Genomic DNA, 45,204 nt, shown 5'->3' on the forward strand with positions numbered 1-45,204 from the left:
GCGCTCGGCCTCGACCTGCTTGGCGGCCTCGCGCTCCGCGGCGCGGGCGGCGCGAGCCTCTGCGATCTTCTGGCGCTCCGCCAGGCGAGCCTGGACCTCCGGGTCGTCGGAGGCGGGCCGGGCCCGGAACTTCTCCAGCAGGGCCTTCTTCGCGTCCGCGGACGTGCTCCGCCGGTCGTTGAAGTTCTGGTCCTTGAAGCCGGCCATCGTGTTCGTCTCGTCGTCCTGCGTGCGAAGGCGCGCCTGTCTGAAGGGCCGCGCCGGGATCCGTGCTGAGCTGTCCGGCCCCCGCTGCGGGCGAGGTGCCGTCGCATGTGCTCTAGCGCTGCCCGCGTCCGGTTTCAAAGCCAAAGACGCCGCGGCCGGCCCCGCGAGGGCCGGATCCCCGCTCGATCGGCGTCAAACGCAGGGCTGGGTTCAGGGGATGGTCAAGGTTCGGACGGCCCCCTCGCGGCGCGGCGGCGGCGACTCGCCGGAGGAGACCTCATGCGCGCGATCGTGAGGCCTTCCCGTCCTGTTGGGTACCGACGGCCTGAGATGGATTCATCTCGGGCAGGCCCGAGATCGGCGAGGCCGTCGATCCATCCCGAATTGTCGGCAAGCCCGGAAGTCCGGGCCTTTCGGCTTGGCGAAAACTCGAGACCGGAGCCAACGGTCGTTTTCAACGGCCATCGGTATAATCCCTGGGAAAGAGTGTCGCGTGCCGCCGGACCCATCCGGCGCCTCGCGGCGTTACCGTCGTCAGTCGCGGCCACGCTCGCCGGGCGACGGGAGTTCTCGATCACATGGCTCGAACGCATGGCCCATGAGAGCAGCGGCGCGATCTACACCGCCGCCGGCGCCAACCTGGCGATCGCCGCGGCGAAGTTCGTCGGCGCCTTCCTCACCGGCAGCAGCGCCATGCTGGCCGAGGGCGTCCACTCGGTGGTCGACACCGCCAACCAGATCCTGCTGCTCGTCGGCCTGAAGCGGGCGCAGAGGCCGGCGGATGCCCGGTTTCCGTTCGGCTACGGCCGCGAGGTCTATTTCTACGCCTTCCTGGTGGCCCTGCTGATCTTCCTCGGCGGCGGTGCCTTCGCGGTCTACGAGGGCATCCACAAGCTCCAGCATCCGGAGCCCGCCGCCGACGCGGTGATTCTCGGGCGGACCATCCCGGGCTTCACGGTCAACCTGGCGATCCTCGGCTTCGCCGTGCTCGCCGAGGGCTATTCCTGCTTCGTCGCCCTCAAGGCGTTCTGGGGCGAGAAGGGCGAGCGGCCGCCGATCACCGCGATCCGCCGCAGCAAGGACCCGGCCCTGTTCACCGTGCTGGTCGAGGACGTGGCGGCGCTGACCGGCCTCGTCGTGGCGCTGGCCGGCGTGATCCTGGCGGAGACGCTGGACAGGCCGGCCTTCGACGGCATCGCCTCGATCGTGATCGGCCTGATCCTGATCGGCATGGCGATCTTCCTGATGATCGAGACCCACGGCCTGCTCGTCGGCGAGGCAGCGGAGCCCGAATTGGTTGCCGGCCTGCACGAGATCGTGCGGTCCGAGCCGGGTGTGCAGCACGTCAACGAAGTGCTGACACAGCATCTTGGCCCCGCCGACATCCTGGTGAATGTCAGCCTGGACATGAACGACGCTCTCACCGCCGGCGAGATCGAGCGATTGGTCGGCCGTCTGGAAACGCGGATGAAGGCCCTGAGCCCGAAGGTCCGGCGCGTCTTCATCGAGATCCAGGCCCGGTCCGACGCCTCCGCCCGGCAGCCGGACCGCCGGAAGACCGGAGCGGTGGCCTGACCCCCGTCCGACTGCCGCCGGCAGTCGGATCGGCTCCGGACCTCTACCGTTGCGTCCCCGCTCGAACATCGAATCCCGATAGGTTTTTATGCAATTATCGGCAACGTAAAATCGGAAATTGCAACCTTGAGTATATTCAGCTTGATTGTTTCACGGTGAAATCCACAGGGAATACCTTATTTTATCGCCACGTTGCTGCAACCAGCTTGCGGATGGGCATGAGACTTGCCACCAAGTCTGAGGGACCGAGTGATCGCCGACGCCGACTTCGTGCGTCACGGCCCCAAGAAGACCGAGTGGCGGCGCGGTGCCGGATCGGCCCGCGGCAACGCCTCCGCCCACACACTCTCGAAGCGGAAACCCCTATCATGTCAGACGTGGAAACTCAGGATCAGGAGCCGGGCGAACTCGTCATGCTCACGGCCGACATCGTGTCGGCCTACGTGTCGAAGAACTCGGTCCCGGTCGGGGATCTCGGCAGCCTGATCGCCGCCGTGCACGCCTCCCTGGAGCGCGTCGCCGCACCGCCGGCGCCCGAGCCCGAGAAGCCCACGCCTCCGGTTCCGATCCGCAAGACCGTCACGCCGGATCACATCATCTCGCTGGAAGACGGCAAGCCCTACAAGTCGCTCAAGCGCCACCTGACCACCCGCGGGCTCACCCCGGACCAGTACCGCCAGAAGTGGGGCCTGCCGCACGACTACCCGATGGTCGCCGCCACCTACGCCGCACAGCGCTCCGAACTCGCCAAGAGCTCGGGCCTCGGCCAGCAGCGCAAGAACCGCGGGCGCTAAGAACCGCGGTCGGTCAAGGACGCGGCAGCGAGCCGGAGAGGCGCAGCTTTCTCCTCTCCCCACCTTGCGGGGAGGACGTGCCGGCGACATCGACGTGAGGGTGGGAGGGGTCTTTCCGGAGGAGCCTCATCCGGCAAATCCCCCCACCCTCGGGTCGATCCCTCCGGGACGGTACGCGGCGTCGCTCGAGCGGCCGCCCGGTCACAGCAACCTTCTCCTCGCGAGCGGGAGAGGGCATGCGCCCGTTCCTGACCGCCCTCAGGCGGCGTCCGGATCCTGCGGTGCGGCCGGGGCGAACAGATCCTCGGGCGGATCGACGGTGATCCGGCGGGCCGCGACGTCGATCTCCGGCACGAAGGCCTTGGTGAAGGGCAGGAGGGCCGGGTTGCCGCCGGCGGTCGGGACGATCTCCAGGAGGTCGCCGCCGCCGTAATTCGGGACCGCCCGCACGGTGCCGACGGGGGCGCCGCTGCGATCCACCACCGCCAGCCCGACGAGGTCGGCGGCGAAGAACTCGTCCTCCTCCTCCGGAGCGCCGAGGCGCTCGCGCGCGACGTAGAGGGCGAGCCGGTTCAGGCTCTCGGCCCCGTTGCGGCCGGAGACGCCGGCAACCCGGGCGATGAGCATGTCGGGGGCGCCCGCGGCGGGGCGCAAGGAGGCGATCTCGACGACGCGTCCGTCGGCCCCGGTGAGCGGGCCGTAGGACCCGATCGCCATCGGGTCGGCGGTGTAGGATTTCAGCCGCACCTCGCCGTTGAGGCCGTGGGCGCGACCGAACTCGCCCAGCAGGACGAATCCGGGATCGGTGGCGACCCCGGATTCGGCCCGTGCGGGCGCAGACTTCTCAAGCGCAGACTTGGCAAGCGCAGGCTTGGCGCGCTGCGGCGCCGGCGCATCTGCGCCCCGGCGCGGATCGGAGCCCCCGCGGGTGGAACCGCGCGAGGGACGTGCGTCGGGGCGGCGCGCCACGGCCGAGCGCTTACTCGGCCGAGTCGGCGGCGGCGCCGGCCTTCTCGGCGCGGGCGGCGGCGCGCTCCTTGGCCTTGGTGCCGGGCTCGGCCTTCTGCGGGTTGTTGCGGGTCGGGCGCTTGGCGAGACCGGCGGCATCGAGGAAGCGCAGGACGCGGTCGGTCGGCTGGGCGCCCTTGGCGAGCCAGGCCTGGACCTTCTCGGTCTCGAGGATGACGCGGGCCGGATCGTCCTTCGGCTTCATCGGGTCGTAGGCACCGACCTTCTCGATGAAGCGGCCATCGCGCGGCGCGCGGGCGTCGGCGACGACGATGCGGTAGTACGGGCGCTTCTTGGCGCCGCCGCGGGTGAGGCGAATCTTGAGGGACATGGGTCTCTTCCTGTCTGAGGTTCGAGGATCGTTCGACGTCGCGGGCGGGTGGGGCCGCCTGGCCCCGCGCCACCTACTTCTTCTTGCCGAAGGGGAGGCCGCCGAGGCCGGGCAGGCCCGGGAGCTTGGCCCCTAAGCCCGGAAGGGCGGGGGCGGCGGGAGGCGCCTTGCTGGTGCCGGCCGGCGGCGTGCCGGCGGGACCTGACGCCTTGGAGCCGCCGAGGCCGGGAGGCATCGGCGGAAGGGAGGTGCCGGGCGGCAGGGCCTTCTGCAGCTCGGCGAGCATCTCGGGGGTGGGCTGGGGCATGCCGCCGCCCATCATCTTGCCCAAGGCGCCCATTCCGCCCCCCATTCCGCCGCCGCCGAGCCCGAACATGTTGCCGAGGGCCTGGCCGATGCCGCGCTTGCCCGAGCCCATGGCCTTCATCATGTCGGCCATGGTCCGGTGCATCTTGAGGAGCTTGTTGATCTCCGAGACGTCGACGCCGGCGCCCTTCGCCACGCGCTTCTTGCGCGAGGCCTTGAGCACGTCGGGGTTGCGGCGCTCCTCGGGGGTCATCGACGAGATGATGGCGCGCTGGCGCTTGAACATCTTCTCGTCGAGGTTGGCGCCCTCGACCTGCTTCTTGATCTGGCCCATGCCGGGCAGCATGCCCATCAGGCCGCCGATCCCGCCCATCTTCTCCATCTGGGCGAGCTGCATCGACAGGTCGTCGAGGTCGAACTTGCCCTTGCGCATCTTCTCGGCGACGCGCAGGGCCTGTTCCTGGTCGATGGTCTCGGCCGCCTTCTCGACGAGCGAGACGATGTCGCCCATGCCGAGGATGCGGTTGGCGACACGGGCCGGATGGAACTCCTCCAGCGCGTCGACCTTCTCGCCGGTGCCGACGAGCTTGATCGGCTTGCCGGTGACCGCCCGCATCGAGAGCGCCGCGCCGCCGCGGGAATCGCCGTCCATGCGGGTGAGCACGATGCCGGTGACGCCGAGCCGGCCGTCGAAGGCACGCGCCGTGTTGACCGCGTCCTGGCCGGTCAGCGCGTCGGCGACGAGCAGCACCTCGTGCGGGCTGGTGGCCGCCTTGACGTCGGCGGCCTCCTGCATCAGCGCCTCGTCGAGGGTGACGCGGCCGGCGGTGTCGAGCATCACCACGTCGAAGCCGCCCAGCCGCGCGGCCTCCATGGCGCGCTTGGCGATCTGCACCGCCGACTGGCCGGCGACGATCGGCAGCGACTCGACCCCGACTTGGCTAGCGAGAACCGCCAGCTGCTCCATCGCGGCCGGACGGCGGGTGTCGAGGGAGGCGAGCAGCACCCGGCGCTTGTCGCGCTGGGTCAGGCGCCGGGCGATCTTGGCGGTGGTGGTGGTCTTGCCCGAGCCCTGGAGGCCGACCATCAGGATGCCGACCGGGGCCGGCGCGTTGAGGTCGATGACCCCGGCCTCGCCGCCCAGCATCGCGACGAGCTGGTCGTTGACGATCTTCACGACCATCTGGCCGGGCGTCACCGACTTCAGCACCACCGCGCCGACGGCCTGCTCCCGCACCTTCTCGGTGAAGGAGCGCACCACCTCGAGGGCGACGTCGGCCTCCAGCAGGGCGCGGCGCACCTCGCGCAGGGCGGCGGTGACGTCGGCCTCGGTCAGGGCGCCGCGGCGGGTCAGCCCGGACAGGATGCCGGAGAGGCGGTCGGAGAGGCCTTCGAACATGCGTGTCGTCTCCGGAGGGCTACTCGTCGACGCCCGCGGAGGCGGCGCGCCGGGCCTGGAGGGCGCCCTCGAAGTGGTTCAGCGCCCGCTCGAACTTGTCGCGGCAATCGGGATTGCAGAAACCGACCACGGCGCCGTTGTACAGCGTCAGCGAGTCGGCCGCGATCGGCTTGCCCGACCAGGGGCAGAGCTCGTTCACCGCGTCCTCGATGCGCAAGCGCGCGTGGTCCGTCCTGGTCATCCGGTCTCCTGCTCGCCGCCCAGGGGACGGCCGTCGAGAGATCCCGCGCAACGACATTCGCGCCCGAGGGCGCATCGCGCTGTCGGGCGTTGACCTCCGGCCTCACGGGCCGGTCGGCGTCGAGACGAGACCTCGTCCTGAGAGGCCGGGGCCTAGCGGTCCACGCGGGCAATGTCAACGCGCGCGGCGCGGCACACCCGCCGCCGGCGCGATATTTACCGGTTCTTAACCATGCGGGAGGTTCAATGGGAGGAGATTCGCAGGAGATGCGGCGTGTCCGACCCCGCCTTGAAGACGCAGACCACCACCGCGGCGCGGCAGCCCTCCGGACCGCTGCAGGACTGGCTCGCGACCCTGTCGCGGATCGACGCCGCCGACCAGGCCCGCGCCGCGCCGCGCCGGCCGGCCGAAGCCCAGCCGGCCTGGGAGCCCCGCATCGTCGCACCGAGCGAGCCGGCGGCCGAGCCCCCGCCGGCGAGCGGTGCGGAGCAGGACGACCTCGCCGCGCTGATGGCCGAGAACATGATGCTCAAGGCCCGGCTGCGGCAGGAACACGGGCGCTACGACGAGTTGCAGGCGCTGCTGGCCGAGGAACTGCGGGCCCTGCGCGCCCATGTGCAGCAGGAGGTCGACCGTGCCGAGGAGCTGCGCGCCGAGCGCGACCTGTGGATGGCCCGGGCCGAGGCCCTGGCCCAGCCCCTGTTCCAGCATCGGCGCTGACGGCGAAACGTCGCTTCCGATCTCCCAGCGCCAACGCGAAGCGCCCCGGCATCGACCGATGCCGGGGCGCTTCGCGTTGAAAGCCTAAATAGAAGCTCGCTATCCAGGGCGGCAGGCGCCGCCCGCCGGGGCGGCGATCCGCGGGGGAGGGCCCTCGGCCGCGGAATGCGCCCCGCTCAGGCTCGCTGCGCGTCGATCACCTCGCCGTAGATCACGGCCAGTTCCTCCGCCTGCTGATGCGCAGTCCGGATCGGCGCCGTGTGATCGGGCGCGCGCAGATGCATCGCCGGGTTCTCGTCGATGAAGCGCAGCGCAGCCAGGAGCCCGGCCTCATCGGCCACGTCGATGATGGTGCCGTTCCGCCCCTCGACGACGCAGTCGGCCACCGCGCCCCGGTTCGAGGCGACGACCCAGCAGCCCGCGGCGATCGCCTCCCGGGTCACCAGGCCGTAGCTTTCGGGCCAGATCGAGGGCGCCAGCAGCACGTCGATATTGGCGTAGAGGCCGCCGATGCTCGATTGCGGGAACTTGCCCCGGATCTCGACGGGCACGCTCCCCCATTCCTCGATCACCCGCTCGCTCGGGTGCATGGCGTGGTCGATCAGCAGGAGGCTCAAGTTCCGGAACGGCTCGTTGAGGAGCACGTTGCGGATCAGGCCGTAGCCCTTGTGATCGGCCAGGCCGCCGATGAAGCCGAGGCGCACCCGGCCGGTGGGGCTCGGGATCCGGGCGATCTCGGGCAGCCGCGACACGCCGTTCTCCACCACCTCGATCTGCGCGAGGCCGACGCCGCGGCACAGGTCGCCGAACGGCTGCGACACGGTCAGCACGCGGGCGGCGCCGTTGATGCAGCGCAGGAGCGTCCGGGCGCGGACGTAACCCTCGCCGATATAGGCATCGAGGGGCACCTTGGTGCTGAAATCGTAGGTCTCGACCGCGCGGTTCCCGTTGATCAGGAACTGGTGCGGCGAGATCCACCAGCCGTCATGCATCGTGATCAGGTAGGGGATGCGGCGGCGGATCGCGGCGGTGACGCAGGTCGTGGTCAGCCGCTGGATGCAGTGGAAGTGGATCAGGTCCGGCCCGATCCGGTCGAGGACGCGATCGAAGACGCGCCCCATCTCCGGGTCCTCGACGAGGCCGTCGATGTCGGGATGATCGCCGGCCGTGATGCAGAACACCCGCACGCCGTCGCGCACGTACCAGTCGAGGGCGTAGGGAACCGGCCCGCCCTCGAGGGTGCAGATCACGTCGATCTGCCATTCAGGCCCCAGTATCGCGCGTAGCGAGCGGACGTTGTCATAGACGACGCGGGTCGCGCCGCCGATGGCCTGCGGCGGGTAGAACACGTTGACGATGACGAGCTTCTTGCGCGGGGCGAGCTGGCGGGCCGTCGAGCGCGCGATGATCTCGGTGAGCCCGCGCGCCTGCCGCTCCAGCCCGTAGCGATCGAGCACGACGCGCCTGGCCGCCTCGCCGACCCGCTGCCGGTCGTCCCGCGACCGGACCAGGCGGTCGAGCGCGGCATGGAACGCCTCGCTCGACTCGCACAGGAAGCCGGTCTCGCCCTCGACGATCACCTCGCGATGCGTCTGCGTCGCGCTCACGACGGACGGGATGCCGAACATCGCGGCCTCCATCCATTTGATCTCGCTCTTGCAGTCGTTGAACACGTCCGGCACGAGCACCGAGATGTTGATGTCGGCCTCGCGCAGGAGGTCCCAGTACGACGCCACGTTGGCGATCGGTCGCGACGCGATGATGTAGGCCGCCCAGGGCTGCAGAAGGTCCGAGAGCGTGATCTCGCCGATGATCACCACGCGGATCCGGTCGCGATGGGTCTCGAACAGGCGCGCCAGTGCCGGCTCGATCAGCTGCTCGAAGTCGAGCTTGTGAGCCTTGGTGCCGGAGCCGTAGAAGATCGTGACGACGTCGCTCCGCTTCGTCGCCGGCCCCTGCATGCTCACGGCGTGCGCGCTGCTCAGGGCATTGGGCTGGTGGAAGACGGTTCCGGTCCTGACCCGCCGCTCGAGGTGGCGGGCGAGGCTCGGCGTCGAGGCCATGCCGTACTCGCACAGGGCCGCGGCTTGCGCGAACAGGCTGACGCCGCACGCCATCGACGCGTGATGGCGGTCGCTGATCAGGCCGGCATACGATTCGAGCGGCGGCGGGAAATGCTCGGGCTCGAACACCAGGTCGTCGATATCGTAGATCGTCACGATGCCGAGTTCAGCCGTCTTGGAGATGGCATCGATGACGTTAGGAAAGGCGGGAACTCGGAAAAATATCGCATATTCGATCTGGACAAGATCGGACATATATTTATTATGATCTTTGGTATAATCGTAGACCGCAACCTCGTAGCCGGCTGCCGCGAGCTGCTCGGCGCGCTGGTCGACCCGGTAGAACCGGCACTGCGCCAGATCGCAATTGGCGTAGATGGCGACGCGCCGGACGGGATCGGCGCCGATCACCGGCCGCTCCTCGTCCCGCACGAGACGCTGCGCGGCCTCGGTTACGAGCGCGCGGGCCGTATCGTAGCCGGAGAGCAGGGCGGCGTCCGCGCTCTTCTCCCAGACATGATAGAAGAATTTTTCCTGGACCTCGCGCAGCTGGAGGCGCAGGCCGACATCGCCCGGGTATTTCTCCACCCCCATCGCGATGGCGCGCTCCGCGGCTTTCGGCTCGCCGAACTCCAGCAGGCCCTGAGCGAGGTTGCGGTAGGTCCACTCGCTGCCTGCATCGAGCGCGACGATGTGCCGGCGCAGGCTGGTCGCCAGGGCGAGGTTGCCGCTGCGCTGGACCAGATCCGCCCGATGGTTGAGGGCGCGCGGGTGCCCGGGAGCGTGGACCAGGACACGCGCGTACAACTCGGCAGCCTCGACGCTCTTGCCCTCTGACGCGCGCGTGTCGGCCACGCCGACGAAGAAACCGGCAGCCGCGGGGTCGCTCAGGTCGAACGCCCACTCGATCAGGTCCTCCAGGATCCGGCTCGGCTTCACCGGCTCGGTCTGATCCGCGCCATGCTCCAAGCGCGCGGCGATGGCGGCCTCGACCGAGCGCGGCAGCTTGACCCCGTAGGTCTGGCGGACGAGCACCCGCAGGTTCGGCCAGAGCGGCTCGTCCGCGTCGCTCCTCAACCAGCGCTCGTAGCGTTCCCGCCGCGACGACTCACGAGAGCGGCCGTCGGTTTCATGCTCGGCACGGAAGAAGGCGTCGTCGAAGGCGCCATCGAGCGAGATGTCGAACTGCTCGTGCCGGCCGACTTCACAGAAATGCCGAATGCACTCGGCCCTGTTGAAGAATTTGCCGCTCTTCCTGATGTATTTATATTGATAGTAATTATGGTCGAAATGCCGGGAAAAGTAAGGAATGTTGATGCCGTGGAAGCGGGCTATTTCCTCTTCGCTGAAATAGACCGGCTGATCGTCCGGCTGCCGCAGGCGCTGCCTGACGGCGACGACGGCCTCCTCGGGCGGCAGTCCTGGCGGAACTCTCACGCCGTAAAGTTGCGCGATGAAATCCCCGTCGTAGTGGAGCGGGGTACAGTTGCGGTCCTCGGCGCGGCCGTAATCGAAGTAATGCTTCAGGCGGTCACTATTCGAGGCGATCCCGCGAGCGATGTCGGGATTGCAGACGATGTAGCTCGCGAGGTTGAAGCCCCGGGGGAGGGCGGTCCTGGGGGCTGCGGCGGGCGGCGATTTGACGTAGGGGCGCTTCTCCGTCCTGCCATGCTCGACGTAATGGAAGATCGCCTGAAAATCCCACTTGATCGCGCCCGCGACATCCGGATTCAGCCGCAGATACGTTTCGACGTCGAAATCCTTCGGCAGCCCGTCGCTGGCTGCGGCCGCCGCGCGGGCCTGCGATTCGTTCCCGAAGCGGCCCTCGTCCCGCCCGAACTCCTCCCAGTGCCTGACGATCTCGGCATCCGTCGCTCCACTGAGGTCCGCGTAATAGTCCCGGTAAAATTCAATGTCGAGCGCGGCGCCCTTCTTGCGCGTGCCACGCCGCGGCAGCTTGAATGAAAGCATCGCATTCCTCGATTTCGCCAAAAATGAACTATGGGTATTGCTTATCTGGCGTCATTGTATTCGAAGTAATATCGCCAGCGCATCCAGTTCATCCTTGGATCTCCTGAATCAATATTTCTATCGCACTGCAAAAAGTGAGAGGATGTACGAGCCGCGCTGGGATGATGTCAAGCCGGAACTCCCGCGGCGGTCTGCCTGCGCCGGTGATGTCGCCGCCGCTGACGGCGGGTGGAGCCCGGACCGCGAGACCATTTCCCGTCCGGTGCAAAATGCTCTAGAGCGGCAGCGCCATCTTTCATAGCGACCATGTCCCATAACAGCTTCGGCCACCTCTTCCGCGTCACCACTTTCGGCGAGAGCCATGGCCCGGCCCTCGGCTGCGTCGTCGACGGCTGCCCGCCGCTGATTCCGCTCGAGGCGGCGGAGATCCAGGCCGAGCTCGACCGGCGCCGGCCCGGCCAGTCGCGCTTCACCACGCAGCGCCAGGAGCCGGATCAGGTCCGCATTCTCTCGGGCGTCTTCTCCGACGAGCGCACGGCAGGGCGCCAGCTCACGACCGGCACGCCGATCGCGCTGATGATCGAGAATGTCGACCAGCGCTCGAAAGACTATTCGGAGATCCGCGACAGCTACCGGCCGGGCCACGCCGACTACGCCTACGACGCCAAGTACGGCATCCGCGACTATCGCGGCGGCGGGCGGTCCTCGGCCCGCGAGACCGCGTCCCGGGTGGCGGCGGGCGCGATCGCCCGCAAGGTGCTTCCCTGCGTCACGATCCGCGGCGCCCTGGTGCAGATCGGCCCGCACGCGATCGACCGCGCGCGCTTCGACTGGGACGAGGTGAACAACAACCCCTTCTTCTGCCCGGACGCCACGGCGGCGGTGCAGTGGGCGGAGTATCTCGACGGCATCCGCAAGGCCGGCTCGTCGGTCGGTGCGGTGATCGAGGTGGTGGCCGAGGGCGTCCCCGTCGGCCTCGGCGCCCCGATCTACGGCAAGCTCGATGCGGATCTCGCCGCCGCCATGATGTCGATCAACGCCGTCAAGGGCGTCGAGATCGGCGACGGCTTCGCCGCGGCCTCCCTGCGCGGCGAGGAGAATGCCGACGAGATGCGGCCCGGCAATGACGGGCACCCGATCTTCCTGGCCAACCACGCGGGGGGCGTGCTCGGGGGCATCTCCACCGGCCAGCCGCTGGTCTGCCGCTTCGCCGTGAAGCCGACCTCCTCCATCCTGACCCCCCGGGCGAGCGTCACCCGGGACAACCGCCCGGTCGACGTGCTGACCAAGGGCCGCCACGACCCCTGCGTCGGCATCCGGGCGGTGCCGGTCGGCGAGGCGATGATGGCCTGCGTGCTGGCCGACCACTGGCTGCGCCATCGCGGGCAGGTCGGGGACGGGCCGCGTTTTCAGTCGGAGTGAATGCGCACGCTGTTTCAGTTTGACTGAAACGGTGCGCAGGCTATGACGGGGTGGTGAAACTCGGCGACTGGCTCCGACAGCAGGGTGTGACCCGCCTCGACTTCGCGCGGCGCTGTGGGCTCTCGCCGGCGGCGGTGACGGGCTTGTGCAACAACTCCGAGCCTTGGCTCTCGCGGGAGACGGCCACCGCCGTGGCGCGAGAGACCGGCGGCGCCGTCACCCCCAACGACTTCCTGGGACTCGCCCTCCCGGGGCAGGAGATGCCCGTGACCCACGCATCCATCATCGAGGCCCTCGACGCCTTCGCCCGCGGCGAGATCGTGGTCGTCACCGACGACGACGACCGCGAGAACGAGGGCGACCTCGTCGTTGCCGCCTCGCTCTGCACGCCGGAGAAGATGGCGTTCATCATCCGCAACACCTGCGGCATCGTCTGCGCGCCGATCACCGTCGCGGAGGCCAAGCGCCTGCGCCTCGAGCCGATGGTGGCGTCGAACGACGCGCCGCTCGGCACCGCCTTCACGGTCACGGTCGACGTGAAGCACGGGCTGACCACCGGCATCTCGGCCGAGCAGCGCTGCAACACCGTGCGGGCGCTCGCCAACGGGAACATGGGCGCCACGGACTTCGTGCGCCCGGGCCACGTCTTCCCGTTGATCGCGAAGGACGGCGGCGTGCTGATGCGCTCCGGCCATACCGAGGCGGCCGTCGATCTGTGCCGGCTGGCCAAGCTCCCGCCCGTCGGCGTGATCTGCGAACTCGCCAACGACGACGGCACCGTGATGAAGGGGCCGCAGATCACCGCCTTCGCCGAGACGCACGGCCTCAAGCAGATCTCGGTCGCCGAGCTGATCGCCTATCGCCAGGCGCGCGAGAAGCTGGTCGAGCGGGTCGGCACCTTCCCGGTCAAGACCGAATGGGGCGAGATGACCGGCTACGCCTACACCACGCCGTTCGAGCCGATGCAGCAATTCGCCTTCGTGCACGGCCGCATCGGCGAGGGGCGCGACGTGCTGGTGCGGCTGCACCGTTCCAACGTCGTGGCGGACGTGATCGAGGGCGGCCGCACCATCGAGGCGGTGATGCGCCGCTTCGCGCAGGAGGGCCGCGGCGTGCTGGTCTACCTGCGCGACGGCACCGCCGGCGTGCCGCTGTCGCAACTGCCCGACGGTGCCGGCGAGGATGGGGCCGAGGCGGCCCGCGTGCGCCAGTGGCGCGAGGTGGGCCTGGGCGCCCAGATCCTGCGCGACCTCGGCGTGGTCTCGATCCGCAACATCTCGAGCGCGGCGCGCTCCTATGTCGGCCTGTCGGGATTCGGCATCGAGATGGTCGGCGACGAGCCCTTGGACGGGTAGGGGCGTCACCGCCCCATCAACGTCTCGACATGGGCGGCGACCGACTTCGACAAGCCGATGAGGTCGTAGCCGCCCTCCAGGAGCGAGACCACCCGGCCGCCGCAGCGACGGTCGGCGATCCGCATCACCTCCCGGGTCGCCCAGGCGAAATCGGCCTCGGTGAGCTTCAGGTTGGCCAGCGGATCGCGCCAATGCGCGTCGAACCCGGCCGAAATCACGATCAGGTCGGGCCGGAAGGCGTCGAGCCGCGGCAGCACCCCGTGGGCGAACGCCTCCCGGAAGGTGTCGCCGTCGTCGCCGGCATGCAGCGGCACGTTGACGACGGTGTCGTGCTCGCCGCGTTCGGACGCCGCGCCGGTGCCGGGAAAGAGCGGCATCTGGTGGGTCGAGGCGTAGAGCACGCTGGCATCGTCCCAGAAGATGTCCTGCGAGCCGTTGCCGTGATGGACGTCCCAGTCGACCAGGGCCACCCGGGCGGCGCCGTGGTGCTTCCTCGCGTGGCGCGCCGCCACGGCCGCGGTGTTGAACAGGCAGAACCCCATGGCGCGCTCGCGCTCGGCGTGGTGGCCGGGCGGGCGCATCGCCGCGAAGGCGTTGGCGACGTGGCCCCCCATCACCTCGTCCACCGCCCGCACAGCCGCGCCCAGCGCCCGCCGGGAGGCTTCCAGGGAGCCCCGGGACATCACCGTGTCGGAATCGATCGCGACCAGCCCCTCGTCCGGGGCGACCGCGGCGATCGCCGCCACGTAGTTCTCAGGATGCGCCAGGCCGGCGACGGACAGGTCGGCCAGCGGCGCCTGCTCGCGCACCAGGGCGGCGAAGCGCTCGTCCTCCAGCACCCGCTCGATCACCCGGATGCGGTCGGCCCGCTCGGGATGACCCGGCGGCGTGTCGTGGTCGAGGGAGGCCGGATGGCAGAGATACAGCGTCGTCATCGTGCCCGCGCCCGTTCCAAGCGTTCCTCCGGCCAGTCCTGCGACCGGCCATCCCCGCCCGCACCGTGGCAGGGCCATGGCCCGGACGCAACACGGGCGCGGCATCTCGCGTGGGACGGCGGTCACACGCTTCGCGTGCGTTCAGCCACGCTTTAGGGTTGGACGTGATCGATTCGCGGGTCCGCCCGCCGTCCTGAAAGCGTCTCACCCATGCGCCGCCCCCGTCCCGCCCTCGCGACCGCTCTGATGGGGACTGCTCTGATGGGGGCCGTCCTGGCGCTGCCGGGCTGCCAGTACCGCGCCACCCCCGATCCCGAATTGTCCGCCAAGGACAAGGAATGGATGGCGATGGTACCGGAGCCCGAGGTCGACCGGCGCTTCGCCCGCTACATGATCGAGGACCCGACCGGCGAGGCGCCCGGCACCATCGTGGTCGAGACCAAGGAGCGGCAGCTCTACTACGTCCTGCCCGACCGCAAGGCGATCCGCTACGGCGTCACCGTCGGCGACGAGGCCTATGGCTGGAACGGCACGGCCCGGATCTTCCGCAAGGCCGCCTGGCCCGACTGGCACCCGCCGGCCGAGATGATCAAGCGCTGGCCCCATGTCCATGCGATGCAGGGCGGCCCCGCCAACCCGCTCGGCGCCCGCGCCCTCTACCTGGCGGATGCCGGCGGCAAGGACACGCTCTACCGCATCCACGGCACCAACGAGCCGGAGCGGATCGGGCAGGCGGTCTCGTCGGGCTGCATCCGGATGCGCAACATCGACGTGGTCGACCTGTACAACCGGGTCGGTGCGGATGCGAAGGTCATCGTGCGGTAGGCCGGCGCACAGGTCGCATCCCGGGCGTCGGTCCGTCGGGGCAGTCTCGGGAGAGCCACGGCCGTTCCGAGAATCGCCCATGTCCCTGACGCAGCAACTCGTCCCCACCTACGCGCAGATGCTGCGGGCCCTGTCGGGCTGGCTCGGCAAGGCCCGCGAGCATCATGGCGGGGAGGCGGACGGGCTGATGGCCCGGCGTCTCGCGCCGGACATGTTCCCGCTGTCGTCGCAGGTCCGCTTCGCCTGCCTGCAGGCGCAGGAGGCGACCTACCGGCTCCGCGGCGAGCCCTTGCCGCAGGCCCTCGACGATCTGGCCCGCGCGGGACGGGAAGCGGGCGAGCGACCGGGCTCCCTCGACGAGGCGCAAGCCTGCATCGCCGAGACCCTCGCCCGCCTCGACGGCCTCGAGCCACAGGCGCTCGACGCCGGGGCGGATTTGAGCATCGCGATCGAGCTTCCCGGCCTGACCTTCGACATGGTGGGAGAGAGTTACGCGCGCGACTGGGCGCTGCCGCAATTCTACTTCCACCTCGTGACCGCCTACGCGATCCTGCGCAACCAGGGCGTCCCGCTCGGGAAAGCCGATTACGTGCCGCACATGTTCAGCTATCTCCGGGCAGGGACGGCCGCTTGATCACGGCGGCTTGTCACGGGGACCTGCGCGGCAGAGCCAATTCCCGACCATCAGCCCCGGGACGGGCCGAAATTCAGCCTCGCTGGCGGTGATCAACGGAACCTCAAGCGCGAGCGCCTGGGCCGCGATGAACGGATCGTTCGGCCCGAGAGGACGGCCCATGGCCTCGAGGTGAGCGCGAACTCGTCCATAGACGGTATCGGCGGGAGCCTCGACTGGGACCACGTCGATGGCATCGAGCACCGCTTCGACTGGACGGAGAAGTCGTGCCGATCCGCGCTTCGCGCAGCCATATCGGAGTTCTGCCACCGATATGATGCTCATGGCGATTATGATGCTCATAGCGATGCCTCGACGGCCCACTCGGCCGATCTGCGGAGCGACGGCACCCGAAGGATCGCGAATCAGCGCGGAGACGATGTTCGGATCGAGCGGAAAGCGCGGTCCGCTCACAACGGATCATCGTCCAGTGGCAGCAGCGTCTCGTCGAGATCAGGGAATTCCTCGTCGATCGGCTCGAGCGTTGCCAGGACCGCCAGGAGATCCTTCTACCGACTGGCTCCAGGATGAGACGATCGCCGTCGCGGCTGATGCGTACCCGGTCGCCCGGCAGAGCGACCTCGGCCGGAATGCGCACCGCCTGACTGCGATTGTTGCGGAACACCTTCACCTCTCGCGGCTGCGGAGGTGAGAGCGGTTTTGCCATGCCGGACCCTCGACACGGGATATGCCAGGCATATGCCTGGCTCCCGGCAGCATCCAGCCGTCCTGCGCTCCGCAACGCGACCTTTGCCGGCACATGCCGGTCCACCATCGCAACCCTTTAGCAACGACGCCCCGTTGCCAGGCTTTAACCTGAACAGGGATTCAGATCCTGCCGTTAACCTGTCGAGGGCCTCCCGTCCCGCATAGTCCTCCTCACACGAAGACAAGCACCGGCACAACAAAGGCCGGGGAGGCAGAAACAGATGATCAACGCTTCGCTGCAACACTTCTGCAACCGTATCATCGCCGCCGGCACCATCAGCCTGGAGGACGTGCGCGAGCTGAATCGCACCGTGCTGCCGGACGGGCTCACCGACCGCGAGGAAGCCGACATGCTGTTCGGCCTCGACCGGGCGCTGCCGGAGGCCGACGCGGCCTTCGGCGACTGGCTGGTGGCGGCCACGGTCGATTTCGCCGTCTGGGGCGAGCGGCCGACCGGGCACATCGATGCCGACACCGCCCACTGGCTCGCCGCCTCCCTCGGCTGCGGCCGCGGGCCGACCGCGACGGGCGCCCGCATCGCCGTCGAGGTGGTGCGCGAGGCCGAGACCAACGACCCGGCCCTGATCAGCTTCGCCCTCAAGGCGAACCGGGCGCGGGCCGGGGCCGAGGAAGCGGTCGAGGAGATCCTGTCCTACGCGGTGGCCGCGTGAGCGACGGCTTCGCCCGTTTGGCCGAGAACACCCGGCTTTGCGTTGCGCGCGCCATGCTTTAACGGGGGTGAGCTTGGGTGTGATCCACCCCGGCCCGGCTCCCCCTCAAGGCTCGAGTGCGCGCACCGATGTTCGACAAGATCCTGATCGCCAACCGCGGCGAGATCGCCTGCCGCATCATCAAGACGGCGCGCCGGATGGGGATCAAGACGGTGGCGGTCTATTCCGACGCCGACCGCGACGCGCTCCACGTCGCCATGGCCGACGAGGCGGTGCATATCGGCCCCGCCGCCGCGGCCCAGTCCTACCTCGTCATCGACAAGATCGTGGAGGCCTGCCGGCAGACCGGGGCGCAGGCGGTCCATCCCGGCTACGGCTTCCTCTCCGAGCGCGAGGCCTTCCCGAAGGCGTTGGAGGCCGCCGGCATCGTCTTCATCGGCCCGAACCCGGGCGCCATCGCCGCCATGGGCGACAAGATCGAGTCGAAGAAGGCGGCCTCCGCGGCCAAGGTCTCGACCGTGCCGGGTTTCCTCGGGGTGATCGAGAGCCCGGATCACGCTGTCACCATCGCCGACGAGATCGGCTACCCCGTCATGATCAAGGCCTCGGCCGGCGGCGGCGGCAAGGGCATGCGCATCGCGCATTCGGCCGGCGAGGTGGCGGAGGGCTTCGCCCGCGCCCGCTCCGAGGCTGCCTCGTCCTTCGGCGACGACCGGGTCTTCGTGGAGAAGTTCATCACCGATCCGCGCCACATCGAGATCCAGGTCATCGGCGACAAGCACGGTAACGTCGTCTATCTCGGCGAGCGCGAATGCTCGATCCAGCGCCGCAACCAGAAGGTCATCGAGGAGGCGCCGAGCCCGCTCCTCGACGAGGCGACCCGGCGCAAGATGGGCGAGCAGGCCGTGGCCCTCGCGCGTGCGGTGAACTACGATTCCGCCGGCACCGTCGAGTTCGTCGCCGGCCAGGACAAGTCGTTCTACTTCCTCGAGATGAACACCCGGCTCCAGGTCGAGCACCCGGTGACCGAGATGATCACCGGCCTCGACCTCGTCGAGCTGATGATCCGGGTCGCGGCGGGTGAAACGCTTCCCATCACCCAGGACGACGTGAAGCTGAACGGCTGGGCGGTGGAGAGCCGCGTCTATGCCGAGGATCCGACCCGCAACTTCCTGCCCTCGATCGGCCGGCTCACCACCTACCGGCCGCCGGAGGAGGGCGAGTTCGGCGAGGCGATCGTGCGCAACGACACCGGCGTCGAGGAGGGGAGCGAGATCGCGATCCACTACGACCCGATGATCGCCAAGCTCGTCACCTGGGCGCCGACCCGCCAGGGGGCGATCACCTCGCAGGCCCAGGCCCTCGACGCCTTCGCGATCGACGGCATCCGCCACAACATCCCGTTCCTCTCGGCGCTGATGCACCATCCGCGCTGGCAGGAGGGGCGGCTCTCCACCGGCTTCATCGCCGAGGAATTCCCGAACGGGTTCGAGGCCCCGAAGCCCGCGGGCGAGGTGGCGCGCCGGATGGCGGCGGCCGCCGCCGCGATCGATCACATGCTCAACGAGCGCAAGCGCGGCATCTCCGGGCAGATGCGCGAGCCGTTCCTGCTGCGCTTCGAGCAGGAGCGGGTGGTGATGCTCGGCGAGGAGCGCTTCGACGCGATCGTCGAGACCACCAATGACGGGGTCTCGGTCGCCTTCGCGGACGGGACCGAGTGGCAGGTCGACAGCGACTGGCTCCCGGGCGAGCCGGTCTGGACCGGCCTGATCGACGGCGAGCCGGTGGCGATCCAGGTCCGCACGCTCCTCAACGGCGTGTTCCTGCAGCATGCGGGCGCGGCGGCCGAGGCCCGGGTCTACACCAAGCGCGAGGCGGAGCTGGCCGCCCTGATGCCGGTCAAGGAGGTCGCCGGCTCGGGCAAGCAGCTGCTCTGCCCGATGCCGGGTCTCGTCAAGAGCATCATGGTCACCCCCGGCCAGGAGGTGAAGGCGGGCGAGCCGCTGGCGATCGTCGAGGCGATGAAGATGGAGAACGTGCTGCGCGCCGAGCGCGACGGCACGGTCCAGACCATCCAGGCCAAGGAGGGCGACAGCCTGGCGGTGGATGCGGTGATCCTCGAATTCGCCTGACCGCGCGTTCGTGCCGCTCTACTTCGCCTACGGCTCCAACATGGACCGGGCCGCCATGGCCCGGCGCTGCCCCGCCTCGCGGGTGCTCGGCCTCGGCCGGCTCAACCGCCACCGCCTCGTCATCATGCGGGAGGGCTACGCCTCGGTGGAGCGCTCTCCCTCGGGGACGGTCTGGGGCGTGCTCTGGGGCCTCGCCTTGAGCGACGTGCCGGCCCTCGACCGCTACGAGGGCGTGGCGAGCGGGCTCTACGTCAAGGCGCAGCAGCCGGTCTCGACCGAGGGCGGGGTGCGGCGGGCTTTGGTCTATCTCGGGCGCGGCAATGGCGGCGTACCGAGGCCGGGCTACCTGGAGGGCGTGATCGCGGCGGGCCGGGAGAACGGGTTGCCGGAGATGTACTTGAAGGGGCTGGCGGCGCTGAAGCGGTGAGCACTCGAACTCTCCCCCCCTCCGCGGGGGAGGGGGCCCCACGAAGTGGGGCGGGAGAGGGGAGCCACGCTTCCGGAAATGGCTGAACCGTTGTGAAACGCGCCAACTGAAGCAACGTCGCGCTGCCCCTCTCCCGGCTCACTCCGTTCGCCACCCTCCCCCGCAGAGGGGGGAGGGTTGAACCGCCGTGCTCTACGAGGCGCGAGGAACCAGCTTCACCGCTCCGTTCTCCGCGTCGTAAGCGACGCCCCGATAGAAGCAGTCCCGCCGCCCGGTATGGCAGCAGCCGCCATCGCCGCCGACGCGTACCCGCAGCAGCAGGGCGTCCTGGTCGCAATCGACTCGCATCTCGACGAGAGTCTGGATCTGCCCGCTGGTCGCGCCCTTGTGCCACAGCTCGCCGCGCGAGCGCGACCAATACCAGACTTCGCCGGTGGCGAGCGTCCGGGCGAGGGACTCGGCATTCATGTGGGCGAGCATCAGCACCGCGCCGGTGTCGGCATCGACCGCCAGCGCCGTGATCAGCCCGTCGGGCCCGAAGCGCGGCGTGAAGGCCTCGCCCTCCTCCAGCGCCCGCTTGTCGCCGGGCGCGGCAAACACGGGATCCGCGGTCATCGCCGGTCGCGAACCAGGGTCAGGAAGCGGACCTGCTCGGTCGGATCCTGCTTGAACACGCCGGTGAACTGGGTGGTGATGGTCGAGACGCCGGATTTCTGCACGCCGCGCATCGCCATGCACAGGTGCTCGGCCTCCAGCATCACGGCGACGCCGCGGGGATGGAGCACCGAATCGATCGTGTCGGCGATCTGGGCGGTCATCGTCTCCTGGGTCTGGAGACGGCGGGCGAAGGCATCGACCACGCGGGCGAGCTTCGACAGGCCGACGACGCCGCGGCGCGGGTAGTAGGCGATATGGGCCTTCCCCATGAACGGCACCATGTGGTGCTCGCAATGGGAGTGAAAGGCGATGTCGCGCACCAGCACGATGTCGGAATAGCCCTCGACCTCCTCGAACACCCGGTCGAGGATGGCGTCGGCGTCCTGGCGGTAGCCGCCGAAGATCTGCTCGTAGGCCTTGACCACGCGCTGCGGCGTTTCCAGCAATCCCTCGCGCTCGGGGTCGTCGCCGGCCCAGCGCAGCAGGGTGCGCACGGCGGCCTCGGCCTCCTGACGGGTCGGGCGCTCGGTGACACGCTCCGGCCGGGGGGCGTCGCTGCGCTTGTCGGCCGCCTCCGGGGCCCGGACCGACAAGGACTTCAGCACCGCATCCATCACGCCTCCAAGATCAGGGCCATCCACGGCGGACAGCCATGCCGGGACCAGAGATGCGCCCCGATCCGGCCGCGCCTCGCGCCGCCGGGCAACCGTGCCTATATCGGGAATCCGCCCGGTGCGCGCAATGCGCCGGGCGCGCAGCAGGTCACCGCCTCTTTTCGTCCATCACAACGTCAAGCCAAAGTCCGACCCCTCCGGTCAAGACCGATTCGTCCGTCCCGCGGCCCCTCTCGTCCCAAAGTACGAATGCCATGCTCGACGACATCTACAACGCCCGCATCCTCGCCCTCGCGGCGGATGTCCCGCGGCTCGGTCGGCTTCCGGCCCCGGAGGCGAGCGCGTCCAAGCACTCGAAGCTGTGCGGCTCGACCGTGACGGTGGACCTCGTCACCGAGGGCGGCACCGTCACCGACTTCGCCCACGACGTGAAGGCCTGTGCACTCGGCCAGGCCGCCTCCTCGCTGATGGCCCGCCACGTCGTCGGCGCCAGCGCCGAGGAGCTGCGCGCACTTCGTGACGCCGTGCGGCGGATGCTGAAGGAGGGCGGGCCGGCGCCAGTGGGGAAATTCGCCGATTTCGCCGTGCTGGAGCCGGTGCGGGACTTCAAGGCGCGCCACGCCTCGACGCTCCTGACCTTCGACGCGGTGGTGGACGCCCTCGACCAGATCGCTGCCCAGAAAGAAGCGGTGCCGGCGTGAGCCCGACCCGCCGCGCGGCGCATCTCGCCATCCGCGGCTACCAGCTGACCCTGTCGGGCCTCGTCGGGCGCCAGTGCCGGCACTGGCCGTCCTGCTCGGCCTATACCGACGAGGCGATCCAGCGCCACGGCCTCTGGGCCGGCGGCTGGATGGGCTTCGCCCGGATCTGCCGCTGCGGCCCGTTCGGCACCCACGGCATCGACCTCGTGCCCGAAACCACACCCGCCGGCGCCGCCTGGCACCGTCCCTGGGCCTATGGCCGCTGGCGCGGGGTCAACGCGCCGCCGCCGCTCTGCGAGAGCGTCGAGGGCTGATCTCCGCACCGGCGCGAAGGCGCGGGACTGTGTCTGACATGTCCCGCCAACGCTGATATACGGCGCCCGTCCGGTGCGTGGCCGCTTCGAGCCCGCCGGATCCATCCGCCGCCCGGCTTACCTGCACCGTGCGCAGGAGTGAGCCCCGAGGAGTGATTAGAAGTCCATGCCGATCCTGACATTTCCCGATGGCGCCACGCGGTCCTTCGACGGCGCCGTGACCGGCCGCGCCGTCGTCGAAGGCATCGCCAAGTCGCTGGCCAAGCGCACCGTGGCGATGGCCCTCGACGGCACCGTCCGCGACCTCGACGACACGATCGCGGCGGATGCCCGCATCGAGTTCCTCGACCGCGCCGACCCGCGGGCGCTGGAGCTGATCCGGCACGATTGCGCCCACGTGCTCGCCGAGGCGGTGCAGTCGCTCTGGCCGGAGACCCAGGTCACGATCGGCCCGGTGATCGAGAACGGCTTCTACTACGACTTCCACCGCGAGACGCCGTTCTCGCCGGACGACTTCCCGGCGATCGAGGCGCGGATGCGCGAGATCATCGCGCGGGACGCTCCCTTCACCAAGGAGGTCTGGGCTCGCGACGACGTGCGCAAGCTGTTCGAGGAGAAAGGCGAGGCGTTCAAGGTCGAGCTGGTCGACGCGATCCCGCCGGGCGAGGACCTGCGGCTCTACCGCCAGGGCGCGTGGTTCGACCTCTGCCGCGGCCCGCACATGACCTCGACGGGCAAGGTCGGCACCGCCTTCAAGCTGATGAAGGTCGCCGGCGCCTATTGGCGCGGCGATTCGACGAAGCCGATGCTGAGCCGGATCTACGGCACGGCCTGGGCCACCCAGGCCGATCTCGACGCCTATCTCAACCGCTTGGCCGAAGCCGAGCGGCGCGACCATCGTAAGCTCGGCCGCGAGATGGACCTCTTCCACTTCCAGGAGGAGGGGCCGGGCGTGGTGTTCTGGCATCCGAAGGGCTGGACCCTGTTCCAGGCGCTCATCGCCTACATGCGCCGGCGCCTGAAGGGCGACTACGCCGAGGTGAACGCGCCGCAGATCCTCGACAAGGCCTTGTGGGAGACCTCCGGCCACTGGGACTGGTACCGGGAGAACATGTTCGTCACGAAGACCGAGGACGAGCGCGTCTTCGCGATCAAGCCGATGAACTGCCCCGGCCACGTCCAGATCTTCAAGCACGGCTTGAAATCCTACCGCGACCTGCCGCTGCGGCTGGCCGAGTTCGGCTCGGTCTCGCGCTACGAGCCGTCCGGCGCACTGCACGGCCTGATGCGGGTGCGCGCCTTCACGCAGGACGACGCCCACGTCTTCTGCACCGAGGACCAGCTCGCCGCCGAGTGCCTGAAGATCAACGACCTGATCCTCTCGACTTACGCCGATTTCGGCTTCGACGAGATCGTGGTGAAGCTCTCGACGCGGCCGGAGAAGCGCGTCGGCTCGGATGCCCTGTGGGACCACGCCGAGGAGGTGATGACCCGGGTCCTCGCCCAGATCGAGGAGCAGTCCGGCGGGCGGATCAAGACCGCGATCAACCCGGGGGAGGGCGCCTTCTACGGACCCAAATTCGAGTACGTTTTGCGCGACGCGATCGGCCGCGACTGGCAATGCGGCACGACGCAGGTCGACTTCAATCTTCCTGAGCGGTTCGGCGCCTTCTTCGTCGATGCCGACGGGCAGAAGAAGACCCCGGTGATGGTCCATCGGGCGATCTGCGGCTCGATGGAGCGGTTCACCGGCATCCTGATCGAGCATTTCGCCGGCCACTTCCCGCTCTGGCTGGCGCCGCTCCAGGTCGTGGTGGCGACGATCACCGGCGAGGCCGATCCGTATGCCCGCGAGGTCCTGAAAGCGGCGGATGCGGCGGGCCTGCGGGCCGAGGCCGATCTTCGCAACGAGAAGATCAACTACAAGGTCCGCGAGCATTCCCACGCCAAGGTGCCGGTGATGCTGGTCGTCGGCCGCAAGGAGGGCGAGGAGCGCACCGTCTCGATCCGCCGCCTCGGCAGCCCGCAGAGCCGCACCCTGCCGCTCGATCAGGCCCTGGCCGAGCTGGTCGCCGAGGCGACCTTCCCGGACCTGCGCCGGGCGGAAGCGGTGGCCGACGGCGTGCCGAGCGAAGGCGTGGCGCTGGACGGGCAGCACGGGGAGGCGCCGGTGCCGTAGCGCGCCGGCCTGAACCCTCCCCTCTAGGGAACTCGGGCTTGCCCGAGTTCCGCATCCCGGTGCCCCAGGTCGGGCCTGCCCGACTTGGGATGGGGGAGGGTGGAGCCCGAGGCGCAGGAGACGCGCCGCCGGGCGGCCGTTGGCCCTGTTTCTCGCGGGCGTGCGGCAGGAACCGGGTGAGTGCCCTACTGCGTGAGGCGGGCGACCCGGAGCGCCTGATCGAACATCGCGTTCAAGGCGGCGTTGATCTTGTCCGGACCATCCGCCGTGGTGAAGTAGCCGGGCGAGGCGCAGTCCTGGAGCGGCTTGGCCAAGGTCGGGCTGAAGCTATTGACCTGGTTGTTCTCCCAGGCGATGCCACCGCTATTGTTCTTGAAGCTGATCTGATTGTAGGGAATATACAAGATCGAGATCGTTGCCCCGGCGGCCTTCAAGGCGTCGCAGTTCTTCGGATCGATCTGCGAGGGCTTCGAGCCGCCCTCCGACCACCAGGAATCGCCGTATCCCGGGAATTTCGACGGGCTTCCCGAATAAGCTTTCTTCCCGCTCGAAGTCTCGGTGAAGAAGTGCTGGCCGTTCTGCATCCCGTCGGTGACCAGGAAGACGAAGGGCTTGCGGTTCGTGGCGTTCGATCCGTCGCCGAACCCGTTCCTCCCGACGATCCTCTTCATCTGCGGGAAAGCGGTCTCGAAATGGGTCCCGCCCGAGCCGGTGCCGGTCGTCGGGTCGTTGGGCGCGTTGAGTTGCGTCACGCCCGTGTCGAGCAGGCTGGTGAAAGCGAGCGGCCATGACGAGGAGCACTGGGCCGCCGTGTCGAGGGCGTTCACGTCGCTGGTGAGGCTGGCGAGCGTCGCCAGCCGGTTGATGAACGGGTAGAGGCCGATCCGGTACTGGTTCGGCACCGACGGGAAGCCGGCCCGCTTGAGCAGCGAGCAGACGGCGTTGTTCACCGCGTCCGACCGCAGCTGGATCTTGCCGGCCGCCAGATCCCAGCCTTTATTGCCGGGGAAGTGGCAAGCGAACTGGCATCCCTGCTGGTAGTCTTCGAACATGTCGGTGTTGTCTTTGGCGAGATCGGTCATGCCCGTCGCCGTCGACGGCAGACCCATCGAGCCCGACACGTCGATCATCAGGTAGAAGTCGAGGTATTTCGGCAGGTCGACCGAGGCCTTGGCCGTGTTGCCCACCGTCGAGGTCGACACCCTGAACATCTTCGAGATGCTGTTCTGGATCGTCGCCGTGTAGGTGACGGAGGAATCGATGGTCTGCCCGCTGACGGTGACCGTCGGCGTCTGCAGCGTCACCGTCGCCATCGGGAGGTTCCCAGCATTGACGTTGAAGGTGTTGATCGCCTGGGCTCGGCCCGCGGCCTCGGCCGCGTTCTTCACGTCGGCGTTGCCAGAATGGGCGGCGATGTAGGCCTTGGCGGTGACGATGGCGGCCATCGCCGCCGCATCCGCCGCCCGGTCGAGCCGGGCCCGGTCGGCGACGGCCCTGCCGTAATCGATGCCGAGCCCGACGAAGCCGACGATCGGGATCAGGCTGAGCCCGAACAGGACGCCGATATTGCCACCGCGGCTCGGGACGAAGGATGCCGCGGCCGCGGCGAACCGGGATGCACAGGTCAGCATTTGATGGCGATCCTGTCGTTGTCGCTCGGGGCGTAATCGACGAGCGTCGCGTAGCGCGGCTGGGTATAGGCCGAGCGCGCGATCTGAATCGTGGGGAGGTAGCGGGCGCCGAAGGTCGGCGTGAAGGCGAACATCACGTCGATCACCACCACGGCGGCGGGCCCGAACAGCGAGCGCGGCAGGGTCGTCCGGCTCGGCGCGGCGTCGTTCGCCCCCGCGATCTGTGGCGTACCGCAAGGCCGGAAGGCATCGCCGGACGCCGGCTGGGCCGTGCCGGTGCTGGTCCAGACCACGTCGGCGCGGTAGCACGCGCTCTGGTCGCCGGAATCGGTGCACGTCGTCGCGACCGGCGTGAACTTGATACCCGCATAGTTGATCGTGATGACCTGCGACCAGGGACGGTTCTGACGCTTGCCCTCGGTCATCAGGTACGGGAACAGGACCAGGGCCGCATCGAAGCCGAAATGCAGGTCGGCCGCGGTGACGGCCGCGACGGTCGAGCCGTCGGGCGGCTTGGTCTGCGAGATCATCTGGCTGATGGACTCGACCACCCGCTCGATCTTGCGCACCGCGCTGATGTAGGTGACGACCTGGATGCCCCCGAGCATGAGTATCAGGAGCACCGGCAGGATCAGCGCGAGCTCGACGGCCGCGAGTCCCGCATCGGCGGAGCGGAAGCGCCGGATCCGGAGGAGGAGACCTTCGCGCATCAGTACTGCTCGACGCGGAAGGCGGCGGTCGAGATCACCAGGTAGGCCGGCTTGCCCTTGTAGGTCGCCGACGCGTCGAGCCAGCCGGTCATGAACGACGGCAGGAAGGTGATCGGATAGATGACCTGCAGGTACTGGTACCGTCCTTGCGTGCCGAGGGTGAACTGGCCGCTTCCCGCCGTCAGCGCCGGTATCTTCAGCCCGCTCTGGTCAGAATTCACATAGGCGTAATAGCCCGGCACCGGTTCCACGACGTGCAGATTCACGATGAGGTCGCCGCACGACATCGCAGGCGGCAGGTGGTGGCACAGGGCCTGGGTGAAATTCGCCAGTGTCGGCGGCGGGTTCTGTCTCTGGGCGTTGCCGATGATGACTTGACGCGCCGCCTGATCGGTCGCGAAATCCAGCTGTTGGTTGAAGTAGAGGATTTGAGCGACTGTCATCGTGAACAGAACGGTCGCGATGAACATCAGGCCGACCAGGGCGAACTCGACGGTCGTCGATCCCTTATCGTCACGAATGAGGCCAGGCACGCATCGCATGCCGGCAACCTAGCGTCATCCGGTTAAAGACTCGGGAATCGAATGCTCGAAACTCGGCATGTCGGCGGTGATGCTGCCTCCATCACGGCGTCAGTCATTTCATGACCGACATGACGTCTGGTCAGTTCGGGCGATCGCGGCGCCGCCCTCAAGGTCATGGGTCCTTGGCGATCGCCTCGATGTCGCGGTCGACGCCGCTCTCGACCTTGAAGTCCTGGGTGTAGACCTTGCCGTCGTGGCGGGCGATCAGCTGGTACTCGCCCTCCGCGAGCGTCACCTGCGGGAAGGCGCCGATCGCCTCGCGGATCGTGTCGCCGCCGGGGGTGAGCACGCTGAAGGCGGTGCCCGCGAAGGCCTCGGTGCCGGGCGCGGCGACGAGCTTCAGGGTCACGGTGGCGGCGCGGTGATTGAGGGTCGCGTCGGTGAGACGGCCGTTCTCGACCTTCAGGTCGGCGCGCTGGATCGCGTTGGAATCGCCCCAGGTCGAGACGACGTGGTAGGTGCCCTCGGGCAGGCGGACCACCTCGCCGGCCTTGACGCCGTCGCGCACCAGCCGCCCCTCCGGGTTGTTGCCGATCGGCACGAAGACCGCGAAGGCGAGCTGGCCTCCCGGGATCTTCGCCTCGCCGACCGCGCCCGAGAGGCGCAGCGCCCCGGCATTGACGGTGAGCTGGTCGCTGCCTGCGCCGGAATTCAGGGTCACGCGCTTGGAGGTGCTGACGAAGCCGTAGGTGACGTTGGCGAGGTAGCTCCCCGGGGGCAGCCGGAAGGTCGGCTGGGCCTCCTCCGAGCGGGCGAGCATCACCGGCTTGCCGCCCTCCGGCCGGTCCTCGTAGATCCGCCAGGTCAGGCCGCCGCGCAGGGGCTTGGCCTCGCTGGTCAGCACGGCCCGCAACGACAGGCTGGCCTCCGCGGGGGCCGCCGCCGGAGGAGGGCCCTGCGTCACGCCCTGCGGCGCGACGCTCGGCGGAAGCGCCGGCGCTTGGCCCGGCGCTTGGCCCGGGGACTGGCCGGGGGGCTCGGCCAGAGCGGGGCTGCCCGCGAGCGCGAGCGCCAGGGCCCTACCGAACAGCCGTCTCGCCCGCGTCATCGTCCCTCGCCAACAATTCGCTCGCCGCCGCCACCAGGTTGTCGACCGAGAGCGGGCGGAACCGGAACTCGACCACGTGCTTGCCGGCCGGCACCTCGACCCCGCGGAAGAGCAGGTTGGTGCGCAGGATCGGGCGGCGGACGCCGTCGACCCGGGCCTGCCAGCCCGGATAGAAGATGTCGTGCAGCACCAGCACGCTGTCGCGGTCGGTCTCGACCTCCACCGTGACGACATTGCGGCGATAGGCGAGGATCGTCGCATTGCCCTTCGCGGCGGTCACCGGCGCGGCCGGGTCCTTGAGCCCGAACTCGCCCCTGATCTTGGGCACGCTGTCCTGGTCGACCAGGGCCGTCTCGTTGCCCTCGAATTCAGGGAGCTCGTCCTGGTTGAGGATGCTCTCGGAATCCACCGGCACCAGGCGGGTCGCCAGGTAGGCCCGGGGCTTGGCCGGGTCGAGGCGGTAGATCCACATCTCGCCCGAGCCGTAGAGGAGCTTGGCGCCGGTCAGCTGCGGGAAGTGCCGGGGCAGCCGCTCGGCCGGGCGGTCGAGGACGAGGTATTCGAGGCCCAGCAGGCTCGCGAGCCGCGAGCGGTAGCCGCGGAAGAGCCCGGGAAACTGGCGCAGGTTCGGGTCGGCGGCGTTCTCGCCGGGGCCGACGGCGCGCTCGTAATCGGCGAGCCGCAGGGGGTTGTAGCCGATCGTGTCCTCGAGCCCGAGCACCATCGAGGCGTTCTGCCAGGCGCCGCCGAGGCCCAGGATCTCGACCCGGGGATGCTCGCCCTTGGCGTGGCGGGCATCGAGCTCGGCCTTCAGGAGCGTCAGGCCCTGGAGCTGCTCCGGCGGCAGGCGCTGGAACACCGCGTAGCGGCCCGCCGGCTCGGCGTTGAGGGAACTGCCGGCATTGCGCCAGATCAGCTCGGCGCCCAGGAGCGCGACGAGGCACGAGGCGGTGAGCGCCCGCCGGCGCGGGCCGGCCCGCAGCATCAGCCACGCGGCGAGGACGGCGATCCCGGTGCCGATCAGGCCGTCGCGCAGGGCGTCCGGCAGGTGCTGGGCCTTGGCGGAGTAGCGGTAGGCGACCCACAGGATCGCCGCCAGGACGGCGAGCGCCAGGCCCGGCAGGGCGAGGCGGGCAAGGCGCGCGAGGCCGGCCGTGCCGGACAGCAGCCGGGGCGCGCCCTCCGTGACGTAGCGGTGGACGAGGTAGCCGGCGGCGAGCGCCAGCCCGATATTGATGACGAAGGTCGCGTCGGCGGGCCGGCGGTAGAGGTCGACGCCCGGGACGTGGTCGAAGACCGGCGCGAAGAGCGGCGTGTAGCGCCCGAGCGCGTACAGGATGGCGGTCCCCAGCACGATGACCGGGTAGCGGATCTCCCGGGCGGCGAGGCGCCCGCCGGCAATGCCGTGCCAGAGGATCAGGACCGCCGGCAGGGTGCCGGCGAAGAGGTAGTTCACCGCCCGGTCGGTCCAGGTGTTGCCGTCCATCGATTTCCAGTCCGGACCCCAGTAATCGTAGGTCCAGCGCAGGGAGCCGAACACGTCGGCGAAGAGCGCGGTGGCGAAGCTCGAGGGCGGCAGCGAGCCCATGATGGCCGCGCCGTAGCCGAAGGACGGCCGGGTCGAGGTCATCAGGAACTGCATGGTGAGGAGCGAGGGCACGGCGAGCAGCGCCCCGCCGACCACGCCCATCACGGCGAGCACGCCGAGCCGCGCGCGCAGATAGGCGAGGGGCGCCGGCGCGGTGAGCACGGCATGGACCGCGACGCCGATCAGGCTCAGGCCGCACAGGAACGCCACCTGGTCGCGTCCCACCGTCATCACGGCGGCCACCACCGCGAAGGCGAGACCGAAGGCGTAGGAGCGGCGCGAGAGCGCCTCCTCCAGCAGCCACCAGGCGAGCGGCACGAAGCCGTAGGAGATGATCATGCCGGTATGCTGCAGCCGGGCCGAGGCCGAGCCGCCGAGCACGAACACCATCGCGGCCGCGACCGCGCCGGCCGGGTGCCAGCCGCGGCGGCGGAAGAGCAGCAGGGTCGCCACCGCCCCAGGGATCAGGTGGGCGAACACCACCGCGTCGAACAGCTCCATCGACGGGGAGGGGTCGATCCACGCGAAGAACAGCATGGTCGGGGTGAAGAGCAGCGATTGCGGGTCCGCGACCGAGGGGTGGCCGGCGAAGTGGTAGGGGTTCCAGAGCGGCAATTCGCCGTTCGCCAGCGCGGCGCCGAGGTAGCGCAGCATCGGGTAGAAGTGATTCTTGGAATCCCACGGCACCACGGCGCCGGCGAGCGGCCACATCGCGGCGGCGGCGGCCCAGAACAGCAGCACGGCGGCGAGCGCCAGCCAGAAGTCCCGGGCCGGCCAGGGATGGGAGGGGGATGCGGGGGAGCGCGTCATGGTGCGTCGGCGTCCTCGGCCCCGGCCTGCCCGGCGCCCGGCTTCACGTCGCGCCCGGCCGTGGCCGTCCGGGGCGGAATGGTGCTTAAAGGGACTATCGGGGCACCAGGATGGCAGCCTGCCGTCCCGCTTCCCCGTCCTGTCGCTATAGCTCAAGCCACTGAAGCCGAGATGAACGCAACCCTCGATCTTCTCCGCACCCGCCGCTCCGTGCCGCCGGCGCAGCTCTCGGGACCCGGCCCTTCCCCAGAGGAGCTGGACCTTCTTCTGTCCGCCGCGTCGCGCGTGCCGGACCACGGCAAGCTCGCACCCTGGCGCTTCATCCTGATCGAGGGCGAGGGCCAGGCCCGGATCGGCCGGGTGGTGGCCGAGGCCTACCGGGCCGACCATCCGGAGGCCGACGACAAGCGCCTCGCCCTCGAAGCCGGGCGCCTCGGCCTCGCGCCGCTGGTGATCGCCGTCGTGTCGCGGGCCGGCCCGCACGTGAAGATCCCCGACTGGGAGCAGGTGCTCTCGGCCGGCGCCGCCTCCATGACCCTGATCGTGGCGGCCAATGCTCTCGGGTTCCGCACCTCCTGGCTCACCGAGTGGATGGCCTATGACCGCCGGGTGCTCGACGCCCTCGGCCTCGACCCGGCCGAGCGGCTGGCGGGCTTCGTCCATGTCGGCCGGGCCGAGCAGGTGCCCCCGGACCGGCCGCGGCCGGCGCTCGCCGAGATCGTGACGCGGTACTGATGCCGTCCCCTGCGAGCCGCCCCTGAGCGGAGAAGGCTGGCGCCAGGACCCCGGGGTGATCTAACTGGCCGCGGGCGGTCCGCACGGACAGGGCCGCCGAGTCCAGACCATCCCGGGGCCGCCGATGCATTATGACGCCGAGACCCGCACCCTGCCGCACAACCCGTTCAAGGCTCTGGTGGCGCCTCGCCCGATCGGCTGGGTCAGCGCGCTCAGCGCCTCAGGCCAGCTGAACCTCTCGCCCTACTCGTTCTTCAACGGGATCGGGGACAACCCCGAGATGGTGATGTTCTCCTCCTTCGGCCGCAAGGACGCGCTGACCTTCGCGGAGGAGGGGGGCGAGTTCGTCTGCAGCCTCGCCACCTTCGACCTCAGGGACGGGATGAACCAGTCCTCGGCGCCGCTGCCGCGGGGCGAGAGCGAGTTCGACTTCGCCGGCCTCGCCACCGCCCCGTCGCGCAAGGTGCGCCCGCCGCGGGTGGCCGACGCGCCCGCCGCCCTCGAATGCCGATGGCTGCAGACCATCCCGCTGGTGCCGGCCGGCGGCGGGGAGGCGGCCTACTTCATGGTGATCGGCCAGGTGGTGTCGATGTATATCGACGACCGCTTCGTGACGCCGGAGGGCCGGGTCGATACCGGAGCGATGCGGCCGATCATGCGCGGCGGCTACTTCGACTACTTCACGGTCGAATCCGAGAACCGCTTCGAGATGCGCCGGCCGGCCGGCGGGGGCGATATGCCTAAGCGATGAAGGAGCCGCGCGCTGCGGGATCGCGCGGGTAAAGAATGGCCTGGGTTCTCCGCCTCTCCCCACCCGCGGGAAAGGGGGAAACCCATGCCTTTACGTCGAACCTGACGCGTTCTGGCACCCCGAGACGGGGATCCTGCACCAAGTCCGAGCGGGATGGCCGCTTCGCGCGAAAAGGCGGCCTGTCACGGGGGTGAGTCCGCAGGGTGCGGGACGCACCGGCGCCGGGCGGCTTCAACCTTCCTTTACCATAGCGCCAGCATCCTGAGGCCCATCAGAGTGCAGGCCCGCGCGTCGCGGTGCCGCTCCACCGGGCCGCCATGTTCCTGTTCAGCAGCACGCCGTCGCAAGGGACCGCCAGCCAGGGGATCGCCCCCCAGGGCACCGGCCGCGCCGCCGCCGGCAACCCGGTGATCGACGCGATCCGCCAGGGCGCCGCGAAGACCGGCGCCGCCTTCGACTACCTGCTCTCGACGGCCCAGCGCGAATCGAGCCTCAACCCGAGCGCCAAGGCCGGCACCTCCTCGGCCACCGGCCTGTTCCAGTTCATCGAGCAGACCTGGCTCGGCGTGATGAAGCAGGACGGCCCCGCGCTCGGCCTCGGCTCCTACGCCGATGCGATCTCGGCCCGCTCGTCGGGCGGCTACACGGTGAGCGACCCGGCGGCCCGCCAGGCGATCCTCGACCTGCGGCGGGACCCGGAGGTCGCCTCCGCGATGGCCGGCGCGCTCACCCGCCGCAACGCCGACGCCCTCTCGGAGGCGCTCGGCCGCGAGCCGAACCGGGCCGATCTCTATGCCGCCCACCTTCTCGGCCTGCGCGGCGCCCTGACCCTGATCCGCGCGGCGGAGAGCGCCCCCGGGCGCTCCGCCGCCGCCGACCTGCCGGAGGCCGCCGCCGGCAATCGCGGCCTGTTCTACGACCGGGCCGGCCGGGCCCGCAGCGCCTCCGAGCTCTACGCCGTGCTCGGCACCAGCCCGAGCGTGCCCGCCGCGACCGCCGCCGCGACTGCGCAGGCGGCCGAGCCGATGGCCTACGCGCCGGAGGCCGGAAGCGGCCTGCGCACGCTGTTCCAGACCGACGCCCGGCGGGGACCCGTCTCCGACAGCGTCGCCCGGCTCTGGGGCGGCCGCGGCGGCGGTGCCTCGGCGCCGACCTACTTCCCGCGCTCGAACGAGGGGCCGGTGGTCGCCTCGGCGGCGCCCGTCCCGTCCCCGATCCAGCCGGCCGCGCCGGCCACCCCTGCCGCGATGCCCGACCCCTCGGCCACCGGCGTGCCGCTGCCGCCCGCCCGCCCGCGCGAATTCGGCGGCGGGCGCGGCCGCGCCGGCCTCGCCCCCTCGCCGATCCAGTCCTGACCCCGACCAGTCCCGAACCGCGACGGAGCCGCGCCGATGATCATCCGCCAGTTCCTGCTCTGGACCCAGCACGGATCCGCCGGGCGACGGGCCGAGGCGGCCTCGTCGCTCGCGCGGGCCTACCTCTACGCCAAGCTCGATGCCGCGGCGCGCTGGGAGGCCAAGACCGCGATCCTGGCGCTCCTCGACGACCCCTCGCCCCTGGTGCGGCGGGCCCTCGCCGAGGCCTGCGCCAACGCGGCGGAGGCGCCGCGCAGCCTGGTGGTGGCTCTGGCCCAGGACCAGGCGGAGATCGCCGGGCTGGTGCTGGCGCGCTCGCCGGTCCTGTCGGATGCCGACCTCGTCGATTGCGCCGCCGTCGGCGACGAGGCGGGCCGGGTCGCCATCGCAGGGCGACCGCACCTCTCGGCGATGCTGTGCGGGGCCCTGGCGGAGATCGCCGGCCCGGCCGCCCTGCGGGCCATGGCCGCCAATCCGGGCGCCGAGATCACCCGCGGCAGCCTCCTGCGGATGGTCGAGCGCCACGGCGCCGACGCTCCCTTGCGCGAGGCCCTGCTCGCTCGGGACCGCCTGCCGCTCGACGTGCGCCAGGCGGTGACCGCTCGTCTCGCCAGCGCCCTGTCCGACTTCGTGAGCGGCTGCGGCTGGCTCTCGCCCGAGCGCAGCGAGCGGGTGACCCGGGAGGCGCGGGAGCGCGCGACCCTGGGGCTCACCGAGGGATCGGACCGCGCCGACCTGCGCCGCCTCGTCGTCTATCTGCGCGGGGCCGGCCAGCTCACCCCGGGGCTGATCCTGCGGGCGATGCTGTCGGGCCGGATGGCCTTCACGGAGGCGGCGCTGACCGACCTCTCGGGCCTGGCCGCCGAGCGGGTGGCGGGGCTGCTGCACGATCCCAGCGGCAGCGGCATGGCGGCGCTCTATCGCCGGGCCGGCCTGCCGCCGGCCCTCGAGCCCGCCTTCGCGGCGGCGATGTCCGCCTGGCACGAGGAGGCGACCGGCCTGCGCGAGCGCGGCGCTGCCGGCTTATCGCGGCGGATGATCGAGCGGGCGGTGACCGCCTGCGAGCGGCTGCCCTTCGCGGAGGGGCACGCCATCGTCGCCCTGCTCAACCGCTTCGATGCCGAGGCGGCCCGCGACGAGGCCCGGGTGCTCGCCCGCGCGCTGGCGAGCGAGGCCGCCGTGGAAGCCGTGCTGGACTCGATTCCCGACGCGCTGATGGCGAGCTACCGCGAGGACAGGCTGCGCCTCGCCGCCTGACGCCGCGCCGCAGCCGGACGCGTCAGCGCCCGGCCGCGCGCCGGTCGGCGCACATCACGGCCGCGGCGAGATAGCCAGCCAACGAGACGACCACGGCTTGGGGGTAGATCGGTCGAACGAAATGGGCGGTGACGCTCATCGATTCCTCCCGATTCGGGTGCAGCATCTGGCATACGATGCCGGGCGGCACACGGACAAGCACGTGCCTGGAAGATTTTTATCCTTGCGATGACGGATTAAGTCCCGGGCTGGTCTTTCGGGGACCCGGCATGGAGGGCAGCCTCCTTGCGCGGGGCATCGTTTTGCATGACGAAACAGCGTTTCGTCATGCTGCGTGCTTCCGCTCCGCTCTCGCCTGCCGTCAAGTCGGTGGTCGCCCGGTTGTCACGACGCGACGTCCCCGGTCCCGGCCCGCATGCGGGGGGCGAGGGCGGCGAAGAGGGCCGCGTCGTCGTCGTGCCCGGCATTCGGCGTCGTCAGCAGGGTGTCGCCGGAGAAGACCGAGTTCGCCCCGGCGAGGAAGCACAGGATCTGCGCCTCCCGCCCGAGCTGCGCGCGGCCCGCCGACAGGCGCAGGACCGAGCCCGGCAGGACGAGACGCGCCGTCGCTACCATCCGCACCAAGTCGAGGGGGTCGAGGCGCGGCCGGTCGGCGAGGGGCGTGCTCTCCACCGGCACGAGTGCGTTGATCGGCACGCTCTCGGGATGGGGCGCCATGCTCGCCAGGACCCGCAGCAGCCCGGCCCGGTCCGCCACCGCTTCGCCCATGCCGACGATGCCGCCGCAGCACAGGCCGATGCCGGCCTCCCGGACGGTCGCCAGGGTGTCGAGCCGGTCCTGGTAGCGCCGCGTGGTGACGATCCGCCCGTAGAAGTCCGGGCCGGTATCGAGGTTGTGGTTGTAGGCCGTCAGCCCGGCCTGTGCGAGGCGCGCGGCCTGGTGGGCCTTCAGCATGCCGAGGGTGACGCAGGCCTCCATCCCCAGCGCCCGCACGCCCTCGACCATCGCCACCACCGCGTCGAACTCCGCGCCGTCCCGCACCTGGCGCCACGCCGCCCCCATGCAGAAGCGCTCCGCCCCCGCCGCCTTGGCCCGGGCGGCCATGGCCAGCACGCTCGGCGGATCCATCAGCCGGTCGCGGGCGAGGTCGACCCCGCGATGATGCGCCGATTGCGGACAATAGGCGCAATCCTCCGGGCAGCCGCCGGTCTTCACCGACAGGAGGCTCGCCTTGTGGATCCGGTTCGGATCGTGGTGGCGGCGGTGGACGGCGTTGGCCCGGCCGACCAGCTCGAGCAGGGGCAGGTCGTGGAGGGCCTCGATCTCCTCCACGGTCCAATCGTGCCGGACGGCCCCGTCGTCGTGAGCCGGGATCATCGGGCGGCCGTCCGGCAGGCCCGGCGCAAGGCCGGCAGGGCGGCGGTGCCGGCGGCGGCGAGGCCGATCTTGACGAGGTCGCCGAGGAGGAACGGCGCGAGACCGAGGGCGACGAGGCGGTCGGCCGGCACGAACAGGGCGAGCCAGGCGAGGCCGAGGGCGTAGATCACCGCGAGGCCGGCGAGCATGGCGGCGAGCCGGCCGAGGAGCCCGCGCCCGGCGGCGAGCGCGCCGACCAGCCCGGCGGCGACGAGGTAGCCCGCCAGGTAGCCACCGGTCGGACCCGCCATGTAGGCGACGCCGAGACCGCGCTCCGGCGTGCCGGAGAAGACCGGGAAACCGGCAGCGCCCGCCGCCAGGTAGCCGAGCACCGTCGCGACCGCGAGGCGCGGACCGAGGCTCGAGGCGACGGCCATGATGGCGAGGGTGTGCAGCGTCATCGGCACCGGCCAGAACGGAATCTGGACCTTGGCCGCGAGCGTGACGAGCAGCACGCCCGCCAGCACGATGGCGACGGTTCGGGCCGCGCGCAGGGGCGCGGCGCCGGCGACGATGGCAGTCATCGGATCTCCATTTTATAGATAGTTTTTGTCGCGTCGACGAGAGAGAAATCCACAGCCACGCTGCAGACGCAAGGCAGGCGCCGAATAATAGATAATCAGCTGCCGTGTCGGCCCGGGCCCGGCCGGCTCCCGACCCACTGGACGTGGCGGGCGAGGATTGCCGCGGCGGCGTCGGTGTCGCCGGCCCGCAGGGCGACCAGGATCGCCCGGTGGTCGCGGTCGGTCGGCGCCTCCCATTCGGCGCGCCATCCGGCGAAGAGGAAGCGGGCGCTGGCCGCCTGGAGGTCGTCGATCGTCCTCAGCAGGCGCGGCATGCCGCAGGGCGCGAGGATGACGCGGTGGAAGCTCCGATTGGCCTCCTCCCAGGCCTGCACGTCGCCGCCGGCCCGGTCGCCCGCCCGGGTCGCCGCCTCGGCCCGATCGAGGATCGCCGGGGTGAGATGCGGTGCGGCGTGGCGCAGGGCGAGCACTTCGAGGGCGGCGCGCATCTCGGCGACCTCGCGCACCTCGTCCGGGCTGAACCCGGCGACGCGCACGCCTCGCCGCGGCTCGCTCACCACCAGCCCCTGCGCCTCGAGGCGGCGGAAGGCCTCCCGCACCGGCACGTGGCTGGCGCCGAACTCCTCGGCGACGTGGTCCTGCCGCAGCCGGGATCCCGCCGCCAGGGCGCCGGAGATGATGCGCTCGGCCAGGGCCCGGCTGATCCGCACGGCGATCGGCTCGTCTTTGGCTGTCGTCATGAATTATCGATAATCCACCGCCGCCCCGGCGTCACGCGGGCATGGCGGGCATGGCGGGCGATGCGCCGGCATGCGAAGGTCTGCCGCAAGGGAAATCAGCGAGACCGCGATGAGCGACGGTTGGGACGAATCCGCCGCCGCCTGGATCGCCGGTATGGGCGAGACGGGCGATTTCGGCCGCACCTGCGTGCTCGACGTGCCGATGCTGGCCCGTCTGCGAGGACGAGGCTTCCGTCGCGCCCTCGATGTCGGCTGCGGCGAGGGCCGCTTCTGCCGCCGGATGCAGGATCTCGGGATCGCGACGACGGGCATCGATCCGACCGACGCGCTGCTGCGCCGAGCCCGGGCCCTTGATCCTGAAGGCACCTATCTCCCCGGCCGCGCCGAGGCCTTGCCCTTCGCGGACGGCGCCTTCGACCTCGTCGTCAGCTATCTGACGCTGATCGACATCCCGGACATCCGCACGGCGATCCCCGAGATGGCCCGGGTGCTCGGCCCCGGCGGGACGCTGCTCATCGCCAACCTGACCAGCTTCGCCACCGCCGGCGGCTGGACGGAGGATGGCGACGGCGTGCGTCGCTTCCGGATCGACGATTACCTGGAGGAGCGGGCGGAATGGGCCGAGTGGCACGGCATCCGGGTGCGCAACTGGCACCGGCCGCTGTCGCTCTACCTGGGCCTGCTGCTCGGACAGGGGCTGGTCCTGCGCCACTTCGACGAGCCGGTGCCTCATGGCGGCGAGCCGGCGAAGGTCGCGCGCTACCGGCGGGTGCCATGGTTCCTGGTGATGGAGTGGGAGAAGCCGGGCGGCATGGTTGCGGCCTCCGGGAACGGTTGACCGGATGCCGGCGCCGCTCACCCTCCGCCTCGCCGATCCGGAGGACGGCGCCGCGATCACGGCGTTGCTGGCAGCGACCTATCCGGTCCTCATGGCAGCGGCTTACGATACGGGAATCCTGTCACGCGCCTTGCCGTTGATGGCGCGGGCCAATCCCGCGTTGCTGGCATCCGGCAGCGTCCATCTGGCCGAGGCATCGGACCAGATCATCGGCTGCGGCGGCTGGACACCGCAGCGGCCCGGCACCGGAGGGGTCGAGCCCGGTCTCGGCCATCTCCGTCATTTCGCGGTGCATCCGGCATCGAGAGGATGTGGGATCGGGCGGGCCCTGTTCGGGGCGTGCCGGGACCAGGCCCGCGGTCGGGGCGTCGATGCGTTCGAGTGCTATGCCAGCCTCGCCGCGGAGCCGTTCTATCGGGCCCTCGGCTTCACGCCACTCGCCCTGCGCGAGATCGCGATGGGCGACAGAATCCGGTTTCCGGCCGTGTGGATGCGTTGCCGGCTTTGATCGACATCCGCGGCGGAAGAGGCCTCCGTCTCGCATTCCCCCTTCCCGGGCCGGCCCCGGGAAGGGGAGCGGCCGTCATCCCCCGAGGCGGGCGAGCCGGTCCAGCAGCGCCCGGTCGTGCAGCAGCACCATCTTCTCCTTCGGGTTCAGCCACTCCGCCACCTCGTCGATGGTCTCGGCCTCGACCACCTTGGCCTGGGCCATCACGTGGTCGGGCTGGGGCGCGCCGCGGGGCCGGCGCTCGGCCGGAGGCAGGAAGGCGAGGTGGCCGGCCTGGAGGTCCGGATCGGCGTGGAGCGCCCGCAAGCCATCGGCATCGTCGTAGCCGAGCGCGGCGTTGCGTGCCTCGATCGCCCGGGCGGCCGTGGCGATGGCCGGGGGCTCGCGCTCCTCGGGGGTCATCAGCAGGCCGGCGCGCTTCAGGGCGAGGCCGAGGGCCAGCTGTCCGCTCGCCCAGGAGATCGGGATCGCCAGGACGAGGCCGAGGATCGTCGGCGACATCCACAGGAACAGCGAGGTCGCGATGGCGAAGGCCGAGACGCCGGCGACGAGGCCCAGGATGGTGTGCCAGCGGTGCCGGCGCACGATGTCCGAGAGCGGGATCGAGCCGTCGTCGCGCCGCTGCGGGTTCCAGCCGGCGTCGCGCCGGAGCAGGATCTGGATCACCGAGCCGGATTGGACCAGCATCGCGATCGGAGCGATGAGGGCCGAGAGCAGGGTCTCGATGAGCGCCGAGAGCACGAGGCGGACGCCGCCGCCGCTCGCCCGGCGCACCTTGCCGTCGAGGAGGCCGAGGATCAGCCCGAACAGCTTCGGGGCGAGCAGGATCGCCATGGTGATCCCGAAGAGCTGGAGCGCGCGCACGGGGTCGAAGCGCGGCCAGACCGGGTAGAGGCGGAATTCGGTCGAGAAGTATTCCGGCCGGATATAGGCGGTCTGGAGGGCGAGTGCGATGCCGACCACGAGCTGGGCCGCCCAGAGCGGCGAGGCGAGGTAGCCGGCGATGCCGGTGGCGAAGTGCTGGCGCGAGGCGAGCTTGAGCCCCGCCGTGCCGATGATGCGGCTGTGCTGGAGGTTGCCCTGCGCCCAGCGGCGGTCGCGGATCGCGACGTCGATGAGCGAGGGCGGGCTCTCCTCGTAGGAGCCCTGCAGTTCGGGGAGCATGTACACGCTCCAGCCGGCCCGCCGGATCAGCGCCGCCTCGACGAAGTCGTGGCTGAGCACGTGGCCGCCGAAGGGCGGCTTGCCGGAGAGGTCCGGCAGGCCGCAATGGTCCGCGAAGGCCTTCGTGCGGATGATCGCGTTGTGGCCCCAGTAATTGCCGTCCCGGCCCGACCACAGGGCGAGGCCGGTGGCGATGACGGGCCCGTAGATGCGGGCCGCGAATTGCTGCACCCGGGCGAACAGGGTGTTGCGGTTGATGATCAGCGGCAGCGACTGGATGATCCCGGAATCCGGGTCCGCCTCCATGGCGCGGGCCAGCGTCACCACGCAATCCCCGCTCATCAGGCTGTCGGCATCGAGGACCAGCATGTGGTCGTAATGGCCGCCCCAGCGGGTGACGAAGTCGGCGATGTTGCCGGCCTTGCGGTGGTGGTTCTTCTGCCGGTGGCGGTAATACAGGCGGGCCCCGTCACCGAGCCGCGCGCGCAGGGCCAGGTAGGCCCGCTCCTCGGCGATCCAGGCATCGGCCTGGGTCGAGTCCGACAGGATCCAGTAATCGAAGGCCGCGCCCTCGCCGGTCGCCTCGATCGACGCGCGGATCGCCTCGACCGCCGCGAAGGTGCGGGCGGTGGCCTCGTTGTAGACCGGCATCACCACGGCGGTGCGCGTGGTGAGCGGGCCATGAGGCACTTCCGGCCGGCGCCGGCGCAGCAGCGCCAGGAAGCCGAGGAGCCCCGAGGTGAAGGCCAGCGCGATCCACGAGAAGTTGAGGGTGAAGAGCGCGAGCAGCAGCCATTGCAGCCAGGTCGTCGAGCCGGCGACCGACACGACCTCGTACATCTGCACGGCGCCGTAGACGGTCAGCGCGAGGCCGCCGCCGAACACGAAGGCGCGGGCGGCCCAGGGCGTCCGGCGGCCGGGCACCGTGTGCTCGTCCGCCTCCGACCAGTGCCGCAGGTCCTGCACCGGCATGGCGAGGGGGGATTCCGGCGGCACCGCGGGCGCGACCGCGAAGGTGTCGCGGCGCAGGGTGTCGCGTTCGGGGGCGAGGGTCACGGGGTCCACCGATACAGCCATGTCTCACTGACGGGTTTGTCGCCGGCCTTGACGACCAGGCGCAGCTCGCAGGCGGTGTCGTTGCCCGGATCGAGCTCGAACGCCGCCCGCACGGTCTTGCGCTCGGGATAGGGATAGATGCGCTGGCGGGTGATGGTGCCGGGCGCGGTGTGCAGGGCCAGCTGCAGCGCGTTCGGGTCGATGCCGTCCGCGAAGGGCGCCTCGCCGGTGAAGTCGACGAGGAAGAGCCGGCGCTTGCCCGCGGAGCCCTTGCCGACCCGCGTGCCCGAGCAGGCGGCGAGCGGCGGCGCGCCCGGCACCGCCCAGCACCAGAATTGCCGGTAGCTGAAGGCGGTCTCCTTGGCGACCGGCTCCTTCGGCCGCCAATAGGTCAGGATGTTCTCGTTGACCTCGGATTCGCTCGGGATCTCGATCAGCTGCACCGCGCCGGCGCCCCAGCCGTGCTGCGGCACGCCCGGTCCCCAGCTGCCGAGCGGCTCGATCCACAGGCTCGGCCGCTTCTCCCAGCGCTGCACGTCGTCCTGGTAATCGGCATAGGCGCGGCCGCGCTGGATCAGGCCGAAGCCCTTCGGGTCCTGGTCGAGGAAGGCGGAGATCTGCAGCGTCTCCGGGTTCTGCACCGGGCGCCAGATCGCCTCGCCCCAGCCGTTGCGGATCTGCAGGCCGTCGCATTCATGGGCGGCGGCGCGCGCGTCGTCGACGCCGCGCCGGTCGGTCGGGCCGAACAGGTAGGCGCCGGTCATGCCGGCGATGCCGACATGCTCCAGGGGCGTGCGCGGGCAGAGCGTCGCCTCGACGTCGACGATGGTGGCGTCCCCCGGCCGCAGGGTCATGCGCAGGGCCGCGGTGGCGGATTCGGAATCGACCAGGGCGTGGATCACGATCTGCCCGGTGCCGGGGCCCGGCCGCTCGAGCCAGAAGGCGCGGAACAGCGGGAATTCCTCGCCCTTCGCCTCCGCCGGCCTCAGCGTGAGGGCGCGGGCGGTGACGCCGTAGCTCTGGCCGGCGGCGAGCGCCCGGAAGAACGAGGCGCCCTGGAAGATCGCGCAATCGGAGGGCGGCGCACCGTTGAAGCTGGCATAGAGCCGGAAGCCCGAGAAGCCGATGTCGCGGACATCGTCCGGGACCTTGAGCTTGCCGAAGGTGAAGCGGTTGCGGTCGTAGCCGAGGCGGCGCACCACCCCGTCCTCGACCGCGTGGAGCGCCACCGGCGTGGTGAAGACGAAGCCGCGATGCAGCGGCTCGACCACGAAGCCGCGGCCCTCGCCGGCCCAGAGCAGGGCCGAGGGCTGGGCCCGCACGCCGATATACTGGTCGTAGGTGAGGTCCTTGAACGGGTCGGGCAGGTCGGCGGCCGGCGCGGCGTAGGGCTTCTTCGCCAGCGCCCGGGCGAGCTCGACCACCTGGCCGGGATCGAAGCGCTGGCCGTCCGACAGGGGGGCCGGCTCCGTCGGCTGCGCGCCCGCCGCGCTGGTCATGGCCAGACCACCGGCGAGCGCCAGCACCGCGCGTCGGTCGAGGGCTGTGCGGGAGGGCGGGGCGGTCGGAGGCTGAATCATCAAGGGAAGTGGTACCGGTCCGGATTCGGGGGGCGCCGGCCGTTTACCACGATCCGGGCTGAACCGGGGGTTAAGAATCGCGAAGGTTGCGCCGTTGGGGCAGGGCGCGCCGGCGCTTGTTCTGACGGGGCGATCGGCTAGACGGACGGAACGCCGACCGACACGCTCGCCTCCTCGCGAGTCCCGCCAACATGACAGGCCGCCGATGACCTCGATACCGAAGCCCGAAGGAGCCCGCTCCCTTCTCGCCGTCGTGCTCGCCGCCGGCAAGGGCACGCGGATGCGCTCCGACCTGCCGAAGGTGCTCCATCCGATCGCCGGCCGGCCGATGCTCGCCCACGTGCTCGCGGCGGTCGCGGAGGCCGGGGCCGGACGCCTCGCGGTGGTGGTCGAGCCCGGGCGCGACGACGTCGCCCGGGTGGTGGCGGGCTTTCCCGGCGCCGAGACCTTCCCGCAGGCGGAGCGCCTCGGGACCGCCCATGCGGTGCTGGCGGCCCGCCGGGCGCTCGCCGAGGGCGCCGACGACGTGGTGGTGGCCTTCGGCGACACGCCGCTGATCACCCCGGAGACCTATGCCCGCCTGCGCGCGCCGCTCGGCCATGGCGCCGCCGTGGCGGTGCTGGCCTTCGAGGCGCAGGACCCGACCGGCTACGGCCGCGTGCTGGTCGAGGACGGCCGGGTCGCGGCGATCCGCGAGGAGAAGGATGCGAGCGAGGCGGAGCGCCGCGTCACCCTGTGCAATGCCGGCCTGATGGCGCTGTCCGGATCCCTGGCGCTGGGCCTGCTGGAGCGGATCGGCAACGCCAACGCGGCGGGCGAGTACTACCTGCCCGACGCCGTGGCGCTCGCGGTCGCCGACGGGCACCGCGTCGCGGTGGTGCCGGTGGCCGAGGCCGAGGCGCAGGGCGTCAACGACCGGGTGCAGCTCTCCGCCGCCGAGGCGGCGGTGCAGGTGGTCCTGCGCCGCCGCGCCATGCTGGCGGGCGCCACCCTGATCGCGCCCGAGACGGCGTTCTTCAGCCACGACACCGTGCTCGGCCGCGACGTGGTGGTGGAGCCCCACGTGGTGTTCGGCCCCGGCGTCGTCGTCGGCGATCGTTGCACCATCCACGCCTTCTCGCACCTGGAGCAGGCCCGGCTCGCGGCGGGCGTCCAGATCGGCCCTTACGCGCGCCTGCGTCCCGGCGCGGTGCTGGAGGAGGGCGCGCGCATCGGCAACTTCGTCGAGGTGAAGAACGCGGCGATCCGGGCCGGCGCCAAGGTCAACCACCTGTCCTATGTCGGCGATGCCGAGGTGGGGGAGGGCGCCAATCTCGGGGCCGGCACCATCACCTGCAACTACGACGGCGTGAACAAGCACCGCACGGTGATCGGGGCCGGCGCCTTCGTGGGCTCGAACTCGGCGCTGGTCGCCCCCGTGACGGTCGGGGCCGGCGCCTTCGTGGGCTCCGGCTCGGTCATCACCGACGACGTGCCGCCCGGCACCCTGGCGATCGGCCGCGGCCGGCAGGTGATCAAGACCGGGTGGGCGAAGCCGACCAAAAAGTAAGGGCACTCACACGTGCACCGATCCGTCCTCGGGGTCGCGCCGGCCGGCGCGCAGGCCCGCGGCGAGGAGCCAGGCGTAGAAGGAGGCCACGCCCGCGAGCACGAGCCAGCCCGGCAGCGGCCCGAGGCCGGCCCCGGCCAGGATCTCGGGGATTCCGTGGACGGTCTCGGCGGCGCCCGCCTGGGACCCGGGATCCTGGAGGCGGGCGGAGGTGATCTTCAGCACCCAGGCGAGCAGCAGGATCGCGAACATCCAGCCGTAATTGCGCCGCAGCCGCCGGCCGAAGGCCTCGCGCAGGCCGATATGGAACATCGGATGGCGCAGGTCCTCGGCGAGCAGCCGGGTCCAGCCGGGATCGGGGGCCCTCCCGGGGGCGAAGACTTCCGCGTAGTAGTGCCGCTCGAGCTGGCGCACCCGGGTGCGATAGACGTCGAAGAAGCGGTAGCGCCGCGCCTCGATCCCGAGGAGCAGCATCACCAGCAGCATGGCGAACAAGAGCACCCCGTGATGCGCCGTCGGTGTCGAGAGCGAGACCGACAGCATGGCGGCGATGACGGTGATCGCCCAGTTGGTGGTGCGGTCGATCCGGTCGCGCCAGCCGGCCATGCGGGCGATCTCGGCCCGGTGATAGTGGGCGAGCACCGTGATGGTCTCGGCCGGGGTGCGCGGCATCGGGAGCGGCGCGGCGGCATCCATCGTCGCGGCTGTCATGGGCGGGCCTCCCTCGCCCGCGTCGGACCGCGCGGACGTTCGTCGCCATCATGCCGCACCGGCCCGGCGGGATCGAAGGGAATCCGGCCGGCGCGGCGACCGGGACATGAACCTTGGCCGTCACAATCCGTTACGCAAGTTGACTGGCCGGATCGAGAGCCGGTTCGCTAGAAGCTGCGGGCGTAGCGGGTGCGGTGCGGCAGGAATCCTGCCGCAATGCCATGCACAATAGCCGGAGCGTCCCGCAGCGGGACACTCTGCGAGCGAGACGTGAGGCGGTGAGCATGTGCGGGATCGTTGGAATCGTCGGCCGTAATGCCGTGGCGGGACAGGTGGTCGACGCCCTGCGCCGGCTCGAATACCGCGGCTACGACTCGGCCGGCATCGCCACCCTCGAAGGCGGGCGCCTCGAGCGCCGGCG

Annotated in this window: 41 protein-coding genes and 1 pseudogene; 20 read left to right on the plus strand and 22 right to left on the minus strand. The window is 70.5% G+C overall.

Translation table 11 applies throughout. The annotated features are described in order from the left end of the window. Positions 1-207: DUF6481 family protein (locus VQ03_RS01585; RefSeq protein WP_048449105.1), on the minus strand; the 207-nt coding region annotated here is incomplete at its 3' end. Positions 208-798: 591 nt separating this feature from the next. On the opposite strand from VQ03_RS01585, the gene VQ03_RS01590 reads away from it, so the two are divergent. Together VQ03_RS01590 and VQ03_RS01595 are read left to right on the plus strand one after the other, a co-directional pair. Continuing rightward, positions 799-1,782, plus strand: a complete 984-nt coding sequence (locus VQ03_RS01590; RefSeq protein ID WP_048449106.1) for a cation diffusion facilitator family transporter — start codon at positions 799-801, stop codon at positions 1,780-1,782. A gap of 368 nt (positions 1,783-2,150) precedes the next feature. Continuing rightward, on the plus strand, positions 2,151-2,576 hold the full coding sequence (locus VQ03_RS01595; protein WP_048449107.1) for a Ros/MucR family transcriptional regulator: 426 nt from the start codon (positions 2,151-2,153) through the stop codon (positions 2,574-2,576). 258 nt (positions 2,577-2,834) lie between these two features. On the opposite strand, the gene rimM is transcribed toward VQ03_RS01595, so the two are convergent. The 4 genes from rimM to VQ03_RS01615 all read right to left on the minus strand — a co-directional run bounded on the left by rimM (position 2,835) and on the right by VQ03_RS01615 (position 5,861). Next, on the minus strand, positions 2,835-3,545 hold the full coding sequence (gene rimM, locus VQ03_RS01600) for a ribosome maturation factor RimM (RefSeq protein WP_083467711.1): 711 nt from the start codon (positions 3,543-3,545) through the stop codon (positions 2,835-2,837). A 10-nt stretch (positions 3,546-3,555) separates the two neighbouring features. After that, on the minus strand, positions 3,556-3,915 hold the full coding sequence (rpsP, locus tag VQ03_RS01605; protein ID WP_048449108.1) for a 30S ribosomal protein S16: 360 nt from the start codon (positions 3,913-3,915) through the stop codon (positions 3,556-3,558). 73 nt (positions 3,916-3,988) lie between these two features. Further along, positions 3,989-5,620 carry a signal recognition particle protein gene (gene ffh / locus VQ03_RS01610; RefSeq protein WP_048449109.1) on the minus strand — a complete coding sequence of 544 codons (1,632 nt, stop codon included), beginning with the start codon at positions 5,618-5,620 and terminating at the stop codon, positions 3,989-3,991. Positions 5,621-5,639: 19 nt separating this feature from the next. After that, positions 5,640-5,861, minus strand: coding sequence for an eL24 family ribosomal protein (locus tag VQ03_RS01615; protein WP_048449110.1), 222 nt, complete (start codon positions 5,859-5,861; stop codon positions 5,640-5,642). Between the two features lie 273 nt (positions 5,862-6,134). Here VQ03_RS01615 and VQ03_RS01620 point away from each other — a divergent pair, with 273 nt between their 5' ends. Next, a complete protein-coding gene (locus VQ03_RS01620; RefSeq protein ID WP_053078354.1) occupies positions 6,135-6,581 on the plus strand; it encodes a hypothetical protein in 447 nt (148 codons plus the stop codon). Between the two features lie 176 nt (positions 6,582-6,757). On the opposite strand, the gene VQ03_RS01625 is transcribed toward VQ03_RS01620, so the two are convergent. Continuing rightward, positions 6,758-10,615, minus strand: a complete 3,858-nt coding sequence (locus tag VQ03_RS01625; protein ID WP_048449112.1) for a glycosyltransferase — start codon at positions 10,613-10,615, stop codon at positions 6,758-6,760. Positions 10,616-10,921: 306 nt separating this feature from the next. On the opposite strand from VQ03_RS01625, the gene aroC reads away from it, so the two are divergent. Beyond that, the gene (gene aroC, locus VQ03_RS01630) at positions 10,922-12,037 is read left to right on the plus strand and encodes a chorismate synthase (RefSeq protein ID WP_048449113.1); all 1,116 of its coding nucleotides are present in this window, start codon (positions 10,922-10,924) and stop codon (positions 12,035-12,037) included. A gap of 260 nt (positions 12,038-12,297) precedes the next feature. Continuing rightward, the gene (gene ribB, locus VQ03_RS01635) at positions 12,298-13,392 is read left to right on the plus strand and encodes a 3,4-dihydroxy-2-butanone-4-phosphate synthase (RefSeq protein ID WP_083467715.1); all 1,095 of its coding nucleotides are present in this window, start codon (positions 12,298-12,300) and stop codon (positions 13,390-13,392) included. 5 nt (positions 13,393-13,397) lie between these two features. Here the strand turns inward: ribB and VQ03_RS01640 are convergent, their stop codons facing one another. Then, complete coding sequence (locus tag VQ03_RS01640; RefSeq protein WP_048449114.1) at positions 13,398-14,327, minus strand: histone deacetylase family protein; 930 nt, start codon at positions 14,325-14,327, stop codon at positions 13,398-13,400. A 246-nt stretch (positions 14,328-14,573) separates the two neighbouring features. Here VQ03_RS01640 and VQ03_RS01645 point away from each other — a divergent pair, with 246 nt between their 5' ends. Both VQ03_RS01645 and VQ03_RS01650 read left to right on the plus strand, forming a co-directional pair. Next, positions 14,574-15,152, plus strand: coding sequence for a L,D-transpeptidase (locus VQ03_RS01645; RefSeq protein WP_048449142.1), 579 nt, complete (start codon positions 14,574-14,576; stop codon positions 15,150-15,152). A 79-nt stretch (positions 15,153-15,231) separates the two neighbouring features. After that, entirely contained in the window at positions 15,232-15,786 is a 555-nt protein-coding gene (locus tag VQ03_RS01650) for a DUF1993 domain-containing protein (protein WP_048449115.1), read from the plus strand. On the opposite strand, the gene VQ03_RS31415 is transcribed toward VQ03_RS01650, so the two are convergent. Both VQ03_RS31415 and VQ03_RS31420 read right to left on the minus strand, forming a co-directional pair. After that, entirely contained in the window at positions 15,787-16,239 is a 453-nt protein-coding gene (locus VQ03_RS31415; protein WP_083467712.1) for a PIN domain-containing protein, read from the minus strand. Beyond that, a pseudogene (locus VQ03_RS31420) lies at positions 16,236-16,492 on the minus strand (antitoxin). Before VQ03_RS31420 ends, VQ03_RS31415 begins: the two are co-directional and overlap by 4 nt. 262 nt (positions 16,493-16,754) lie before the next feature. On the opposite strand from VQ03_RS31420, the gene VQ03_RS01655 reads away from it, so the two are divergent. From VQ03_RS01655 to VQ03_RS01665, 3 genes are all read left to right on the plus strand, one after another. Then, entirely contained in the window at positions 16,755-17,204 is a 450-nt protein-coding gene (locus tag VQ03_RS01655) for a hypothetical protein (RefSeq protein WP_048449116.1), read from the plus strand. A gap of 128 nt (positions 17,205-17,332) precedes the next feature. Continuing rightward, the gene (locus VQ03_RS01660; RefSeq protein ID WP_048449117.1) at positions 17,333-19,336 is read left to right on the plus strand and encodes an acetyl-CoA carboxylase biotin carboxylase subunit; all 2,004 of its coding nucleotides are present in this window, start codon (positions 17,333-17,335) and stop codon (positions 19,334-19,336) included. 10 nt (positions 19,337-19,346) lie between these two features. Further along, positions 19,347-19,763: a gamma-glutamylcyclotransferase family protein gene (locus tag VQ03_RS01665; RefSeq protein ID WP_048449118.1), complete on the plus strand. Its 417-nt coding sequence runs from the start codon at positions 19,347-19,349 to the stop codon at positions 19,761-19,763. A 192-nt stretch (positions 19,764-19,955) separates the two neighbouring features. On the opposite strand, the gene hisI is transcribed toward VQ03_RS01665, so the two are convergent. Next, positions 19,956-20,378, minus strand: a complete 423-nt coding sequence (gene hisI / locus VQ03_RS01670; protein WP_048449119.1) for a phosphoribosyl-AMP cyclohydrolase — start codon at positions 20,376-20,378, stop codon at positions 19,956-19,958. Beyond that, positions 20,375-21,034 carry a GTP cyclohydrolase I FolE gene (gene folE, locus VQ03_RS01675; RefSeq protein WP_048449120.1) on the minus strand — a complete coding sequence of 220 codons (660 nt, stop codon included), beginning with the start codon at positions 21,032-21,034 and terminating at the stop codon, positions 20,375-20,377. The genes hisI and folE overlap by 4 nt, the downstream gene beginning before the upstream one ends. 254 nt (positions 21,035-21,288) lie before the next feature. Here folE and VQ03_RS01680 point away from each other — a divergent pair, with 254 nt between their 5' ends. The 3 genes from VQ03_RS01680 to thrS all read left to right on the plus strand — a co-directional run bounded on the left by VQ03_RS01680 (position 21,289) and on the right by thrS (position 24,228). Next, positions 21,289-21,735, plus strand: coding sequence for an iron-sulfur cluster assembly scaffold protein (locus VQ03_RS01680; protein WP_048449121.1), 447 nt, complete (start codon positions 21,289-21,291; stop codon positions 21,733-21,735). Further along, a complete protein-coding gene (gene yidD, locus VQ03_RS01685) occupies positions 21,732-22,049 on the plus strand; it encodes a membrane protein insertion efficiency factor YidD (RefSeq protein ID WP_048449122.1) in 318 nt (105 codons plus the stop codon). Before VQ03_RS01680 ends, yidD begins: the two co-directional genes overlap by 4 nt. Before the next feature lie 166 nt (positions 22,050-22,215). Beyond that, positions 22,216-24,228 (plus strand): threonine--tRNA ligase, encoded by a 2,013-nt coding sequence (thrS, locus tag VQ03_RS01690; protein ID WP_048449123.1) that lies wholly within the window; start codon positions 22,216-22,218, stop codon positions 24,226-24,228. Positions 24,229-24,413: 185 nt separating this feature from the next. Here thrS and VQ03_RS01695 read toward each other — a convergent pair whose 3' ends face one another. The 5 genes from VQ03_RS01695 to VQ03_RS01715 form a co-directional block, all read right to left on the minus strand. Beyond that, positions 24,414-25,859 carry a pilus assembly protein TadG-related protein gene (locus VQ03_RS01695; protein WP_048449124.1) on the minus strand — a complete coding sequence of 482 codons (1,446 nt, stop codon included), beginning with the start codon at positions 25,857-25,859 and terminating at the stop codon, positions 24,414-24,416. Next, the gene (locus VQ03_RS01700) at positions 25,853-26,569 is read right to left on the minus strand and encodes a TadE/TadG family type IV pilus assembly protein (RefSeq protein ID WP_048449125.1); all 717 of its coding nucleotides are present in this window, start codon (positions 26,567-26,569) and stop codon (positions 25,853-25,855) included. Before VQ03_RS01700 ends, VQ03_RS01695 begins: the two co-directional genes overlap by 7 nt. Next, the gene (locus VQ03_RS01705) at positions 26,569-27,111 is read right to left on the minus strand and encodes a TadE/TadG family type IV pilus assembly protein (RefSeq protein ID WP_048449126.1); all 543 of its coding nucleotides are present in this window, start codon (positions 27,109-27,111) and stop codon (positions 26,569-26,571) included. The genes VQ03_RS01700 and VQ03_RS01705 overlap by 1 nt, the downstream gene beginning before the upstream one ends. A gap of 154 nt (positions 27,112-27,265) precedes the next feature. Beyond that, positions 27,266-28,201, minus strand: coding sequence for a hypothetical protein (locus tag VQ03_RS01710; protein WP_048449127.1), 936 nt, complete (start codon positions 28,199-28,201; stop codon positions 27,266-27,268). Beyond that, positions 28,173-30,599: a hypothetical protein gene (locus tag VQ03_RS01715; RefSeq protein ID WP_048449128.1), complete on the minus strand. Its 2,427-nt coding sequence runs from the start codon at positions 30,597-30,599 to the stop codon at positions 28,173-28,175. Before VQ03_RS01715 ends, VQ03_RS01710 begins: the two co-directional genes overlap by 29 nt. 171 nt (positions 30,600-30,770) lie before the next feature. On the opposite strand from VQ03_RS01715, the gene VQ03_RS01720 reads away from it, so the two are divergent. The 4 genes from VQ03_RS01720 (at position 30,771) to VQ03_RS01735 (ending at position 34,697) form a co-directional block, all read left to right on the plus strand. After that, entirely contained in the window at positions 30,771-31,334 is a 564-nt protein-coding gene (locus VQ03_RS01720) for a nitroreductase family protein (protein WP_048449129.1), read from the plus strand. Positions 31,335-31,458: 124 nt separating this feature from the next. Then, the gene (locus VQ03_RS01725) at positions 31,459-32,085 is read left to right on the plus strand and encodes a flavin reductase family protein (protein WP_048449130.1); all 627 of its coding nucleotides are present in this window, start codon (positions 31,459-31,461) and stop codon (positions 32,083-32,085) included. 317 nt (positions 32,086-32,402) lie between these two features. Next, positions 32,403-33,440 carry a transglycosylase SLT domain-containing protein gene (locus VQ03_RS01730; RefSeq protein ID WP_048449143.1) on the plus strand — a complete coding sequence of 346 codons (1,038 nt, stop codon included), beginning with the start codon at positions 32,403-32,405 and terminating at the stop codon, positions 33,438-33,440. A gap of 36 nt (positions 33,441-33,476) precedes the next feature. Beyond that, positions 33,477-34,697 carry a DUF2336 domain-containing protein gene (locus VQ03_RS01735; protein ID WP_048449131.1) on the plus strand — a complete coding sequence of 407 codons (1,221 nt, stop codon included), beginning with the start codon at positions 33,477-33,479 and terminating at the stop codon, positions 34,695-34,697. Between the two features lie 384 nt (positions 34,698-35,081). Here the strand turns inward: VQ03_RS01735 and bioB are convergent, their stop codons facing one another. The 3 genes from bioB to VQ03_RS01750 all read right to left on the minus strand — a co-directional run bounded on the left by bioB (position 35,082) and on the right by VQ03_RS01750 (position 37,377). Then, positions 35,082-36,074 carry a biotin synthase BioB gene (gene bioB, locus VQ03_RS01740; RefSeq protein ID WP_048449132.1) on the minus strand — a complete coding sequence of 331 codons (993 nt, stop codon included), beginning with the start codon at positions 36,072-36,074 and terminating at the stop codon, positions 35,082-35,084. Further along, a complete protein-coding gene (locus VQ03_RS01745) occupies positions 36,071-36,637 on the minus strand; it encodes a biotin transporter BioY (RefSeq protein WP_048449133.1) in 567 nt (188 codons plus the stop codon). The genes bioB and VQ03_RS01745 overlap by 4 nt, the downstream gene beginning before the upstream one ends. 95 nt (positions 36,638-36,732) lie before the next feature. Then, positions 36,733-37,377: a GntR family transcriptional regulator gene (locus VQ03_RS01750; RefSeq protein WP_048449134.1), complete on the minus strand. Its 645-nt coding sequence runs from the start codon at positions 37,375-37,377 to the stop codon at positions 36,733-36,735. Between the two features lie 109 nt (positions 37,378-37,486). On the opposite strand from VQ03_RS01750, the gene VQ03_RS01755 reads away from it, so the two are divergent. After that, entirely contained in the window at positions 37,487-38,215 is a 729-nt protein-coding gene (locus VQ03_RS01755) for a class I SAM-dependent methyltransferase (protein ID WP_083467713.1), read from the plus strand. 64 nt (positions 38,216-38,279) lie between these two features. Continuing rightward, entirely contained in the window at positions 38,280-38,723 is a 444-nt protein-coding gene (locus tag VQ03_RS01760) for a GNAT family N-acetyltransferase (protein ID WP_245291928.1), read from the plus strand. A 75-nt stretch (positions 38,724-38,798) separates the two neighbouring features. On the opposite strand, the gene mdoH is transcribed toward VQ03_RS01760, so the two are convergent. Then, a complete protein-coding gene (gene mdoH, locus VQ03_RS01765) occupies positions 38,799-40,964 on the minus strand; it encodes a glucans biosynthesis glucosyltransferase MdoH (RefSeq protein ID WP_083467714.1) in 2,166 nt (721 codons plus the stop codon). Then, positions 40,940-42,523, minus strand: a complete 1,584-nt coding sequence (locus tag VQ03_RS01770) for an OpgD/OpgG family glucan biosynthesis protein (RefSeq protein ID WP_048449137.1) — start codon at positions 42,521-42,523, stop codon at positions 40,940-40,942. Before VQ03_RS01770 ends, mdoH begins: the two co-directional genes overlap by 25 nt. A gap of 205 nt (positions 42,524-42,728) precedes the next feature. Between VQ03_RS01770 and glmU the strand changes: the two genes are divergently transcribed. Beyond that, positions 42,729-44,072, plus strand: a complete 1,344-nt coding sequence (gene glmU, locus VQ03_RS01775) for a bifunctional UDP-N-acetylglucosamine diphosphorylase/glucosamine-1-phosphate N-acetyltransferase GlmU (protein WP_048449138.1) — start codon at positions 42,729-42,731, stop codon at positions 44,070-44,072. Positions 44,073-44,078: 6 nt separating this feature from the next. Here the strand turns inward: glmU and VQ03_RS01780 are convergent, their stop codons facing one another. Then, positions 44,079-44,783, minus strand: coding sequence for a DUF2270 domain-containing protein (locus tag VQ03_RS01780; protein WP_048449139.1), 705 nt, complete (start codon positions 44,781-44,783; stop codon positions 44,079-44,081). Positions 44,784-45,204: the final 421 nt, after the last annotated feature.

Origin of the sequence: Methylobacterium tarhaniae, assembly GCF_001043955.1 — a bacterium.
In the GTDB taxonomy this organism is placed as follows: domain Bacteria; phylum Pseudomonadota; class Alphaproteobacteria; order Rhizobiales; family Beijerinckiaceae; genus Methylobacterium; species Methylobacterium tarhaniae.

Bases quoted from the DNA above. Each gene is read 5' to 3' on its own strand.
- VQ03_RS01735 (WP_048449131.1), top strand. From the start codon at position 33,477: ATGATCATCCGCCAGTTCCTGCTCTGGACCCAGCACGGATCCGCCGGG.
- VQ03_RS01695 (WP_048449124.1), bottom strand. From the start codon at position 25,859: ATGCTGACCTGTGCATCCCGGTTCGCCGCGGCCGCGGCATCCTTCGTC.
- bioB (WP_048449132.1), bottom strand. From the start codon at position 36,074: ATGATCCCGGCTCACGACGACGGGGCCGTCCGGCACGATTGGACCGTG.
- VQ03_RS01730 (WP_048449143.1), top strand. From the start codon at position 32,403: ATGTTCCTGTTCAGCAGCACGCCGTCGCAAGGGACCGCCAGCCAGGGG.
- VQ03_RS01715 (WP_048449128.1), bottom strand. From the start codon at position 30,599: ATGACGCGCTCCCCCGCATCCCCCTCCCATCCCTGGCCGGCCCGGGAC.
- VQ03_RS01700 (WP_048449125.1), bottom strand. From the start codon at position 26,569: ATGCGCGAAGGTCTCCTCCTCCGGATCCGGCGCTTCCGCTCCGCCGAT.
- VQ03_RS01660 (WP_048449117.1), top strand. From the start codon at position 17,333: ATGTTCGACAAGATCCTGATCGCCAACCGCGGCGAGATCGCCTGCCGC.
- VQ03_RS01640 (WP_048449114.1), bottom strand. From the start codon at position 14,327: ATGACGACGCTGTATCTCTGCCATCCGGCCTCCCTCGACCACGACACG.
- ribB (WP_083467715.1), top strand. From the start codon at position 12,298: ATGCCCGTGACCCACGCATCCATCATCGAGGCCCTCGACGCCTTCGCC.
- VQ03_RS01745 (WP_048449133.1), bottom strand. From the start codon at position 36,637: ATGACTGCCATCGTCGCCGGCGCCGCGCCCCTGCGCGCGGCCCGAACC.
- VQ03_RS01655 (WP_048449116.1), top strand. From the start codon at position 16,755: ATGATCAACGCTTCGCTGCAACACTTCTGCAACCGTATCATCGCCGCC.
- VQ03_RS01650 (WP_048449115.1), top strand. From the start codon at position 15,232: ATGTCCCTGACGCAGCAACTCGTCCCCACCTACGCGCAGATGCTGCGG.
- VQ03_RS01750 (WP_048449134.1), bottom strand. From the start codon at position 37,377: ATGACGACAGCCAAAGACGAGCCGATCGCCGTGCGGATCAGCCGGGCC.
- glmU (WP_048449138.1), top strand. From the start codon at position 42,729: ATGACCTCGATACCGAAGCCCGAAGGAGCCCGCTCCCTTCTCGCCGTC.
- thrS (WP_048449123.1), top strand. From the start codon at position 22,216: ATGCCGATCCTGACATTTCCCGATGGCGCCACGCGGTCCTTCGACGGC.
- VQ03_RS01705 (WP_048449126.1), bottom strand. From the start codon at position 27,111: ATGCGATGCGTGCCTGGCCTCATTCGTGACGATAAGGGATCGACGACC.
- VQ03_RS01780 (WP_048449139.1), bottom strand. From the start codon at position 44,783: ATGACAGCCGCGACGATGGATGCCGCCGCGCCGCTCCCGATGCCGCGC.
- mdoH (WP_083467714.1), bottom strand. From the start codon at position 40,964: ATGGCTGTATCGGTGGACCCCGTGACCCTCGCCCCCGAACGCGACACC.
- VQ03_RS01725 (WP_048449130.1), top strand. From the start codon at position 31,459: ATGCATTATGACGCCGAGACCCGCACCCTGCCGCACAACCCGTTCAAG.
- VQ03_RS01720 (WP_048449129.1), top strand. From the start codon at position 30,771: ATGAACGCAACCCTCGATCTTCTCCGCACCCGCCGCTCCGTGCCGCCG.
- VQ03_RS01615 (WP_048449110.1), bottom strand. From the start codon at position 5,861: ATGACCAGGACGGACCACGCGCGCTTGCGCATCGAGGACGCGGTGAAC.
- hisI (WP_048449119.1), bottom strand. From the start codon at position 20,378: ATGACCGCGGATCCCGTGTTTGCCGCGCCCGGCGACAAGCGGGCGCTG.
- VQ03_RS01755 (WP_083467713.1), top strand. From the start codon at position 37,487: ATGAGCGACGGTTGGGACGAATCCGCCGCCGCCTGGATCGCCGGTATG.
- VQ03_RS01625 (WP_048449112.1), bottom strand. From the start codon at position 10,615: ATGCTTTCATTCAAGCTGCCGCGGCGTGGCACGCGCAAGAAGGGCGCC.
- folE (WP_048449120.1), bottom strand. From the start codon at position 21,034: ATGGATGCGGTGCTGAAGTCCTTGTCGGTCCGGGCCCCGGAGGCGGCC.
- VQ03_RS01680 (WP_048449121.1), top strand. From the start codon at position 21,289: ATGCTCGACGACATCTACAACGCCCGCATCCTCGCCCTCGCGGCGGAT.
- aroC (WP_048449113.1), top strand. From the start codon at position 10,922: ATGTCCCATAACAGCTTCGGCCACCTCTTCCGCGTCACCACTTTCGGC.
- VQ03_RS01645 (WP_048449142.1), top strand. From the start codon at position 14,574: ATGGGGACTGCTCTGATGGGGGCCGTCCTGGCGCTGCCGGGCTGCCAG.
- rpsP (WP_048449108.1), bottom strand. From the start codon at position 3,915: ATGTCCCTCAAGATTCGCCTCACCCGCGGCGGCGCCAAGAAGCGCCCG.
- VQ03_RS01710 (WP_048449127.1), bottom strand. From the start codon at position 28,201: ATGACGCGGGCGAGACGGCTGTTCGGTAGGGCCCTGGCGCTCGCGCTC.
- VQ03_RS01770 (WP_048449137.1), bottom strand. From the start codon at position 42,523: ATGATTCAGCCTCCGACCGCCCCGCCCTCCCGCACAGCCCTCGACCGA.
- VQ03_RS01595 (WP_048449107.1), top strand. From the start codon at position 2,151: ATGTCAGACGTGGAAACTCAGGATCAGGAGCCGGGCGAACTCGTCATG.
- VQ03_RS01590 (WP_048449106.1), top strand. From the start codon at position 799: ATGGCCCATGAGAGCAGCGGCGCGATCTACACCGCCGCCGGCGCCAAC.
- ffh (WP_048449109.1), bottom strand. From the start codon at position 5,620: ATGTTCGAAGGCCTCTCCGACCGCCTCTCCGGCATCCTGTCCGGGCTG.